The sequence below is a fragment of the Leifsonia sp. Root4 genome, assembly GCF_001425085.1.
Lineage (GTDB): Bacteria > Actinomycetota > Actinomycetes > Actinomycetales > Microbacteriaceae > Microterricola.
In genome coordinates, this window is the sequence record NZ_LMDN01000004.1 from 166908 (window position 1) to 224578 (window position 57671).

Genomic DNA, 57671 nt, shown 5'->3' on the forward strand with positions numbered 1-57671 from the left:
CTCTGCCATGGTCGTGCCTCCGTCGAGAGCCACGGTGACCCTGTGCTGCTGAGGCTACGGGCAATCCCGGCGGCCGCCGACCATTCCCGGCACTCTGCCACCTTCCCCGCGCTTCAGGCCCGCTCGCCCAGCATCTCGGCGAGCACGATCTCGTTGCCGTAGACGACGCCGAGCGGGTGCGCACCCGGGCCGCCGCCGGAGACGCCGGATGCCGGGGCGACGAGCGTCGCCCCGGCATCCGGGATGGAACAGGGAGCCGCGTTACTCGGCCGAGCAGTTCGCTGCGGCCTCGACGGCTGCATCCTGAACGCCGGTGACGGCGGCGACGAGGGCGGGGTCGGCCTCTGCCTCTTCTGCGGGCGCCTCGCCGGTTGCGGCGGGAACGGTTGCGACGTAGGCGCCTGCCTCACCGAGTGCGGCGGAGAAGTCGCCGAACGCCTTGTCGGCGCCCTCGTTCTTGACGGTGCCGACGAGGGCGTTCACGCGGTCGGTCAGCTGGCCGAAGTACTCGCTCACGCTGGCCGGGTCGGCGCTGATGTCGCCGGCGAGGGTGTTGAGGGCACCGTTGGTGACGTTGCGCACCTCGGTGCAGGCCTCGACGGTGGTCGCGGGAGCCGCGGCATCGGTGCTGGCCTCTGCGGCGCATCCGGTGAAAGCGAGGGCGGCACCGAGGGTGAGTGCGGCGGTGGTGACCAGGCGGGTCGACTTCATGACTGTGATTCTCCTTGAGTGCATGCAAGCGTGGCTGAGCGCGTTGTGCCGTGGTGTGGCTGAGCGGATATGCCGTGCTGTGGCTCGCTTTAACGCGCACGGGCGCCCCGGTAAGGGCGCCCTCGTCGCTTGCGTATTCAGTCTACAGATCGCCGCCCGCGCCTCAGTCGGCGAGCGCCGGGATCACGGTCTGCTCGAACAGCTGCTGCGTCGCTCGGTCGTACGCGGCCTCCGGGAAGTAGTGGTTGGCGTAGCCGAGACCGTGCTTCTTGCGCTCCTGCAGCCGCTCGATCACCTGCTCCGGCGTGCCGACGGCGACCGAGCCCGAGCGGTAGTTCTCGTGGATGTAGGCGGCGGCGGCATCCGCCCCCACGTGCCTGGCCATGCGCGCCTCGACGGCGTTGATGCGCTCGGCGACCTCAGCCTCGGTGTCGGCGACGATCGTGTTGAAATTGGAGGAGCGGGTGATGCTGGCGAAGTCGCGGCCGATCGCGTCGCAGTGCCCACGCAGCACGGCGCTCTTGTGGTCGAACTCCGCGAGCGTTCCGGTGAAGTTCGTGTAGTCGGCGTACTGGGCCGCGATCTTCAGCGTGACCTTCTCGCCGCCGCCGGCCACCCAGATCGGGATGCCTCCCTGCTGCGGTGGCTTCGGCTGCACGATCGCGCCGCTGACCTGGTAGTACTCGCCGTCGAGCGTGGCCTCGCCGCTCGTCCACGCCTGCTTCATGATGTCGACGCCCTCGCGGAGGCGGCCGAGGCGTTCCCCGATGCCGGGGAAGCCGTAGCCGTAGGCGCGCCACTCGTGTTCGTACCAGCCGCCGCCGATGCCCATCTCGGTGCGCCCGCCGCTGATCAGGTCGACGGTCGCCGCGACCTTGGCGAGGTAGACGGGGTTGCGGTAGCTCATGCAGGTGCACATCTGGCCGATGCGCACGCGCTCGGTCACCGCGGCGAAGGCGCTCATCAGCGTCCACGCCTCGTGCGTGGCCTGATCGGTGGGCGTCGGCACGGTGTGGAAGTGGTCGTAGACCCAGATGCACTCCCACGGGCCGGCATCCGCCGACTGGGCCAGTGCCCGCATGGTGTCCCAGTGGTCACTGGGATCGATGTCGACGAGGTCGTGGCGCCAGCCCTGGGGAATGAAAGTTCCAAATCGCATGCACGGCAGTCTAGGGGCAGGAATAAGCGCGGCGCCCGGAGCGCTGCACTCGGAGTGAAACGCATCGGATTCCTCTCCTTCGGGCACTATCAGGCCATTCCCGGATCGCGCACGCGCAGCGCCAGCGACGTGCTGCTGCAATCCATCGAGCTGGCCGAGGCGGCCGAGGAGATCGGCATCGACGGCGCCTACTTCCGGGTGCACCACTTCGCCAAGCAGCTGGCCTCGCCGTTCCCGCTGCTCGCGGCGATCGGTGCACGCACCTCGCGCATCGAGATCGGAACCGGCGTCATCGACATGCGCTACGAGAATGCCCTCTACATGGCAGAGGAGGCGGCCGCAGCCGACCTGATCAGCGGCGGCCGACTGCAGCTCGGCGTCAGCCGGGGATCACCCGAGCCGGCCATGAACGGTGCCCGCACCTTCGGCTACGTTCCGCCGGAGGGCGTGACGGATGCCGACCTCGCCCGCGCGAAGACCGAGCTGTTCCGGGCCGCCATCGGCGGCGCCGGCGTCGCCGAGCCGAACCCGCAGATGACCGGCAGCTACGAACCGCTCGCGATCGAGCCGCAGTCGCCCGGCCTCTCCGACCGCATCTGGTGGGGTGCGGGCAGCCGCGCGACCGGCCAGTGGGCGGCCGAGCAGGGCATGAATCTGATGAGCTCCACCCTGCTCACCGAGGACACGGGCGTGCCATTCGACCAGCTGCAGGCCGAGCAGATCGCGATGTACCGGGCTGCGTGGGCCGAGCAGGGCTGGGAGCGCACGCCGCGCGTCTCGATCAGCCGCAGCGTCATCCCCATCACGACCGACGAGGACCGCGCATACTTCGGCGCACGCTCCAGCGAGAACCAGGACCAGGTCGGCTACATCGACGGCGGCATCGCCCGCTTCGGCAAGAGCTACACGGGCGAGCCGGACCAGATCGCGGCCGAGCTCGCCGCGGATGCCGCGGTGCAGGCCGCAGACACCGTGCTGCTCACCGTGCCGAACCAGCTCGGCGTCGACTACAACGCGCGCCTGCTGCAGACCATCGCCGACCACGTCGCGCCCGCGATCGGCTGGACACCGAATCTCGGCTAGCCGGCATCCGCTTGCAAGGAGATAGTGCGCGTGCAAGGACGTTTCCGCCCGAACCGTCCTTGTAGCCGCGCTATCTCCTTGTTTCGGCGCGAGGGCATGCCCCGGGCGTCCAACCTCGCACCGTGGACCTATTAAGTTGTGCACAATTGAATGGTGTGCGACCATAAAATCATGGCCGTGACAGATGAGATGGTGTGTTTCTCCCTCTACGCCGCCACCCGCGCGACGACCCAGGCATATCGCTCGCTGCTTGAGCCCTGGGGCCTCACCTACCCGCAGTACCTCGTGCTCGTGACGCTGTGGCTCGAGGGTGACCAGACCGTCTCCTCACTCGGCGAGCACCTGCAACTGGATTCGGGGACGCTGTCACCCCTGCTCAAGCGGATGGAACTGGGTGGACTGCTCCGGCGCGAGCGCCGGGCCCCCGACGAGCGCGTCGTCACGGTGACCGTCGGCGAACGTGGCCGCGAACTCCGCTCCGAGCTCGCCCACATCCCCGCGCGGATCGCCGCAGGCACCGGCCTGCCCGATGAACTCTCCGCGGCCGCACTGATCGACACGCTGCATCACCTCACCGAGACGATGCACGCCGTGAGCGCGCGCCCCGACACGCAGCGCATCGACACGCACTGAACCGCACACGAAAGGCACTGATGAACGTCCTCTACACCGCCGAAGCCCTCTCCACGGGCGCCGGACGCGACGGGAAGGTCGCCACGAGCGACAATTCCTTCCAGCTCGACCTCGCCATCCCCAAGGAAATGGGCGGCACGGGCGCGGGCACCAACCCCGAACAGCTCTTCGCGGCCGGGTACGCGGCCTGCTTCCACTCGGCGCTGCAGGCCGTCGCCCGCAGCCAGAAGGTCAAGCTCACGGACTCGGCGGTCGGCAGCCGCGTCGAGATCAGCCCCAACAACGAGGGCGGCTACCAGCTCGGCGTGCTGCTCGAGGTCGTCCTCCCCGGAATCGAAGCCGCCCAGGCGCAGGCTCTGACGGATGCCGCCCACCAGGTGTGCCCGTACTCCAATGCCACCCGGGGCAACATCGACGTCACCATCACGGTCTCGGAGGACTGAACAATGAACAAGGACACCATGAACACCGACGGCACCGGCACCATGCGAGCGCTCGTCCACCACACCTTCGGCGACCCCGCCGCCGTGCTGGCCGTCGAGGAACGCCCACTCCCCCAGCCCGGCCCCGGTCAGGTCCGCGTGCGCACCCTCCTCTCGCCGATCCACAATCACGACCTGTGGACCGTCCGCGGCACCTATGGCTTCAAGCCGGAGCTGCCCGCCCAGTCCGGAACCGAGGCCGTCGGCGTCGTCGACGCCCTCGGCGACGGCGTCGACCAGCTCGCGATCGGCCAGCGAGTCACGACCGGTGGCACGTTCGGCGTCTGGGCCGAGTACTTCGTGGCAAGCGCCGCGGGGCTGATCCCCGTGCCCGACGCGCTGTCAGACGAGATCGCCGCGCAGCTCGTCTCCATGCCGTTCAGCGCGCTCAGCCTGCTGCACTCGCTCGACCTCCACGAGGGCGACTGGATGATCCAGAACGCAGCGAATGGAGCCGTCGGCCGCATGGTCGCCCAGCTGGGCGCCGCCCGCGGCATCAACGTCGTCGGCCTCGTCCGACGCGCTGACGGCATCGAGGAGCTCCGTGCCCAGGGGATCGAGCGGATCATCGCCACCGACAGCCCCGACTGGCGTGAGCAGCTCACCGCGCTCACCGGCGGTGCCCCGATCCGGGTCGGCATCGACTCCGTCGGCGGGCGCGCGGCCGGCGATGTGCTCTCGGCTCTCGCCGTCAACGGCACCCTCGTCGTCTTCGGAGCCATGGCCTCGCCGACGCTCGAACTCGCCTCCGGCGACGTCATCTTCAAGCAGGCCACGGTCAAGGGCTTCTGGGGCAGCGTCGTCAGCCGCGAGATGCCGGCCGAGCTCCGGGGCCAGCTCTTCCAGGAGCTGATCGCGCGCGTGCTCGATGGCTCGATGACCCTGCCCGTCGCTGCGAGCTACGCGTTCGGCGACATCACGGCCGCCGTTGCGGCGAGCGCCGAGCCCGGCCGTGTCGGCAAGGTGCTGCTGCACCCGTAACCGGCGCCGCGGCATCCGCTTTCAGGAGATAGTGCCCTCACAAGGATGATTCTGGCCGAATCGTCCTTGTGAGGGCGCTATTTCCGTTTGTGGGGTGGCCGCGCTCCACCTCATGGTTGCCCTCAGATTCGAAGAGGTATAATGTCATACTGCTGCCGACATCGGCCACTGTAGACAAGGAAGTCAACTATGAGACGCAACCACCTGGCCACCATCGGCCTCGCCATCGGTGCGGCAGGCACCCTCCTCCTTGCGGGCTGCGCGGCCCCGCCCGCCGCGGACGGCGCACCGGACACGGCATCCGCCTTCGTGCCGTGCGTGGTGTCGGACCTCACCGGATTCGACGACAAGGACTTCAACCAGCTCAGCTACGAGGGCGTCGTCGCCGCCGCGGATGAACTCGGTGCATCGACGAAGCGCGCGGAATCGGCCTCAGAAGACCAGTACGCCGGCAACATCTCCGGCCTCGTCGACCAGAACTGCAACCTCATCGTCACCGTGGGCTTCGCGCTCGCCGCCGCAACACGCGATGCCGCGGTGGCGAGCGAAGACATCGACTTCGCGCTCGTCGACAGCACGCTGAGCGATGAAGAGGGCAACCCCGTGGAGCTGCCCAACGTCAAGCCGATCCTCTTCGACACGGCTCAGGCCGCTGCCCTCGCCGGCTACCTCGCCGCCGGGGTGTCTGAAACCGGCATCGTCGGAACCTACGGCGGAATGGGCTTCCCCTCTGTCACCGTCTTCATGGACGGCTTCGCCGACGGGATCTCGCTCTACAACGAGGAGCACTCCGCCGACGTGAAGCTCGTCGGATGGGACAAGGAGGCCCAGAACGGGCTGTTCGTCGGCAGCTTCGATGACCAGAACAAGGCGCGCGCGATCACCGAGGGCCTGCTCGACCAGGGCGTTGACGTGCTCATGCCGGTCGCCGGAACGCTGTTCCAGGCATCGGCATCGGTCGCCGACGAGCGCGACGCCAGCCTCGCCGTCATCGGCGTGAACGGCGATGCCTTCGAGACGACGCCGCAGTTTCGCGAGTACTACCTGACCTCCGTTCTGAAGAACCTCACGACGGCCACCAAGGAAGTGACGCTTGCCGCGGCATCCGGCGACTTCTCCGCGACCCCCTATGTCGGCACCCTCGAGAACGACGGCGTCGGGATCGCACCGACCCACGACTGGGAGGAGCGCATCGATCCCGCGCTCCTCGCCGAGGTCGAGCAGCTGAAGGCCGACATCATCTCGGGCGACGTCGTCGTGGAGTCGCAGTCCTCCCCCCGCGTGTGACCGCAACCCCATCCAGAACGTGCACCAGCCACACAGCACGGCACCTACACAGCACGGCACCTACACAGCACAGAAGGGCTTCATAGTGACTGACTCCACCGTGGTCTCGAAAGACACCGTCGGCCTTGGCGAGCGCCAGTATCACATCGGAATCGCACCGGGAGAGGTGTCGACGGTCGCGCTGCTTCCCGGCGACCCATTCCGGGTTCCGATGATCGCCGAGTTCCTGAGCGATGTGAAGACCATCGCCCACCAGCGCGAACACCTGACGATGACGGGCACATACAAGGGCAAGCTCATCACGGCCACCTCGACCGGCATGGGGTGCCCGTCCACGGCGATCGCCGTGGAGGAGCTGGTGCGCGTCGGCGTCACCTCGCTGATCCGGGTCGGGTCGTCGGCCGGGCTGCAGCCGGGCGTCAAGCCCGGTGACCTGCTCATCAGCGAGGGCACGCTGCGCAACGACGGCACCACCGCCGCCTACGCGCATCCGGGATACCCGGCGGTTCCCGACCTCGGAATCGCCATGACGCTGGCCGAGGTCGCCCGCGAGCTCGCGGTCGGCACAGACAGTGCGGTGCATTCCGGGCTCAACGTGTCAGACGACGCCTTCTACGCCGAGACGCCGGAATGGATCCGGGAGCTGAACGGCCTCGGCATCCTCAACGTCGAGATGGAGAGCTCCGCGCTCTACGTCGTCTCGCGGTTGCGGGGCGTTCGCGCCGGCATGATCTGCGCGGCATCCAGCAACCTCTACGACGGCACGAGCCTGTACTCCGGCGTGAAGGAATCGTTGAAGGCCGGCTGGATGAAGAGCATCGAGGTGGCGCTCGAGACGGCCGTCAGGCTCGACCTCTGAGCTCGGTACCGAGATGGAAGGGGCACCGTCGCGATGCGACGGTGCCCCTTCCGCGTTGCCAGCGCCGGGCCCGCCTACCCGGCGCTGGACTGGCGGACGGCGATGTGGCCGACGGCAGCGGTGATCGCGCACTTGGCGAGGTAGACCGGCTTGCCGTTGAGCTCGGCCGTCTGGGTGAGCAGGAGCACCGGATCACTGGCCTTCACGCCGAGTTGTTTGGCGCGCGTCGCACCCGCAACGCTCGCGGTGATGCGGCATTCGCCGGAGCTCAGCGCGAGCCCGGTCTGCTCGAGGACGCTCTGCAGCACCGTCGCGTTCAGGCCGGCGGCATCCGGCATCGTCTGGGCGACCGCACCGGCGAAGCCGTCCCGATCATCATCGGCCGGAAGGTACTCCTGGATGATCGCGATCGGCGAGCCATCCCGCGAGACGATCGCTTCCCTGAACCACATCTGCGAGCCCAATGGGATGCCGAGGTTGCTGACCACGAAGTCGGTCGCCTCCTGCATGGTCACCTCGACCCCCTGCACCTGGACGACGCTGTCCCCCTCGGCGAGAACCTGGTCGAATGGGCGGAATTCCTCGAGTCCGACGTACGGGATCGCATCGGCGACGAATCGCCCGACTCCGCGCCGCGTCAACGTCAGACCGTCTTCTTCGAGCAGCATCAGTGCCTCTCGCACGACGGTCCTGCTCACCCCGAGCGCGACGCCGAGCTCGGTCTCGCGCGGCAGCGCCGTGCCCATCGGGAAGACGCCGCTGCGGATGCCGTGCGCGATGCGCGAGTAGACGGCGACGCGAAGTGGCTGGCCCGGCGAGGTCAGCAAGGGCTTTTCGAGGTACTGCGACGGGCTGATGCTCACTGATACTCCTACTGTCGTAAGGCGCAACCGGTGCGACTAGCACCCATTCTCCCTGTCAAACGGCGAGATCGTGCACAGCCGGCTCGTGGCGTCACCCCCGCGCCCGCAGGAACGCCGATCTTAAAGGTATAATGTTATACCCGTCCGTTCAGCCGCTGAACCGGCGACATCGACAACGAGGTGGATCTTGGACGAAGCAGTGCGCGACAACCCGATCGAGACGAAGCGCTTCGCCGCGCGCGAGCTGGCGCGCTTCGTGCGGTGGGACTACTTCCCCGTCGCGTTCATCGGCAGGCTCCCCTTCGCGATGACCATCGTCGGCGTGCTCACGCTCGTCGCCGGCGTCAGGGGCTCGATCGCCGACGCCGGACTCGCAGCGGCGAGCGCCGGAATCGCCACTGCGATCTTCGGGACGATGAGCGGTGGCCTCGCCGATCGCTTCGGCCAACGCTGGGTGCTCCTCTCCTGCTCCGCACTCAACGCCTGCGCCATGCTGCTCTTCGTCTGGCTGAGCTACTCGGCCGTGCCGGCCTGGGGGCTGGCGGTCGGAGCGGCACTTGTCGGCGCCAGCGTCCCGCAGGTCGGGCCGTTCTCCCGCTCGCGGATGGCCGCCTTCGCGGGGGCGCTCAGCCACCCCCGTCGCGATCGGGCGCTCTCCATGGTCATGAGCTACGAATCGGTCGCCGATGAGGCATCGTTCGTGCTCGGGCCGGTGCTGGTGGGACTGCTGGCGAGCCTGATCGCACCGTGGGCGCCGCTCGTGGTTGCCGCGGCTGTCACGGCAAGCGTCGTGGTCGCCTTCGCCACACACCCCTCCGCCACCGCCAGCACACCGAGCCACGCCCGCACGGTGCCGCCAGGGCGCCTGTTCACCCCGCAGATCATGATCCTCGCCGTCGCGATGTTCCTCGTCGGCGGGATCTTCGGCTCCACGCTCACGGCGTTGACCGCGTTCATGCACACTTTCGCGGCCGAGTCACAGACCGGAATCCTGTACGGAGCAATGAGCGTCGGCGCCATTCTCTCCGCGCTCGGGGTCGCGGCCCTGCCCGCACGATTCACCATCGCCAGCCGGTGGCTCGTCTTCAGCGGCATCGCCGTGCTCGGCGTCGCCGCGATCGTGCTCGCAACAACGATCGTGTCGATGGCCGTCGCGCTCTTCATCACGGGCGTCGGCGTCGGTGCGGTGCTTGTCTCCCTCTTCACACTCGGCAGCCAGGCGGCGATGGCCGGGCGCTCAACCGTCGTCCTCACCATGCTCCAGAGCAGCCTGACCGTCGGCCAGGCACTGGTCACCGCCGCGGTGGGGCTGCTCGTGGAGGCCAACGGGGCACACAGCGGCTTCCTGATCACCGCCGGCGTCGCCGCGGCGCTCACGCTACTGGCCGTTGCCGGCCGGCGCCAGTTCGGCAGCCGCTAGAGCCGGGCGTGCAGCGCCTTCCGGGTCGCATCCTCCATGAACGCGACCCGCACACTGTCTGCGGCGAGCCGCACCATGTCGGCCGCGTCGAATCCGAGGCGAGATCGCATGATCGCGTCTTCCGCGCTCAACAGTGAGCCGGTCTGTCGCGGGTTGTCGTCGCCGAGCACCACGGGGATGCCGGCGGCCCGCAGCCGCGCGGCCGGGTGGGCGTCGAGCGTGGCGATCGCCCCTGTGAACACGTTCGAGCTCGGGCACACCTCGACGGCGAGTCCCGCGTCGACCACCTGGGCGAGCGCGGCGTCATCGTCGACGATGTGGGCACCGTGTCCGATTCGGGAGACCCCGAGCAGACGGGATGCCGCGACCGCCGCGGATCCGGGGGCCGCCTCCGCGGCGTGGCAGGTGAGGCCGAGGCCCGCGGCCCCTGCGATGGCGAACGAGTCCACGAATGGCCGAAGGGCGGGGAACAGCAGCTCGTCACCGGCGAGGTCGAAGCCAACGACGCCGCGTCCGGCGCGGCGCGCTGCGGCGCGAGCCACCCGCTCATTCGTGTCGGCGTCGTGATGGCGCAGCGCCGCGACGACGACGCCGGCCGGCATCCCCGTCTCCGCCACACCGTCCGCGACACCGTCGCAGACGGCGGCGATGACGGCATCGAGGTCGAAGCCGTCTCGCACGTGCGTCGCCGGGCCGAAGCGGAGCTCGAGGTAGTCCTCACCATCGGCCGCGGCATCCTCGACCGCCTCGCGTGAGATGCGTCTGAGTGCCTCCGCGTTCGCGAAGAATGGGTACGACGCCGCCACCTTCTGCAGGTAGACGGTCAGATCCGCTGGGACGTCGAGCTCGAGGGCCCTCCCCCAGTCGCGCCTGGCATCGGGCAGGCCCAGTTGCACGGCGAGCTCACCGGCCGTGGCCGGGCGGATCCGCCCCTCCAGGTGCGTGTGCAGATTGATCAGCATGGCGTCGCCCTACGCGAGCTGCGTGGCGCCGGTGATGCTGCCGACCAGGTGCGCACCGAGGCTGCGGTCTGTGGCCAGGACGACCCGCACGGTCGCGCCCGGCGAGTCCCGCTGGCCCAGCCGTTGGCCGCGCAGGTCGCAGATCACCTGTCCACGACCGGGGCCCGCGCTCGTATCGACCTCGACGGGCACAGCCGGGTTGCGCGTTGCCCGCACACCGCCGACCGCGATCGCGGCGGCCAGCGGGTCGTGCAGTGCGCAACTGCGCACCCCATACTCCGGGAGGTAGAAATCAAAGTAGTGGTCAAGCATCTGCCCGAGCGCGCGGGCGAGCGGATCGCGTGAGTCGAGCAGCGCTTGTCGATCGGCCTCGTCGAGGCGATTCTCCATCGTCACATCCAGTGGCACGAGCGTGAGGGGCCATCCTGCACTGAGCGTCAGCTGCGCCGCCTCCGGATCGTTCCAGATGTTCGCCTCGGCCACTGCCGTCACGTTTCCGGGCGCCAATGCGGCGCCGCCCATGCTCGTCACCGCGACAATGCGGGTGGGGAGAGTCGGGTCCATCGCGAGCGCGAGCGCGAGGTTGGTCAGCGGGCCGACCGTGACTATTCGCAGCGCTCCGGCATGAGTGTGCGACAGGCGGATCAGGAGTTCTGCGGCGGATTCCCGCTCCGGCCGGCGCTCCGCATCGGCGATCTGCACGCCGCCGATGCCATTCACACCGTGAATCTCGGGAACGCCGCCGTCGTACCGCCCATTCAGTGGGTCGTGCGCTCCGATCGCCACAGGAACATCCGTTCGCCCCGCGAGTTCGAGCAGGGCCAGCGAGTTGCGGGCAGCCTGGGCGGCATCGGTGTTCCCGCTGACGGTGCCGACGCCGACGAGGTCGACATCGGCCGAGCTCAACAGGTAGGCGAGGGCGAGTGAGTCATCGATTCCGGTGTCGCAGTCGAGGTAGATCGGGTGGGGTGCGTCATCCGTGTGGCGGTTCATGCCTCGTGTGCTCCAAGCGTCGGTGTTGAAGTACGATGTTATACCTCAGCATGGCCGTGGGCAAGGCTGCGCTGGCACGACGGCCGGGCACAGTGACACCAGCCCACTCGGCAGCTGCCGACGCCAAGGCGGTGCAGCGATCACCGGCTGAGATCGACGTCGCGCGAGATGAGAACCCCGCGATAGTCACGGTGCCGAGCCCAGCCCAGTGCGACCACGACGAGCACGACGCCGTCTCCCGGCCGCACCGGATCGAACTGCGGGAATGCCGCTGCGTATGCTTTTGCGCAGCGTTCGAGCTCCGCGCCGCCGGCGATCGAGGCCGCGCCCTCGCACTGCAGGGTGGTGCCGTCCGCTCCGCCGATCACCACGGCCAGGCGCCCGTCACGGAGGATGTTCGCGACCTTGCGGGAGTCGGAGCGGGCGTTGAAGACCAGCTCACCCCTGTCCGTCGCGGTGAGATCGAGGTAGGCCGCCTGCGGGGAGCCGTCTTCGGCCACTGAGGCCACCACGCCGCTGCCGATGCCGCGCACGTAGGCGACCATGTCGGAGAGTTCCATGGCTACATCGTAGGGATGCCGGGCGCGGCCGCCGCGGCCTGGCGCGCCTCAGTATGCGCGGCGTCCGATCACAAGGAAACAGTGCGGTTTCTAGGATCGTTCCGTCGCTGCCGTCCTTGCAAACTCCTGAGGTCCTTACACGGCTCTCCCTGAGGGGCGGATCTAGCGGCGCGAGAGCAACGAGGTGACTTGCAGGCGTCCGCTGTGAATCCAGACGTCGGAGTACTCAACTGGGCGGTCGTCGGCGAGATACGTCACCTGTTGCAGGTACTGCACAGGTGAGCCGACCTCGAGGTTCAGTTCTGCCGCAACATCAGCCTCGGCCGCCTGCGCGCTGAAGGTGCGCCGTGCCGCGGCGATCTTGAGGCCGTACGCTCCCTCGAGCGTGCCGAAGAGACTCGCCGAAGTGAAATCGACCTTCTCGATGCCCGGTGCGAAATCGGTACGCACATAGTTGAAGAGCAGGGCGACCGGCCCGCGATCGGTACTACGCACACGAACGAGCTTCAGTACCGAACCGCCGGCCGGAACATCGAGAAGGGCAGCGATGGGCCGCGGCGGATCAACGAGCGTGCATTCGATGACCGTCGTCGTCGTGACGATGCCCTGGTTGGCGAAATCCTCGGAGAGTGTGCTGAGCTTCTGGGCGATGGCGGGTTCGATCGTCGTGGATGTCACGAATGTTCCGCGGCCCCGCACCTGGCGGAGCAGCCCTTCTTCGATGAGGGTTGTGAGGGCGCGCCGCAGAGTGCCGCGGCTCACACCAAGCTCTTGGGCGAGTTCCGGCTCGCTCTTCAGCCGGTAATGCGCCGGCCACTCGCCGGAGGCTATCCGCGAACGGATGCCTTCAGATATCTGCGCGTGGATGGCGACGGGGGCGTCGCGATTGATCACTGCGCTCGGCGTGGTGGTCACGGAACTCCCTCAATACTTGATAATGCTTACCACCGCCCCGACTGTTTGCACAATCGGGGCGGCGGACGGTGGACTAGTAGCTCGTCGTGTTCTCGTCGCTCGAGTCGGTCACGATGGCGATACCGGCACTTGTTCCCAGCAATACGGCTCCGGCGCGCAACAGTTCGAGGCCCTGAGCGTATCCCTTGATTGAGCCGGACGCCTTGACGAGCACGCCGTCACGGGCCCGGTCGACGAGGAAGCGGATGCTTGCCGGGTTGGCAGTCTCAATTTGGCCGCTGCTCGCATTCTTGAGATAGGAGGCGCCCGCCTCCATCGCAAGTTCGACGGCCGCTTCCTTCTCGGCATCCGAGAGCAGGGGCAGCTCGAGCATGACCTTCACCGGTATGCCGGATGCGCGCACGACGCCGGCAATGTCTTCGCGGAACTCGTCGAACATGCCGCTCTTCAGCCAGCCGAGCTGCACGCCGATATCGAGCTGGGTCGCGCCCAGGCGCGCGATCTCGGCGGCTTCCGCGGCCTTTCCTGCGCTCGTCATGACACCCACGGTCGGGAAGTCGAGAGCGGATGCGATGCCGATGCCTGTCCCGGCGAGCTCGGCGGCGACGAGCGGCACCCACGACGCGGGGACCATGGCCGCGTTAAATCCGTAGGAGATGGCCTCCTGAGCGTGCGCGATCATCTCCTCGCGCGTCGATCCGACGTCGATCTTGGTGTGCTGGATGAACGGGGCCATCTCGCTGGGCGTGAGCGTGAGCTCGGAGCGGGTTGTTGTCTCGGTCACTTGATTCTCATTTCTGTCGTAGCTGTTTGGCATGTACACATGCGCGGGGTGGGCGCCGATGGCGCCCGGGGTCAGAGCTTGGAGGCGTAGTAGTCGGGGGCGACGACGCCATCGCCGCCGAACCATCGGGGAACGTCGACGCCGCAGTACAGGCCGATGTTTCCCCACGGTTCAAACGCCCCGGTGCGCACGATGACTTTGGCCTGCCCGGCGAGTTCGCCGAGCACCTCGGAATGAGTGCGACTGGAGAACTCGGCGTCGATGAAGCGCTGCTGCAGCCACTCGTCGAGACGCGGGTTGTTGCGCGATACATCTTCGGCGCGCACTACGCCCTCCACGACGATCTCGTTCGCGATCAGATCGATGACGGTGCGCAGGTCGGGGAGGTTCTCCGCGATGGCCAGGTCGATGCGGTGCGCCCCCCTGGGAATCGGGAACCCGGCGTCGACGACCAAGATGAGGTCGGTGTGGCCGAGGGTGCCGAGTGCGCCGCTCAGTTCGGCATTGAGAATGCCATTGCGCTTCATGTCGGTCCTTTCAGGTGGTGATGGGTGGTGGGGTCAGGCTGTGGGAACACCGGCGCCGGTGGCGAGGGTCATGATCGACTCCTCCGTGGCGAAGGCGGTGTCGACGATGCCCACGAGGCGCCCCTCGCTGAGGACGGCGATGCGATCAGTGATCGTCAGGAGCTCCGGGAGGTCCGATGACGAACACAGCATCGCGACACCGCGCTCAGAGAGCGCGAAGAGCTGCTCGTAGATCTCGGCCTTTGCGCCGACATCGACGCCGCGCGTCGGCTCGTCCAGCACGAGAACCGTCGGCTCGATCGCAAGCCAGCGGGCGAGCATGGCCTTCTGCTGGTTACCGCCAGAGAGGTTCGTGATGGGTTGATCGATCGTCGCGGTCTTCACACGGAGTGCGCGTGCGCGCTCGCCCGCGCCGCGATCGAACGCGGCGCGGCGCACGAGACCGAGGCGGCTCAGCGTGCGGACCGTGAGCACTCCGATGTTGTCGCCGACGCTCATCGTCGTGAGCAGCCCCTGGGCTCTGCGCTCCCCGGGCACGAATGCGAGCTTGGCCGCGACGCTCGCGACCGGACTGCGATTCTCGTATTCGGCTCCGGAGAGCGCGACTGTTCCGCCCACACCCTTTTCCGCTCCGAAGATGTTGTGCAGCAACTCGACCCGACCGGAGTCGGGCAGGCCTGCGACTCCGAGGATCTCTCCCGGACGCACCTCGAAGCTGATGTCGGAGTGCCGTCGCCCAGTCAACCCGCTCACCGCGAGGGCCGGGACGGGGGCGTGCTCACCCACACCGCGCCCGCGCAGCTCTGCCCTACTGGTGAACTGGCCCAGCTCGCGCCCGACCATGGCAGCGACAGCCTGTTCCGGAGTCGTCTCCGAGCGCCGCCAGGACGCAACGTGACGGCCGTCGCGCAGCACCTCAATCTGGTCGGCGAGGGCAAACACCTCCGGCATCCGGTGGGAGACATAGAGCAGGGTGGTGCCTGCTGCCTTGAGTCTGGCCATCAGCGCGAAGAGCCGGTCGGCTTCGGCCGGAGTGAGCATGGCCGTCGGCTCGTCGAGGATGAGCACGCGGCAGCCGCGGGCGATCGAGCGGGCGACGACCACGAGCTGCTGGGTGGCCATATCGAGCGTGCGCACCGCTGCGTTCGGGTCGAGACGCAGTTCGAGCTCGTCGAGCAGTTCAATGGTGCGCTGCACCATCTTGCGCTTGGACGGGAAGACCCGGTTGCCCGGCTCGACGCCCGCAAGAATGTTCTCGGCGACCGTGCGATCCGGCAACAGCGAGAGCTCCTGCGGGACGATCGCAACACTGTGCTCCGTGAGCATCGTGTTGGGGTCGTAGGAGTCGACCTCGCGGCCGAACAGGGTGACGCTCCCGCCACTCGGCGGCTGCAGACCCGCGAGGATCTTGAGCAGTGTCGACTTGCCGGCGCCGTTCTCTCCGAGGAGCGCGGTCACTTCGCCGGCCGGAACGTCAAAGCTCACGTCTTCGAGAGCACGCACGGGCCCGAAGCTGCGACTGAGGCCGCGGATCCGGATCGCAGGCTGAGCGGCCTCAGTCGATGACTGCGTGTCCTCGTGAGCGCCGAGGGGTGGGAGCGTTGTCATCAGCCCTCCACCGTTGCTTCGCCGAGGTTCTCCTTCGTGATGAACTGCGCACCCGTGTCGACGCCGCTGATCACGGTGCCTGACGTCAGGAAATCGTGGAGCACCTTGACGGCCTGGTATCCCTGTTCGGAGGGATTCTGGCTGATGGTGAACGTCACGACACCGTTCCCGACGAACTCGGCGGTCGACGGCAAAAGGTCGAAGCCGACCATCGTGATCTTCCCGGTGTTACCGGACTGCTGGATCCACTGTGCACCCGCGGTGGTCGAGCAGCAGTCGAGTCCCGCGATCGCAACGACGTCCGAGTGACCGGCCATCGTCGACTCGACGGTGTTGTACGCGGCGTTCGGCTCGTTGCCGACGTTCACCGGGCCGACAATCTCGAGCGAGCTGCCTTCGAGGCCGGCCTCGAATCCGCTGAACCGCTCGTGCGACCAGCCGGCTCCGGTGTCGAGGGAGAACACGACGACTTTGCCCGTCGCGCCGTCGCCGAGTGCCGCGACGAGCTCCTCTGCCTGGGACTGCCCGGAACCCTTGAGGTCCTGGCCGACGAAGCCCATCTGCTGCGAGTCAGGGTTGTCGGTGTTGAAGGAGATGATCGGGATGCCTGCGTCATGGGCCTGCGCGATCACGGGCTTCAGGGCGTCGCTCGATGCCGACGAGACGGCGAGAGCGTCGACGGACTTCTGCTGGATGAGCGTCTGCAGCTCCGAGACCTGCTTGGCTGCGTCGCCTCCCGTCGGCCCGATCAATTGCACATCGGCGCCGAGTTCCTCACCGGCACGCTCCATGCCCTCGCTGATGGGCGTCGCGAATGCGAGCGACGGGTCGTGGTAGCTGAGCTTGATGCGCAGCGGCTCGCCGGCGTCGATTCGCTCCTGGATGTAACCCGCGAGGTGGAAGCTGCCGTCCGCGGCCGCTCCGTCGTTTCCCGAAGTGATGGCACCGCATCCGCTCAGAGCGAGCGCGGCGGTCGTGACGATGGCTCCGGCCGCGAGTAGGCGGCGGGTCGTGGTGCGAATGGACATCAAATTCTCCTTTGGTTGTGTCCGGGCATGGGTGTCGTACTGGAGGGAGCTCGGCCACTCGACCGGACCTCCTCGTGAGCGTCGGGTGCGATGCTCAGGCTTTCGTCTTGCGCTTGCGCTGCCAGGTATCGGCCGCAACGGCGGCGACGATCACGAGGCCGGTGACGACGGTCTGCCAGAAGGACGAGATCCCATTGATGTTGAGGATGTTCTGCAACAGGCCGATGAAGGCGACTCCGATGATGGTGCCCCACATCGTCCCCGAGCCGCCGAACAGTGCCGCGCCGCCGATGATCACCGCCGAAATGACGGTGAGCTCGAGGCCGGTGCCCGTCACGCCCTGAACGTAAGACAGGAACGAGAGTCCGAGAACGCCGGCAATGGCCGCCGTGAGACCGGAGAGCACGAAAGCCGTGAGCTTCACGGACTTCACGTTGATGCCGACGAGACGGGCTGCCTCCTGGTTACCGCCGACCGCGTAGGTGTTGAAACCGAGGCGCGAGCGGGAGAGCAGCACGACCCCGATGGCCGCGATCACCGCGAAAATGATGAGCTGCATGGGCACGACTCCGAACAGGCGTCCCTGGCCGAGCAGGGTGAACTCCGCAACGCCCGGCTGCGCCGCGCTCAACGAGATGGGCGCTCCGTCGGAGATCAACAGGGTGACACCGCGGAAGACGCTCAGGCTGCCGAGAGTGACGATGAAGGACGGTACCCCGAGCATCACGACCGCGAGACCGTTGAGCACACCGGCGACGACGCCGACACCGAGTCCAATCAGGATGGCGACGGGCCAGGCGATCCCGGCGGCGATGGCCATGCCCGTCGAGATTGCCGAGAGGGCGTAGATCGAGCCGACTGAGAGGTCGATCTCACCATTGATGATGACGAAGGTGGCCCCGATCGCCATGATGCCGATCTGCGAGATCTGCTGCCCGACGGAGAGGAGGTTTCCCGACTGGGCGAAGTTCGGCGACAGTACCGCTCCGAGAATGAAGAGCAGCACAAGGGCGGCGAAGACCCCGGCCTCTCGCGCATGCAGGAACTTGCGGAAGTCGAAGGACGCTTTCGGCGCCAGCACAGAGGTCGCGGTCATCGGGTCGATCCAATCTCGGAGTTCAGCTGCTCGCGGGTGGGGAGGGAGGGGATCACTCCAGCGATCGTGACGGCATGGGCGCCGGCAGCGGCGGCGAAGACCGCCGCTTCACGCAGGGAACGCCCCTCGGCGATCGCCACCGCCAGCGCCGCTGTGAAAGCGTCGCCCGCCCCGGTCGTGTCGACGACGGTCTCGACACGCAGCGCAGGAACGTCGGTCGTTCCCTCGGCGTCGGAGACGAGCGCCCCACGCCCGCCGCGGGTGAGGATGGCCAGACCGCCCGTGCGGCGTCGGAGTTCGGCGATGAGCTCCTCATCGCTGAGGCCGTGATGAGGGTTGAGTCCGAGAATCACGGGAGCCTCGGTCTGATTGGGTGTGATGATGTCGACGAGCGGCCAGATTTCATCGGGCAGCGCCTGAGCCGGAGCCGGGTTCAACAGCGTGCGCGTGCCGAGCTCCCGTGCGATGCGCAGCGCCGCAGTCACCGCGGGGAGCGGGATCTCCATTGATACGACCAAGATGTCTGCGGCGGCGATCTCGGCCCGGAAAGGCTGGATCGACCGTGCATCCAGTTCGTCGAGGGCGCCGGGCGCGATTGAGATGCAATTCTCGCCCTTCGGGTCGACGAGAATGAACCCCACCATGGTTGCGCCGGATGCCGTGACGACGTGCTCGGCTGCGACACCCTCGTCGCGCCAGAGGGCACGGGCTGAGCGGCCGAAATCATCGTCGCCGATGGCCGTCAGGAAGGAGACGTCAGCACCGAGGCGGGCGGCGCCGATGGCCTGGTTGGAGCCCTTGCCACCCGGCCCTTCGTGGAACGAGCCGCCAGAGACGGTCTCGCCTGGGGCGGGGACGCGCGGAACGCGCATGGTGAGCCCGACACCGTAACTACCGACAACTGCAATCTTCATTGATTCGAACCGAACTTCTTTGTACGTGGACAACTATGAACATGGCGAGTATATGTTCATGGTTCTCCAGATGTCAATGCGCCCCCTCCGAACCGTGCGGTGCGCCTTACATCCGGATCGTGGCGTTCGTGTTTGCCTGCCCGCGACCAGGCCGCTCCGACGGCGTAGATCCGAACCGGCTCGGTGAATCCACTCGCCGCGGCGCACGTCAGCACGCGCGGCATCCAGCCGTAAGGAAACGGTGCGTTCATGAGGACGGGGCGGCGGATGGCGTCCTTGCATGCTCGCGAAGTCCGTGCGCGGCACGGCCGCAGCAACGCAAAAACCCCCGCCGAAGCGGGGGTTTTTCACAAGTGCGGAACCGGTGGGATTTGAACCCACGGTACCCATTAAGGGTACTCCACCTTAGCAGGGTGGTGCACTAGGCCGAACTATGCGACGGTTCCGTGGTGCTCACCGAGGCGAACACACGACGACAATCATAACCGCTTTTTGCGGGTGGTTATGACCACCGGTGAATCCAGCTTAGCCGCCGGACGCCCTACTGGTCGTCCAGTGTGCGACCGTTCGAGCAGGTGTACTGGTCGGCGCTCTGCCCCTTGACGGAGTCCAGCATGACCGGCGCGGCCGGGTCGACGGGCGCAGCGGGGTCGACCGGTGCGGCGGGATCGACCGGCGCGGCCTCCACGGTGACATCCGGGCTGAGGATGGAACCGCCGGTGTCGCCCCCAAGGGCGATCGGCTGGTCGGCAGCGAGCGCAGCGAAGAGCGCGTCGGCTGCCTCGTAGTTCGGCTCGACGCCACCCTCGACGCCGCCCGTCGGGTACTGCACGAACTTGATCTGGTCGAGCGGGATGTCCTTGAGGGCCATCGCCATCGCCACCAGGTTGTCGACGTTCTGCAGCTGATCAGAGAGGACGACGTTCGACAAAGCGGCCTTGGCCAGCGAGTACAGCTTGGCGGGGTTGCTGAGGGTGTCGGCGCTCTTGACGGTGCGCATCAGGGAGGAGAGGAAGACCTGCTGGTTGCTGATGCGGGTGAGGTCGCTGCCGTCGCCGACGCCGTGTCGGGTGCGGAGGAACTGCAGCGCGTCCCAGCCCTGGAGTTCATGCTCACCCGGGTCGAGGAACAGTCCGGTGTACTCGTCTTCGATGCGTTCGGCAATACAGACCGGAACGCCGCCGACGGCCGTGCTCATTTCGATCACGCCGCTGAACTGCAGCTCAGCGGCGTACGGGATCTCCATGCCGGTCAGTGCTTCGACCGTCTCAACGGTGCAGGGGAGGCCGCCGTACATCAACGTCGTGTTGATCTTCTGGTAGCTCATCGACGCGAACGGCTCGTCCGGGTTCTCCGGGTCGGGGCAGGACGGGATCGGAACGAAGGTGTCGCGCGGGAAGCTCACCACGGTGGCGTTGGAGTGGTCCGCCGAGATGTGCAGCAGCATCGTGACGTCGTTGAGGTTGCCCGTCTCGTCGTCACCGCCGAAGACCGGGTCCTGGCCTGCGCGGCTGTCGCTGCCGACGACGAGCACATTGACGCCACCCTCCCACGCGCCGATCTTGGGGATCGGGGCGGGGGTGTCGTCGCCGACGAGCGTCACACCGGGCTTCACGCTTTGGGACAGGTCGTAGGCGGCGATCGCCGCGACGGAGACGCCGCTGACCATGACGACGGCGAGCGTCGCCGCGAGAACCTTGGCGATGGTGGCGAAGGGGTTCGACTTCTTCAGTCGACCGTGCCTGGCGATCGTCGGCGTCTTCATTGCCCGACGAGAGCGGGGGCGCAAATCTTCGCTCACTGACATCCCTTCATTGGTTTTCGAGGCACGAGGCCTGCGAAACACGTAGTGCGGAGGGCGTGGGATTCGAACCCACGAATGCTTTCACATCACCAGTTTTCAAGACTGGCTCCATCGGCCGCTCGGACAGCCCTCCCGGTCATTCCCTCACACCGTCGCTGGCGAGCCACGGCGAAAAAAGAAGCGAACAACGCACGATTCTAGCCGATAGCAGGATTTCCAGAATGACAGTCGTTTCTGCGAGCCCGCTGGAGAAGGCTGTCAGTTGCCTGAAACGAAGGCCTCGAGCACCCTGGCGAGGCCGTCATCCTCGATGGCGCCGGTGGTTTCGCCCGCGGCATCCTTCACCTCATCGGGCGCCTGCCCCATGGCGATGGCGCGGCCCTCTGCGCCGGCCCACTCGAACATGTCGATGTCATTGCGGCCGTCGCCGGCGACCAGCACCCGGGAGCGCGGGATGTCGAGCGCTGCCCGCACCCGCTCAAGCGCCGTGGCTTTGTTCACGCCCTCCGGGGCGATGTCGAGCCAGGCCGTCCAGCCGACGGAGTACGTCACCTGGTGCAGCCCCATGCGCTCGACGATCGTGAGGAACTCCTGCAGGTCATGGTCGGGAGAGAGCACGACGACACGGGTGGCCGGCGCGGCGGCGAGCTCGGCGAACTCGACCTGACGCGCGTTGTCGAGGTTCCAGTCGAGCATGCCGTCGGTGTAGAGCCGGCGGCCCGTGGCGTCCTCGACCATGAAGCGGCCCTCAGGCAGGTGGCCCCGGATGCGCTCGAGCACCGGTGCCGGGTCGAAGGTCTCCACGTGCGCACGGCGGTAGCCGCGCGGCTCGCTCGCGTCGCGCTGCATGATGAGCGCCCCGTTCGCGCAGACGACGTACTCGGGGGTGAGACCGATCTTCTCGAGGACCTGCCAGCTGCTCTCCCAGCTGCGCCCGGTGGCGAGGGTGACCTCGTGGCCGGCCGCCTGCGCGCCCGCGACGGCGGAGCGCACGGCATCCGTCAGCGTCTCGTCTTCGTGGAGGATCGTTCCGTCGACGTCGAGGGCGACGAGCCAGCGCTCTGAGGTCATTTCGTCAGCGGCTCGATCAGTTCGATGCCGCCGAGGTACGGACGGAGCGCCTCAGGCACGCGCACGGAGCCGTCGGCCTGCTGGTGCGTCTCGAGCAGCGCGACGATCCACCGGGTCGTGGCCAAGGTGCCGTTGAGCGTCGCGACGGGCGTGGTCTTACCCGACTCGGTGCGGTATCGGATGTCGAGGCGGCGGGCCTGGAAGGTGGTGCAGTTGCTGGTGCTGGTGAGCTCGCGGAAGGCACCCTGCGTGGGAACCCACGCCTCGATGTCGAACTTGCGAGCGGCGCTGGAGCCGAGGTCACCGGCTGCGACGTCGATGACGCGGTAGCTGAGGCCGAGCGAGCGCAGCATGTCTTCCTGCATCGCAACGAGGCGGTCGTGCTCGGCCTCGGCGTTCTCGGGCAGCACGTAGGCGAACATCTCGAGCTTGTTGAACTGGTGCACGCGGATGATGCCGCGGGTGTCCTTGCCGCCGGAGCCGGCCTCGCGGCGGTAGCAGGTCGACCAGCCGGCGTAACGCAGTGGTTCGACGCTGAGGTCGAGGATCTCGTCGGCGTGGTAGCCGGCGAGGGCGACCTCGCTCGTGCCGGTGAGGTAGAGGTCATCGGCCGGGAGGTAGTAGATCTCGTCGGAGTGCTTGCCGAGGAAGCCGGTGCCGTCCATGATCTCCGGGCGCACCAGCGTGGGGGTGATGAGCGGCGTGAAACCCGCGGCGAGCGCGCGGTCGAGCGCCATGTTCATGATGGCGATCTCGAGTCGGGCGCCGATGCCCTTCAGGAAGTAGAAGCGTGCACCGCTCACCTTGGCGCCGCGCGCCATGTCGATGGCACCGAGTATCTCGCCCAGCTCGAGGTGGTCGCGGGGCTCGAAGTCGAAGGTGGGCATGCCGCCGACCTCGCGCAGGGTGACGAAGTTCTCTTCGCCGCCGGCGGGCACGCCGTCGACGATGGGGTTGCCGATGGCGCGGACGAGCTCGGTGAAACGGGTGTCTGCCTCGACGGATGCCGCGCTGGCGACCTTCACCTGGGCCGAGAGTTCCTGCACCTCGGCGAGCAGGGCCTTCTTCTCCTCTGGGGCGGCCTTGCCGACCTTCTTGCTGAAGGCGTTCTGCTCGGAGCGCAGCTGCTCGAAGTGGGCGATCGCGGCGCGGCGTTCGGCGTCGGCGGCCAGCGCCTCGTCGACGAGCGCAACGGAATCACCGCGCGCCTCTTGCGATGCCTTGATGAGCTCGGGGTTTTCGCGGAGGAGTACGGGATCAATCACCCGGCCAGTCTAACAATCCCGCTCCTCCCCTCTCTCCGATCCGCGATGCCGTAGCGTGGACGGCGTGCCACCCACGACTGAATCGAATCCGGCCGCAGGCTCCGCCGTCAAACGCCGCCGCGCGGCGATCGTGTTCAACCCGAGCAAGGGCGACGTCCCCGCGCTGAAGAAGGCGGTGCGCGCGGCCGAGAAGAACCACGGCTGGGCGGCATCCCTCTGGATCGAGACCGCAGTGGACGACCCGGGCAAGGGTATGGCGGCCGACGCCATCGCCCAGAATGTGGCGCTCGTGATCGCCGCCGGCGGCGACGGCACCGTGCGCTCGGTGTCGGCAACGCTGCGCAACAGCGGCGTGCCCCTCGGCATCGTTCCGGCCGGCACCGGCAATCTGCTCGCCCGCAACCTCGATCTGCCGGTCAACGACGTACCCCTGGCCCTCGACATCGCCTTCGGCGGAGCCGACCGACCGATCGACGCGCTGCTCGTCGACGTGACGCGGCCGAACGGCGGCACCGAGCAGCACCTCTCCCTCGTGATGTCGGGCGTCGGCATCGACGCCGCCATGATCTCGAACACCGACCCGGATCTGAAGAAGCGCGTCGGCTGGCTCGCCTACGTCGACGCCGGGCTGCGGATCCTGCCCGCCTCCAAGCCGTTCCACCTGCACTACCGCATGGAGGGCAGGCACGCCCACCGGGTGCGCGTCGCGACCGTGCTCGTCGCCAACCTCGGAAAGCTACCGGGCAACATCGAGTTGATTCCGGATGCCGAACTCGACGACGGCCTGCTGGACGTGGCCGTGCTGCAGCCGAAGAACGCCTGGGGCTGGCTGATGATCTGGCGCCGGATCAGCTGGGAGAACCAGGTGCTGCGCAAGACGGCGGTCGGCCGGCAGATCCTCGACCTCACCGGCGGCGACAAGCGCAGCGAGATGGTCTACCTGCGCGGCACCGGCATCGAGTTGCGCATCGAAGAGGGCGCACAGGAGCTCGAGATCGACGGCGACGAGTTCGGCGTCGCGTCGGCCGTGACGTTCACGACGGATGCCGCCTCGCTCATCGTGCGGGTGCCGGACGCGGCGTAGCCAGCACTCCCGCTGGTCGAGTAGGCCCGCCAGGGCCGTATCGAGGCCCGGCTTCGTGCGTGAAACCGAGTCCCGTGCGAGGTCTCGATACGCTCGCTCATCGCACTCGACCAGCAAACTGCTGGCGGTTGCTCGACGAGCAATCTGTTGACGGCTACTCGAGCAGCCCGCGCAGCCACTGCCGCGCCTCGATGAAGATCTCGTCGTCGTAGCGCGAGGTGAACTCGATCGTCTGCTTGTCGGCGCGCGGGTAGGAGCCGAGGAAGATCACGTTCGGGCTGAACCGACGCAGGCCGAGCAGGGCATCGGCCATGCGCTCGTCGGCGATGTGCCCATCCGCGTCGATGATGAAGCGGTAGCGGCCGAGGGCGTCGCCGATCGGGCGCGACTGGATGAGGCTGAGGTTCACGCCCCGGGTGGAGAACTGCTCGAGCATGCCGAGCAGCGAACCGGAGACGTCGTCGGGCAGCTCGACGATCAGGCTCGTCTTGTCGGCCCCGGTCGGCGCAGGGATGGCGCGGCTGCGGCTCACCAGCACGAAGCGGGTGACGGCGTTGCCGTTGTCGCCGATGTCCTCGGCCAGCACCTCGAGCGGGTAATGCTCGGTGATCCCGGGCGGGGCGATCGCGGCATCCGCGAGGCTGCCGTTCAGCAGGGCGGCGGCCGCGGCGACGTTGCTGGATGCCGGGATGTGCCCGTGGACCGGCAGCGTCTCGTTCAGCCAAATGCCGCACTGCGCGTAGGCGACCGGGTGGGCGTTGACCGTGCGCACATCGGCGAGCGCCGTGCCGGGGCGGGCGACGAGCACGAAGTTCACCGGAACGAGGTATTCGCCGATGATGCGGAGACCCGGCACATTCGCGAGGGCGTCCTGGGTGGCTGAGACCCCGCCGTCGACGGAATTCTCCATGGCGATCATCGCGGCGGTGCTGCGGCCGGAGACGACGTCGGCGAGTGCCTCCGCCACGTTGTTCACGGCGTGCCAGGTCTTGCCCGCGGCATCCGGAACCTGCTTGAGCGCCGCCTCGGTGAAGGTGCCTGCCGGGCCCAGATAGCTGTAACTTGCCGCCGAAGCGTCATCAGGGGCGGGCGGCGGGCTCTGATCGGACATGGCTCACAGCCTAATGGGGCGGCTGCCGCGACCGGGCATGGCACGGGCCAGTGCGCGGTGCCAGACTGGGGGCATGACTGATCGCGCAGGAACCCCGGCCCAGGCATCCGACCTCATCGACGTTCAGGCGCTCGTTCGCGCCTACTACGAGCTGAAACCGGATGCCGCGGTCGCAGAGCAGCGGGTGGCGTTCGGCACCAGCGGCCACAGGGGCAACGCGCTGAAGACGAGCTTCAATGACGACCACATCGCCGCGACGACGCAGGCGATCGTGGAGTACCGCACCGCGCAGGGCATCACCGGCCCGCTGTTCATCGGTGCGGACACGCACGCGCTGAGCGCCCCGGCCACGACAACCGCGCTCGAGGTGCTCGTCGGCAACCAGGTGCGCGTCCTGGTGGACGAGTTCGACGACTTCGTGCCGACGCCGGCACTCTCGCACGCCATCCTGCGCTGGAACAACGACGAGGAGACGCGGGCCGAGGGCGAGGCCGACGGCATCGTCGTGACCCCGAGCCACAACCCGCCGAGCGACGGCGGCTTCAAGTACAACCCGCCGCACGGCGGGCCTGCCGACTCCGACGCGACCGGCTGGATCGCGAACCGCGCCAATGAGCTCATCGCCGGCGGCCTGCTCGAGGTCAAACGCGCCGAGCCGAGCGCCGTGGAGACCTACGACTTCCGCGGCCGCTACGTCGAGGATCTCGAGAACATCATCGACATCGCCGCCATCCGGGCCAGCGGCATCCACATCGGCGCCGACCCGCTGGGCGGGGCGTCGGTGGGCTACTGGGCCGCGATCCGCGACCACTACGCACTCAACCTCACCGTCGTGAACCCGCTCGTCGACCCGCAGTGGGGCTTCATGACGCTGGACTGGGACGGCAAGATCCGCATGGACCCGTCGAGCCCGTCGGCGATGGCCTCCGTGCTGGCGCACCGCGACGACTTCGACATCCTCACCGGCAACGACGCCGACGCCGACCGGCACGGCATCGTCACGCCCGACGGCGGCCTGATGAACCCGAACCACTTCCTCGCCGTGGCGATCGACTACCTCTACACGCACCGCACGGGCTGGCGTCCGGATGCCGCCATCGGTAAGACCCTGGTGTCCTCCAGCATGATCGACCGCGTCGCCTCGGCCCTCGGCCGCCGCCTCTGGGAGGTGCCGGTCGGCTTCAAGTGGTTCGTGCCCGGCCTCGTCGACGGCTCCGTCGGCTTCGGCGGCGAGGAGAGCGCCGGGGCGTCGTTCCTCCGCTTCGACGGCACCGTCTGGACCACCGACAAGGACGGCATCCTGCTCTGCCTGCTCGCCGCCGAGATTCGCGCCGTCACCGGCAAGAGCCCGTCTGAGCTGTACGCCGGGCTCGTCGCGCAGTACGGCGACCCCGTCTACGAGCGGGTGGATGCCGCGGCGACCCCCGCGCAGAAGGCGGCGCTCGGCAAGCTCGACGGCGACGCGATCACCGCGACGGAGCTGGCGGGAGAGCCGATCCTGGCGAAGCTCTCGCGGGCGCCGGGCAACGATGCGGCCGTCGGCGGCGTGAAGGTCGTCACCGAGAACGCCTGGTTCGCGGCCCGGCCAAGCGGCACAGAGGACGTCTACAAGATCTACGCCGAGTCGTTCCTCGGCGAGGAGCACCTGCGCCAGGTGCAGGGCGAGGCGCGCCTCATCGTCGACGCCGCGCTCGGGTAAGGGTTTCGACGGATCCCGGTCTCGATACGCTCCTTCGTCGCTACTCGACCAGCGAGGGGTTTCGACAAGCTCAACCAACGAGGTTTCGACAAGCTCAACCAGCGGCGGGTCTCGACAAGCTCAACCAGCGGCGGGGTTTCGACAGGCTCAACCGGCGAGGGTTGCTACTCCGGGATGCTCCAGTAGTAGGCGGTTCCGCCCGGGTGGTCCACGGTGATGGCGTCGTCGACCGAGCGGTAGTCGCTGTCGTCGGTGTGGCCGGCGAAGTAGATCGTGATGTCGTCGCCGGAGCGCTCGATGCCGGTGACAATGCCGGTGTGGTCGCGGTCGCCGGAGTTGTCCCAGTCGAATTGCACCACATCGCCGAGCTTCACCTGATCGCGCTGCTCGTCGCTGAGCGCGCTGGCCCGACCCGACTCGTCGAGGTAGTCGCGGAACGACGTTGAGCTCACCCACGGCGAGCTGAAGTCGAAGTCGGCGCCCGTGCCCTCTGTCCACCAGTCCTCGTCCATCTGCCAGCCACGCTCGATCAGGGACTGACTGGTGAAGTTGACGCAGTCGTTGCCGTCGAGCACGCCGTACTCGTCGGTGTTGTAGTCGCTCCAGTACGTCATCGCATAGTCGAGCTGTGCCTGGACGGCCGGGTCTGAGGCGACCGATTGGAACGCCGAGCCAGCCACGCTCGGCATCGCCCGGGCGGTGTCCCCCGCGCCCGCTTCGCTCTGCCCCGAGATCTGCGATCCAGGGCCGGCCGACGGCTGCTCCCCGCCGCCGAGGGTCATCCCCGCGATGATGGCGCCACCTGCAAGGAGCACGACGAGAGCGGAAACCGTGGCGATACGGCGAGGGTGGGGCTGGGGCACTGCGAACGTCCTCAATTCGGGGGAGGGTCTAGCTCAGCAGAGATTTACATGAATTCGAAATGAATCGACCACGAGCCAGCCGTGAATGGAGCGTCCGCGGCGCTAGCTGAGGCCCCAGTAGTAGACGGAGCCGCCGCCGGCGATCGCCACATCGACGTCCCAGTAGTCGGAGTCCTTGCTGTGGCCGGCGACGTAGACCTTCACGCCGGATTCGGTCTTGTCGACGCGTGTGACGGTGGCCGTGTGATCGCGGTCCCCCGAGTTGTCCCAGTCGAACTGGGCGACGTCGCCGACCTTGACGGATGCCCGCTGATCGTCGCCGATGGCGACACCACGCTCGGGGTGCGCGGCCATGTAGTCACGGAAGGCGGTCGAGCTGACCCACGCGGACGAGCCGCCGCCGGCTGCACTGTAGCCCCACTCCGCGTCCATCTGCCAGCCGCGGGCGATGAGCCCCTGGCTGGTGAAGTTGACGCAGTCGTTGCCGTAGATCGCCGAGTACGCGGGGTTGTAGTCGGCCCAGTGCTGCAACAGGTAGTCGGTCTGCGCGCTGACGCGGGGGTCCGGCAGGTATTCGAAGCTCAGCATCGCCGGGGCGGCCTGGCTTGCGGATGCCTGAGCGGCGGCGTCCGCGGCCGCAGCCGCTGCGGCCGCGACGACCGCCGGCTTCAGCACGAGCGCGTTCAGCAGCGCGCTGCCGTGATCGGGAACCGGTGCCGCGAGGACGCTCTGCAGGCCCGGCACGGCGGCAGGCGCTGCATCGGCTCCCGCGGTGGTGGCGGTGGTGCCGGCCTCGGCGGGCTCGGCAGCGGCGCCGGCCGGTGTTCCGGCCGAGGCGGCATCGCCGGCGGTCGGCACTCCGGCCGGCGATGCCGCACTCGCGCTGGTCTCGGGCTCCGCAGGCAGTTCGGTGGCGACCGAGACCGCAGCACCCGTCACGTCGAAGAGCTCAACCGGGACGGTTCCCGTGCTGTGGTCGGTGGCCACCGGCACCTGATAGCTGAGGGTGGTCGGGGTCGCCTCGACGACGGCCGCCGGCACTCCGCCGACCTGCACCGAGCTCACCTGGGTGAGCTCCTCACCCGTGAGGGTCACGACTGTGCCACCGGTGACGGGGCCGGACGCGACGGCGGGTTCGGCCAGGGCGACGGGCAGTTGCACGGACTCCGGCGCGGGCGTGACGATGGCGTCGGAACGGCTGGACGACGCCGTGGAGTCGAGGGTGGCGGCATCAGCGGAGTTCGCCGTGTCGACGCCGAGGGGCTGGGCCCCGATGGTCAATGCGAGGAAGGAGCAGACGGCGATCGCGATGCCAGCCGTGCCGCCCACGACGGCGGCGCGCTGGCCGGAGAAGGTGTGGGGTGAGGGTAAGCGGTGACGCATAAATCAATTCTGATCAGCAAAAGTGGACTATCGACCAGAACAAGCTCAGATGTCAGAGCACTGGACAAAGGCTGCGCAAACCATGAGAAAAGCCCAGTTTTGACCCCCGAAGGGGGGAGTAGATCGATCTGTCTGGGGGTCAGGGCGCCCGCTGAGCCCGCACTCCCAGCACGACCAGCGGCACCAGCACGAGCAGAGCGAGGGCGTTCAGCGCTGGGAAACCGCCCCACGCCAGAATGACGCCCGCCACCGCCGCGGATGCCGCGGCGGCCAGGTTCATCGCGGCATCCGTCGCGCCCTGCAACGGCACGCGCACCGCAGGCTCGACGGACTCGGTGAGCTGCGCAGAACCACCGATCATGCCGGCCGACCAGCCGAGGCCGAGCAGCCCGAGCGCGATCGGCACGGCGATCATGTTGTCGGATGGCACCGTGATTCCGATGACGGCCGCGGCGGTGAAGATCACGACAGCCAGCGCGATCACCCGGCCGGACCCCCAGCGGTCGGCCAGCCACCCCATCAGCGGACTCGCGCCGTACATGCCGAGGATGTGGATGCTGATCACGAGCGCCTGCAGGCTGAGCGAGAGCCCGTGTTCGTGCATGGTGACGGGCGTCATCACCATCACGCCGACCATGACCGTGTGCGAACAGATGATCGCGACCACGCCGACGGCCGCCCGCGGGGAACGCATCGCAATGCGGAGCGCCTCGACGGTGCGCACGCGCGTGGTGACCTCGGCCTCGCCCGCGGCATCGGCTGCCAGCCGACCGGCCGGCGGTGTGCGCAGCAGCACTGCCGCCAGCAGTGCGGATGCCGCGAAGGCGACAGCCGAGAACACGAACGGCCCGGCCAGGGGCTCGAAGCCGAGGGAGGCGCCCAGCTCGGCGCCGAGCGTGGAGAGATTCGGGCCGGCAACCGAGCCGAGCGTCGTCGCCCAGAGCACGAGCGACATCGAGCGGGCCTCGTAACCGGGCGACGCGACTTCGGTCGCCGCGAAACGCGCCTGCAGACCGGAGGCGCTGGCGGCACCGAAGGCGCCGAGGCCGAGGAAGAGCAGCGGCAGGATTCCGGTGATCGCGGCCGCCAGCACGAGCAGCGCGCCGAGAAAGGCGAAGGCGTAGCCGCTGGCCAGCGCCCAGTGCCGGCCGACGGTGACGGCGAGCCTGGCCATCGGAATGGCGACGAGGCCGGCGCCCAAAACGCTCGAGGTTTGAGCGAGGCCCGCCAGGGTGACGGTTCCGGTGAGCTCCCGGGCGAGGATGCCGCCGACCGCGATGCCCGAGGCGACTCCGACTCCGGCGAGCAGCTGGTTCACGATCAGGATGCTGAGCGGCACCCAACCGTGGTGCCGGCTGAGCCGCTTCGCGCCAACAGTCACTGGATCGGTCATGTCGCTCCTACGGATAGACGGGGGCGGGCGGCAGCCCGAAGAACTCCTCGAGCGTCGTGATGCCCGTGTTGTGCATCTCGGTGGCGAGATCGACGCCGATGTAGCGGAAGTGCCACGGCTCGAAGTCGTAGCCGGTGACCGCGGTCTTGTCGGCCGGGTAGCGCAGCAGGAAACCGTATTGCCAGGCGTTGTCGCGCAACCAGACGCCCTCGGCCATGTCGCCGAAGCACTGGTAGATGCGGCACTCCCCCGTCGGCGTGGCGATGTCGACCGTCAGCCCGGTCTGGTGCTCGCTGTAGCCGGGACGGGCGGTGAGATTGTCGTCGCCGGCATAGATCGCCGTCTGTTCGGCAAAACTGCGGTAGGCGCTTGCCGCGATGATCGAGACGCCTTGCGCGGCAGCGGCATCGGCCATCACGGTGAAGGCGGCGGCCGGCTCGGCGCGCATCTGCCCGCCCGGCAGCGACACGAGATCGGCCGGCGCGTAATCGGCCGGATTCAACGGGCGCAGCTTGTTGACGACGAGCCAGATGCTGTTCGGGTCATCGATCGAATGCGCGGATTTGTCGAAGCTCGGCACGAGGGCCGGCTCGGCCGGAACATCCGGAGTCGGCCTGGTCTCCTCCGGGGTCGGCGTCGCGCTCGGGGTCTCGCTGACGGATGCCGCAGGCAGCGCCTCGTCGGTGCCGGCCGAGCTGGCCGCTCCGATCGCGATCGCTGCGATGACGACGACCACGATTCCCGCGGCGGCTGCGATGGTTCGCCGCTGCCGCACGCGGCGTGATGGCCGGGCGGTGCGACGGGGAATTGACACGGGGAAAGCGTAACGCGTCGCGCTGAGAGCGCGGGACTCACTGGATTACTGCCGCGAATGCGGACGAGCTGCGCGCGGCCCTAGGAGTCGTGAGAGCGCTCTCTTGACAACGACCCGATCAGGTCCTTATCATCGGAACACGTTCGTGAGAGCGCTCTCACGACATTGCGAGAGAGCGCTCTCTGCGTGACTTGACAGTGCAGTATCCCGATAACAACCCCACGCACACAAAGGAGTGACCGTGAAGTTCTCACGACGCACAACCATCGCCGCGGCCGTCGCCGGCGCGGCATCCATCGCCCTGCTCGCAAGCGGCTGTTCCACCGGAGCCGGTAGCTCGGGTGAATCCGGTGACGACAAGGTCGAGCTGACCATCACCACCTTCGGAACCTTCGGCTACGACGAGCTCTACAAGCAGTACGAGTCCGAGAACCCGAACGTGACGATCACCGCCACGAACATCGACACCGGCGGAAACGCCCGCACCGACACCTTCACCAAGATCGCCGCGGGCTCCGGCCTCTCCGACATCGTCGCCCTCGAGGAGGGCTGGCTCGGCTCCGTGATGGAGGTCTCCGACCAGTTCGTCGACCTGCGCGACTACGGCGTCGACGACCGCAAGGCCGACTGGATCGACTGGAAGTTCGCCCAGGGCACCGACGCCGACGGCCGCGTGATCGGCTACGGCACCGACATCGGCCCCGTCGGCCTCTGCTACAACGGAAAGCTGTTCGAGGCCGCCGGCCTGCCGAGCGACCGCGCGGAGGTCGCGACGCTCTTCGGCGGTGCAGACGCCACGTGGGACAAGTACTTCGAGGTCGGCAACCAGTACAAGGCCGCCACCGGCAAAGCCTGGTACGACCAGTCCGGATTCGTCTGGAACTCGATGGTCAACCAGCTGCCAGAGGGCTACTACACGGCCGACGGTGAACTGAACGTCGAGGGCAACACCGCGCTGCAGGATCGTTGGGGCCAGCTCGCCGGCGCCGCGGCCGACGGCCTCTCGGCCGCGCAGGCGCAGTGGGACTGGAACGGCGGCAAGTCGTTCACCGACGGCACCTTCGCCACCTTCGTCTGCCCGGGCTGGATGCTCGGTGTCGTGCAGGGCAACACCGAGGCCGGCGGCGGCGACGCCACCACCGGCTGGGACTTCGCCGACGTCTACCCCGGCGGCGCTGTCAACTGGGGCGGCGCGTTCCTGGCCATCCCCGAGACGTCCGAGCACAAGGAAGAGGCGGCCAAGCTCGCTTCCTGGCTGACCGAGGCAGAGCAGCAGCTCGGCCAGTTCGCGGCAGCCGGCGCGTTCCCGAGCACCGGCGCAGCCCAGGAGGAACTCGCCGCCAGCGGTGAGCCGAACGCCTTCTTCAACGACGCACCTGTCGGCGCCATCCTCGCCGGTCGCTCAGAGGGCGTCGTCGCCCAGTTCAAGGGACCGGACGACTCCGTCATCCAGGAGAACGTCTTCGGCCCGGTCACGCAGAAGCTCGACAGCGGCGAAGCCGACGCGCAGAGCGGCTGGGACGAGGCGATCAGCCTGCTGAACGAGCTCGTCGAGTAGTTCAGAGACAACACCCTCAGCAACACAACCGGGGTCCCCGATGAGCTCCTTATCGGGGACCCCTCCCATTACCTGCACGCCCGCATCGGAATCGGACACACGATGACCTCCACCATCCAGCGGCCACCGGCCCCTCTCGACAGCCATCAGGCGGACCAGCCGCCGGCGCGGAAGAGTTTGCGCCAGCGCTTCAGCCGGCTCGACAACCACGCATCGCCCTACCTCTACATCTCGCCATTCTTCGTGCTGTTCGGGCTCGTCGGCCTTTTCCCGCTGCTGTACACGCTCGTCGTCTCATTGCACGATTGGGATCTGCTGCAGGGTCAGGGCGCCTTCGTCGGCCTGGCGAACTTCGGCGAGGTCCTCACCGACCGCTTCTTCTGGAACTCGATCTTCAACACGGTGAGCATCTTCCTGCTCTCCGCGATCCCGCAGATCTTCATCGCCCTGGTTCTGGCCGCGATCCTCGACCAGAACCTGCGGGCCAAGACGTTCTGGCGGATGAGCGTGCTCCTCCCCTATGTCGTCACCCCCGTCGCGGTCGCCCTCATCTTCTCGAGCATCTTCAACGAGCAGTCCGGCCTCGCGAACAACCTGCTCGGCCTCATCGGCATCGACCCGATCGCGTGGAAGCACGACGTCTTCGCCAGCCACTTCGCCATCGCCACGATGGTCAACTGGCGCTGGACCGGCTACAACGCCCTCATCCTGCTCGCGGCCATGCAGGCCGTTCCGCGCGACATCTACGAGTCGGCCGCGATCGACGGAGCGGGCGCCGTGCGCCGCTTCTTCTCGTTGACGATCCCCAGCATCCGCCCCACCCTCGTCTTCGTCGTGATCACCGCGACGATCGGTGGCCTCCAGATCTTCACCGAGCCGAAGCTCTTCGACGCGTCATCCGCCGGCGGCATCGGCGGCGCCGACCGCCAGTTCCAGACCACCGTGCTCTACCTCTGGGAGATGGCCTTCTTCCGGCAGAACCTCGGCGAGGCTTCGGCGATCGCCTGGCTGCTGTTCCTGCTCATCGTCATCATCGGCCTGTTCAACTTCCTGCTCTCGCGCCGCATCGCGAGCGGCGAGCAGAAGGTCGCCGACCGGCGCACCCGCAAGGCGTTGCAGCGGCACACGACGGATGCCGCATCCGTTCGCCCCGCTGCCGAGCAGCCGGGCGGCGACCACCACCAAGGAGACCGCGCATGAGCGCCACCCTGCAGCACAGCCCCGCCCCCACCGCGGAACGACCCCAGCAGCCCCGCCGCCGCAAGCTGCGCTTCGGCGCCGGTGCCGGCGACCGCCCCGGCTTCCTCCTCTACGGCCTGCTCGGCGCCTTCGTGCTCGCCACCGCCTACCCGCTCTGGTGGTCGTTCGTCGTCGGCAGCGGCACCAATGCGACTCGCGGCGAGACGCTGCCGTTGCTGCCGGGCGGCAACTTCCTCAGCAACGCGGCGATCGTGCTGGACGCGATCCCCTTCTGGAAGGCGCTCGGCAACAGCCTGATCGTCTCGCTCGTCATCACCATCTCGGTCGTGACGTTCTCGACGCTCGCCGGCTATGCATTCGCCAAGCTCCGCTTCCGCGGCCGTGACGGCCTCATGGTGTTTGTGATCGCGACCATGGCGATCCCGACCCAGCTCGGCATCATTCCGCTGTTCATGGTGATGCGCCAGCTCGGCTGGACGGGCGAACTCGGCGCCGTGATCGTGCCGATGCTCGTCACCGCCTTCGGTGTCTTCTTCATGCGGCAGTACCTCGTCGACGTCATCCCGGATGAGTTGATCGAGGCGGCGCGCGTGGATGGGGCCGGCCAGTTCCGCACCTTCCTCACCGTGGCCGTGCCCGCGGCGAGGCCGGCCATGGCGATCCTCGGCCTGTTCACCTTCATGATGGCGTGGACCGACTACCTGTGGCCGTTGATCGTGCTGAACCCGGGCAACCCGACGCTGCAGACCGCGCTCGGCCAGCTGCAGTCCGGCTACTACATCGACTACTCGATCGTGCTGACCGGCGCGGTCATGGCGACCATCCCGCTGCTCATCCTCTTCGTGGTGGCGGGCAAACAACTCATCTCAGGAATCATGCAAGGAGCAGTGAAGGGCTGATGACGAATCACTTTCCCCCGACGTTCATCTGGGGGTCGGCGACTGCCGCGGCCCAAATCGAGGGTGCCGGACACCTGGGCGGCAAGGAGGACTCCATCTGGGATGCCTTCGCGCGCGTTCCCGGCGCCGTCGCCAACGGCGAGACTCCGGAGGTCGCGGTGGATCACTACCACCGTGTGCCGCAAGACGTCGCGATCATGAAGCAGCTCGGCCTCGACTCCTACCGCTTCTCGACGAGCTGGGCGCGCATCGTGCCCGGTGGGCGCACGGTGAACCGGGAGGGCCTCGACTTCTACTCGCGGCTCGTCGACGAACTGCAGGGCGCCGGCATCCTGCCCTGGCTCACCCTGTACCACTGGGACCTGCCGCAGGGCATCGAGGAGCAGGGCGGCTGGGCCGCACGCGACACCGCCTCCCGCTTCGCCGACTACGCCGAGGCCGTCTACGGCGCGCTCGGCGACCGGGTCACGAACTGGACGACCTTCAACGAGCCCTTCTGCTCGTCGATCCTCGGTTACGGGGCCGGCGTGCACGCGCCGGGGCGGCAGGACCCTGCCGCAACGGTCGCGGCCATCCACCACCAACACCTCGCCCACGGCCTCGCCGTGAACCGGCTGCGCGAGCTCTCGGCCGCGCGGGCGGAGCCGCTGCAGATCGGCATCACGCTGAACCTCAGCAACGCGATCCCGCTGGATGCCGGCGATCCGGTCGACCTCGATGCCGCCCGGCGCTTCGACCTGCTGCAGAACCGCATCTTCCTCGAGCCGATCGTCACCGGCCGTTACCCGGAGGACGCCTTCAGCGATCTGGAGCAGTTCGGCATCCGCGACGTCATCAAGCAGGGCGACCTCGAGGTCATCGCCGCGCCGATCGACTTCCTCGGCGTCAACCACTACCACGACGACCAGGTCAGCGGGCACCCGGATGCGACCGGAACCGACGGGCACTCCGGTGCGACCGACCGCGCCATCAGCTCGCCGTGGATCGGCTCCGAGCACATCACCTTCCCCAGCCGCGGCCTGCCGCGCACGGCGATGAACTGGGAGGTGAACCCCGCCGGGCTCACCACCCTGCTGCTGCGCCTCGGCCGCGAATACCCCCAGCTGCCGCCGCTGTTCGTCACCGAGAACGGCGCGGCATACGACGACGTCGTTGCCGAGGACGGCGCGGTGCACGACCAGGAGCGCACCGCCTTCGTGCAGGCCCACGTCGACGCCATCGCCGAGGCGATCGCCGGCGGCGCCGATGTCCGCGGCTACTTCGTCTGGTCGCTGCTCGACAACTTCGAGTGGTCGTGGGGCTACGACAAGCGTTTCGGCATCGTTCGGGTGGATTACGAGACCCAGGAGCGCACGATCAAGGACAGCGGCCTCGCCTACCGCGAGATCATCGCACGGGCGAAGGCGGGTGCCGCCGATTCGCTTCCCGAAGCCTTCGCCGCATCCGTTTCCGCTCTTTCCGAGCGCGTCGGCTGAGGCGCACTAGGGTGGATTCCACAGACCACCGTGGGAGGCAGCGATGAGCGCACAGCTCGGTGACAAGCCGGTGCCGACGCTGGAAATGGTGGCGGCTCGCTCCGGCGTGTCACGCGCCACCGTTTCCCGCGTCGTCAATGGCTCGCTCACGGTCACACCCGACATCGTCGAGGCCGTGAACCGGGCGATCGCCGAGCTCAACTACGTGCCGAATCGCGCCGCCCGCATGCTGGCGAGCCGGCGCACTCAGGCGATCGCCCTGATCGTGCCGGAATCCTCGGCCAAGGTGTTCGCCGACCCCTTCTTCGCCCAGCTCGTGCAGGGCGTCGCGCTGCACCTGGCCGACACCGAGTACACGCTCACCATGCTGATCGAGTCGGAGAAGAACTCGGAGAAGACCAGGCGCTACCTGCTCGGCGGCAACGTCGACGGCGCCCTCGTCGTCTCGCACCACACCGGCGACCACTCCTACGCGCGGCTGAGCGGCAGCCTGCCCGTCGTCTACGGTGGTCGGCCGCTGCTGCCGGAAGACGGCGAGACGCTCTACATCGACGTCGACAACTCCGGCGGCGCCGCCACGGCGACGGAACACCTGATCGGACTCGGCCGCACCCGGATCGCCACGATCGCCGGCCCCGTCGACATGCCGCCCGGCGTCGATCGACTGATCGGCTGGCGGCGGGTGATGGAGGAGCGCGGGCTCGACGACTCGCTCGTCGAGCAGGGCGACTTCACCTTGGCATCCGGTGCGGAGGCGATGCGCAGGCTGCTGGCGCGCGATCCCCAGATCGACGCCGTCTTCGCGGCGAACGACCAGATGGCGGCGGGGGCATACCAGGCCATCGCCGAGGCCGGTCGACGCGTTCCGGACGACGTTGCCGTCGTCGGCTTCGACGACAACTACTTCGCCGAGACGGCGACCCCGCAGCTCACGACAGTGCACCAGCCGGCGGTCGAGATGGGAGCCGCGATGGCGGCGCTGCTCGTGCAGGTGATCGAGGGCAAGCCCTATGAGCCGCACTCCGTGCTGACGACGACGCTCGTGCGCCGCGCCTCGGCGTAGCCGGCATCCGCACCGACCATGAACTCCTCCCCCAGCATCGGCCTCGCGACAGCAGAGGACATCGCCGGCATCCTCGAGGTGCAGGAGGCCAACCAGGAGGAATCGGGCGGCACGCTCTCCGCACGCTTCTCGGCCGACTGGTTCGCGCAGGCCATTGCGAACGAATGGATCATCGTGGCCAGGGACGATGGGCGCATCGCCGGCTACGTCGCATTCACGCCCCGCGAGGCACAGGCACACATCCCGATCATCCAGACCATGCTGCGCTCCGGCACGAAAGAGGACGCCTACCTCCACGGACCGATCTGTGTCGCGGAGGACTACCGCAGACAAGGGCTGGCGAACGGGCTGTTCACGGCAGAACGCGAACACATGAATCATGCGGCCGTGTGCACGTTCATCCGCGAGGACAACCGGGCTTCGCTGGCGGCGCACGTGCGGATGGGGATGACAGAGGCGACGAGCTTCGAGCACAACGGCGTGCGCTACGTCGTGCTCGAGGCTGCGCCGTAACCGATTACTCGAAGGTGACGGTCTCCAGGGCGGCGAAGCGCACGCGCATCGTGTCGATCGCGGCCTGATTCTGGTCGATCAGCACGAAGTTCCGGCCGAGATCGACCGCGACGGCGCCGGTCGTCCCGCTGCCCGCGAAGAAGTCGAGCACGGTGTCGCCCTCGCGCGATGACGCCTGGATGATGCGCCGCAGGATGCCGGCCGGCTTCTGCGTCGGGTAGCCGGTCTTCTCTCTTCCGGTCGGCGAGACGATCGTGTGCCACCAGACATCCGTGGGCAGCTTGCCGCGTTCGGCCTTCTCCGGGGTCACGAGGCCGGGGGCCATGTACGGCTCCCGATCGACCGTTGTCGAATCGAAGTAGTAGGCAGCCGGGTTCTTCACGTAGACGAGGATCGTGTCGTGCTTCGTCGGCCAGCGACTCTTCGACTTCGCGCCGTAGTCGTAGGCCCAGATGATCTCGTTGAGGAAGCACTCCCGGCCGAACAGCGCGTCGAGCAGCACCTTCGCGTAGTGCGCCTCACGGTAGTCCAGGTGCAGGTAGAGCGTGCCGTCATCCGCGAGCAGGCGCCACGCCTCAAGCAGGCGCGGTTCCAGAAACTGCCAGTAGTCCTCGAAGCGGTCGTCGTAGCGCATCAGGTCACCGCGGATGCGCTCGTAGAACTGCCCCTTGAAGCCACTCACGGCGCCGGCCGCGTGGGCACCGTCGGCGTCCGGCTTGCTGCGCACGCTCGTGCTCGTCGCCCGGCTCTGCGAACGCCCCGTGTTGAACGGTGGGTCCAGGTAGATCAGCGTGAACGACTCGTCGGCGAACCCGGAGAGCACGGCGAGGTTGTCGGCATGGATCACCCGACCGCTGGGCGGTGCGCTCGGCCCCGTGACCTCGGGGTCGGGAGCGGCAGATTCGGGCATCCGCCCAGTCTAGGCATCCTCATGCCGCACTCAGTTTTCTCGAGCGGCTCCTTGCTACTCTGACGGCATCGCAGTCCTGCGCCGAACCCCCTTCTGAGGAGTCCCCCGTGAACTGTCCCATCGACAACGCCCAGCTCGTGATGAGTGAGCGCTCCGGCATCGAGATCGACTACTGCCCGCAGTGCCGTGGCGTCTGGCTCGACCGTGGCGAGCTCGACAAGATCATCGAACGCTCCTTCGGCGCGGCACCGGCCCAGCCGGCCCCCGCGCAGCAGGCCCCGGCGCAGCCCGCCTACCCGGCGCAGCCCGCTCAGCAGGGCTACCAGCAGCAGCCCGGATACCAGCAGCAGCCGCAGCAGGGCTTCAACCCGCGCGAGCTGTTCGGCAGCGGCCAGGGCACCGACCAGTACGGCCGCAAGCGCAAGAAGGAAAGCTGGCTGAGCGAGCTCTTCGACTAGAAGTTGTCTTGGCTGCTCCCCCACGCTGGCTTGAGGGAGCAGCCGAGGAACGAGGCCGCCCCCGAAGCCCTGAGCGTCTGACCGGATCGGGTCGCCCGGATGCCGTGGCCGCGGTGTCGGCGGACCCGCTCAGGGCTTCGCGTGCCGGCCGCCTCGATCAGCGGATGCTCAGTCGGCGGCGGCCGCTACGGCACGCGGTTGAGCCACTCCTCCGTGCCGAACTTGCTCTCGACGAGCTCCTCCGCTGCCGCGTACTCGGCATCCGTCAGCTCGCCGGGGGTCGCGCCGTAGAGCCCGGCGAAGGTCTCCTTCATGCGCTCGATGATCTCGTCGCGGCTGAGCCCGGTCTGGCTGCGCAGCGGGTCGACGCGCTTGGCGGCGCTGGCGATGCCCTTGTCGCTGAGCTTTTCGCGGCCGATGCGCAGCACCTGAGTCATGACGTCGCCGTCCATGTCGTAGCTCATCGTCACGTGGTGGAGCACGCCGCCGTTGCCGAGGCGCTTCTGGGCGGCCCCGCCGATCTTGCCCTTCGGGCTCGTGATGTCGTTGAGCGGCTGGTAGCTCGCCTCAATGCCGAGTGACTGCAGCGCCTGCAGCACCCAGGAGTCGAGGAAGGCGTAGGAGTCGGCGAAGCTCATGCCGCCGACGAGGGATGCCGGCACGTAGAGCGAATAGGTGATGATGGCGCCCTTCTCCATCATCATGGCGCCGCCGCCCGAGATGCGGCGCACGACCTCGTAGCCATGCGCGGCAGCGCCCTCCGGGTCGACCTCGTTCTTCAGCGACTGGAAGCTGCCGATCACGACGGCCGACTCGTCCCACTCCCAGATGCGCAGCAGCGGGCCGCGCACACCGTCTCCAATCTCGGTGGCGAGCACCTCGTCCAGCGCCAGGTGCATCGCCGGCGAGACGGCCTTGGCGTGCACGATCTGCCAGTCGTAGTCGCCCCAGCTGGTCGCGGCGGAGAGCGCGCGGCGGATGGCGACGGCCACCCCCTCTGCCGAGAAACCGAGCAGCACGGCATCCGTCGGCAGCGCCAGCTTCACCGCGGCGGCGTAGCTGGCGGCGTCGGCGTTGGCCGACATACCCTCGATGCCGGCGTTGACGGCGTCGAGCGCCTCGTCGGGCTCGAGGAAGAAGTCACCGGCGAGCCGGAATCCCCTGATCGCACCCTCGACGACCTCGAAGTCGACGACGACAAGCTTGCCGCCAGGAACCTTGTATTCACCATGCACGGCTTCAGCCTACGACTGCCTGCGCGAACCGTCGGCCGGAGTTTCGGTCGACGCGCCGACAGAACCGGCCACTGCGACGGCGCGGCGCCCGAAACACCGGTTGAGCGCACGCCGGCAACTGCGACGGCGGAGGTTGATGCGCGCGTCAGTCGCGCGCCGGCATCCGTTCGTCGAGCCACGCGATCGTGTCGACCATCACCTCTGTGCGGTTGATTTCGTTGAAGATCTCGTGCCGGGCACCCGGGTAGACGATGAGGGTCACATCGGTGAGCCCGGATCGGGCCCGGTAGGCCTCGACAAGCCTGAGCGCGCTCTTCTCGGCGCCGAGCGAGTCGTCATCCCCGACCTGCACGAGCAGCGGCAGATCGGGCAGGTTGCGCGCAGGGCGGCCGAGCAGGCGCAGCGTGTCGATGGGGCCGAAGAGCTTCATCAGCGGGGTGGTCGTGGTGAGCGGGTCGGCGAGGAAGGCGCTGTGCACCGCGGGGTCGCGGCTCAGCCACTCCACCCCGGTCGTGCCGAGGTGGGTGTGCCTGCGGTTGAGGTCGCCGCCCTCCATGGAGCCGAACATGCGATACGCGGTGCCGGTGAGGATCACGGCGTCGTAGTCATCGGCGTGCTTGTTCACGAGGATCTGCGACATCAGCGAACCCCAGGAGTGCCCGAGCAGGACCAGTGGCAGACCGGGGTGCTCCGCCCGGGCCTCGGCCGTGATGATGCCGGTGAACTGGTGCAGCGCGTCGATCGTGGCGCGCAGCCCGCCGGGGCCGAGTCTGCCCATGCGGTCGAGGTCGCCGCCGTGCTGCTCGAAACCGGTGCGGCCGTGGCCCCGGTGATCGTCGGCGTAGACCGAGTAGCCGGCCGTGTTCAGCGCGCCGACCAGCTCCAGATAGCGCAGCGCGTGCTCGCCGACGCCGTGCGCCAGCTGGATCACGGCCCGCGGATTCGGCACAGGCCATGAGTAGTAGTGGATGTGCACGCCGTGCGCATCGGTGTAGGTGCGGCTCGGAATCTCGATGTCGCTGCTCGGCTGGCCCATGCGGCCATTCTGGCAGGCGCGGGCTGCATGAGCGAGAGGCGCGGCTGCACGGCCGAGATTCCGGGTTCCGGCACACCCGGTATTTCAATTTTACTTAGCATGGCTAATGAGCTATGCTAACGAATCGTGGCCAAGACTATTGCAGAGCAGAGCTCAGACGTACGCATGGCCACCCTTCGACTCGCGCGCAGGCTGCGGGCCGAGAAAGCCGACGACGATCTCAGCGACGGGCAGTTCTCTGTCCTCGCCGCGCTCTACGTTCACGGGCACCACACGCTCGGCGCACTCGCGGAGCGCGAACACATCTCGTCGCCATCGATGAACCGCACCGTCAACTGCCTCGAGGGCCTGGGCTACCTCGTCCGCGAGGCCGACGCCGAAGACCGCCGCAAGGTCAACATCAGCCTCACGGAGGCCGGCCACACCGTGGTCACAGAAACAGTCAAGAAGCGCGACCGCTGGCTCACCCGCCAAATGCGGGAGCTCAGCAGCGAAGAGCGGGCCACCCTGGCATCCGCCGCCGAAATCCTCAGGAGATTAGCCACCCAGTGAGTGCCATGTTCCGCTCCCTCTCGAATTACAACTACCGCGTCTGGTTCATCGGCGCGCTGGTCTCCAACGTGGGTGCGTGGATGCAGGCGACGACTCAGAACTGGGTCGTGCTCACTCAACTCACCGACAATGACGCCGTGGCCGTGGGAATCACGATGGCCCTGCAGTTCGGGCCGCAGCTCGTGCTGGTGCCGATCACCGGCCTGATCGCCGACCGTTTCGACCGGCGCACGATCCTCTTCTTCACGCAATCAGCGCTCATGGTGCTCGGCACCGCGCTCGGTCTGCTCCTGTTGCTCGGCCACGCAGAGCTCTGGCACCTCTACCTCTTCGCGCTGCTGCTCGGAATCGTGAACGCCATCGACGGACCCGCCCGCCAGACCTTCGTCTCCGATCTGGTCAGCGAACACAACATGGCCAATGCGGTCGCCCTCAACTCGGCCTCCTTCAACGCCGCCCGCCTCATCGGCCCGGCCATCGCCGGCTTCCTCATCGTGCTCATCGGCTCCGGCTGGGTGTTCATCGTCAATGCATTCAGCTTCATCGGCGTGCTCATCGCCCTCGCCATGCTCAACTCGAGCAGACTGCGCCGGATGCCGCGGGCTCCCCGCTCCCGCGGGCAGTTCGTCGAGGGCTTCCGCTACGTCTCGAAGCGGCCGGACCTCATCGTCGTGTTCATCATCGTGTTCCTCGTCGGTGCCTTCGCCATGAACTTCCCGATCGTCGCCTCGACCATGGCCGTCGAATTCGGGGAGGGGGCCGGTGAGTACGGCCTGCTCTCGTCGATCCTCGCGATCGGCTCACTGTCGGGTGCCCTGCTCGCCGCGCGGCGCGAACGGGCCCGTTTCGGCGTGATCATCATCGCCGTCGGCGGCCTCGGCGTCGCCTCACTCCTGTCGGCGCTGATGCCCACCTTCTGGACCTTCGCCTTCTCCCTCATCTTCATCGGCTTCTCCGCCGTCACCATGCTCACCACCGCGAACGGCTTCGTGCAGACCACGACCGAGCCGGCCGTGCGTGGCCGCGTGATGGCGCTCTACATGGCGATCCTGATGGGTGGAACTCCCGTCGGCGCCCCGATCGTCGGCTGGGTCGCCAACGCGATGGGCCCGCGCTGGGCGCTGGGCGTCGCGGCGGTCGCCGGAATCGTCGGATTCGCCATCGGCGTCGCCTGGCTCGTCATCGCCCACGAACTGCGCCTGCAGCCACACCCGCAGGCCCGTTGGCGCCTCGTGTTGACGCACAGCGCGCGCCCACTCAGCGCCGTCATCGAGGCGGAGTCGCTCGACGGCCGCATCGACGGGGTGCGGATGCCGGTGCCGACAACGACCACGCCGATCGCTGTGGTCAGCGAGAACCGGGTCACGTCGGAGGACTTCTCCGAGCAGATTGCGCTCACCTCACCGATCCCGCTGCCGAAGTTCCAGCGCGAGCGCACCGATTCCGAGTCCGGATCTACGGAACGCGCCGGCCGCCGCTAACGGCGAGAGCCCGCAGGGCGCGTGACGTAGCGCGGAGCCACCGCGATACGCTCGAAGCATGAGCGCTGCGGCATCCGCCACCCCCGAATCCCTGTCACCACTCGTCGTCAGCCTGCCGGGCGCGGCCCTGCGCACGGCACTCGGGTCAGTACCGGACAGCGTTGAGCTGGTCGAGTGGGACATGAAGGGCCCGGCGCCGCTCCCCCACATCGACATCGTCGTGCAGCCGTACATGGGCGCGACGCCGCTGCTCGCGAACCTCGCCGGCACGACCACTCGCCTCGTTCAGAGCCAGTCGATCGGCTACGACGGGGTGGTCGATGTACTGCCGCCCGGGCACGTCTTCGCCAACGCTGCTTCCGTGCACGAGACATCGACCGCCGAGCTCACCCTCGCCCTCATCCTGGCGTCGCAGCGTGGAATCCCGGACTTCGTGCGGGCCGCCGGCGAGGGCCGCTGGGCACCGGCCCGGCACGCCAGCCTCGCCGACCGCACCGTGCTGATCATCGGCTACGGCGGTGTCGGGCAGGCGATCGAGGCCAGGCTCGTGCCGTTCGAGGTGAACGTCGTGCGCGTGGCATCCACGGCCCGCCAGGGCGAGACCGGCCCCATCCACGGCATCGATGAGCTGCCGGAGCTGCTGCCGCACGCCGACATCGTCGTCGTGGGCGTTCCGCTCAGCGAGCGCACCCACCACCTGATCGACGACGCCTTCCTCGCCGCGATGCCGGACGGCGCGCTGCTCGTGAACATCGCGCGCGGTCCCGTTGCCGACACGGCGGCGCTGCTCGCTCACGCCGGCAGCGGCCGCCTGCGTCTGGCTTTGGACGTGACCGATCCTGAGCCTCTGCCCGCCGGACACCCGCTGTTCGCGATGCCGAACGTGTTGATCTCCCCGCACGTCGGCGGAGCGTCGACGGCGATGATGCCGCGGATGGCGCGCCTGCTCTCCGATCAGATCGAGCGGATGCTGCGGGGCGAGGACCCGCGCAACGTCGTCGTCCGCAGCTAGCTCAGAGCGCGCGGCTCCGTCACGTGCGCTCGACTCCGGCGCGTGCGCTCGGCCGGAGATCTGGTCGACACGCGGCACGGTGTGGCGGCTCCGGCGGCGCGTCGCCCGGATCCCCGGCCGACGGCACACGGCCAGTTGCCGATTGCCGGTTGCCGGTTGCCGAATGCCGGCCTCAGCCTGCCGTCGAGGCCCGCACGACGAGCTCGGGCTGGAACACGATCTGCTCGCGTACGAACTCCGTGCCGCCGGCCGCTTCACGAAGCAACAGATCGACGGCGGTTGAACCGATGAGCGTGCTCGGCTGCCGAATCGAGCTGAGTGGTACCACCGTGGCGGCGGCGAAGTCGATGTCGTCGTATCCGATCAGCGCGACATCCTGTGGCACCCGCACCTCGCCGAGCATCGTCAGCGCCTGCAGGATTCCGACCGCGAGCAGATCGTTCGCGGCGAACACGGCCTCGGGCCTGGCGAACGCGGCCCGGTCGCGTAGCGCGTCGCCGACGGCCCGCCCGTGCAGCACGGTGAGGCCATCGGAATCGATCACCTCGAGGCTCGCGCCGTAGACCTCGTCGACGGCGTTCTGCGCCCCTCGGAGACGGTCGGACACCTGCCGGATGCTGTTCGGCCCGCCAACGAAGGCGATGCGGCGCCGACCGAGGTCGAGCAGGTGCCGCACGGCCAGATAACCGCCGGCGACGTCGTCGACGGAGACGGAGGAGAATTCCTGCGCGCCATCCTGCCGGTCGACCAGCACGACTGCGGTTCCGCGCTCGCGCAGCGTGCGCAGTCGACTCAGGTCTTCGCTCAGAGGCGAGATGAGCACGCCGTGCACGCGCTGCTCTTGGAACAGGTCGACGTAGGCGGCCTCTCGCTCCGGCTTCTCGTCGCTGTTTCCGAGCAGCACGGAGAGCGCACCCTCGGCGGCGCGATCTTCTGCGCCACGGGCGACGTCGGTGAAGAACGGATTGCGCACGTCGAGCACGATCAGACCGATGCTGTGGCTCTGCCCGGCACGGAGCTGTCTGGCCGCCTCATTGCGCACGAAGCCGAGTTCTGCCACGGCGCGTTGCACGCGCTCCACAGTGACGGGCGACACCTTCTCTGGCCTGTTCAGAACGTTTGAGACGGTCCCAACGGAGACGCCGGCCAAAGCCGCGACCTCGCGAACGCTCACAGTCACTCGATCAACCCTCCAGATTGCGACGCGACGAGGGCACACGTCGACTCATCGAATACTAGGCCACGGTTGCGCGCTGCCCTGAAACGACTCAACCTCGGTGTCGAGCAGCACGAAGCCGAATGGTTCGAGCGTGAACTCGCGGGCAGCGAGGACGCCGTCGTCCGTCGGACACGACAGCTCGCTGCAGCCCAGGACAACTCCGCTCGGGACCGGCACCGTCGCCGACGCCGCTCCGTGATTGATCACTGCCACGACATCGCCGCGCCGAATCGCCTCGACCATGGGCGGCAGCCCGGCGAGCACCGGCTCGACACCGCTCTCGGCCACAAGGTGCTCCGCGATGAGTGCGCAGCCGGCATCATCGGGGATCGTCGCCAGGTAGTACGCGGCGCCGTCACCGTGTCGATTGACGGTGAATGCCGCGTCGCCGTCGCGGCGACCGCCAGTGAACGCCCCCAGTTGGGTCGCTCCATCGAGGTGGATCTCTTCGGCCAGCAGCGTGCCGGTGACGACCCCGAGCGGTGAGCTGAATGGCGCGAAGACCTGTCCGGGTCCCGTTGCTGCTGCCGGCGATGAGGACGAGTCGCCTGCAGACGCAGCTGTTGCGACCGCAGCACCCGGCGCGACCAGCGCGCCGAAGTCCTCGAGCCGGATCCCGAGTGCCTCTCCGAGCTGAGTGAGATAGCCACCGTCCCTGAACGCGTCGTTCTCGTCGACGACGTCGGAGAACGCGGTGACGAGCAGGTGCCCGCCCCCCTCGACGTAGGAGAGCAGATTCGCAGCATCCACGGACGTCAGCAGGTAGAGCTGGGGTGCGATGACGGCCTTGTACCGACCCAGTTCTGCTCCGGGATGCACGATGTCGAGCTGCACGTTCATGCGGTGGAAAGCCGCATACCACCGCTGCACCAACGCGGGGTAGTCCAGCGCTGTTGGGTGGTCCGGGTTGTCGATCGCCCACCAGTTCTGCCAGTCGAAGACCAGCGCCACCGTGGCGTCCCTGGCACCGACGGGTAGCTGCGGCAGAGCGCCAAGCGCGGCGCCAAGCGCCGTCACCTCGCGCCAGGTGCGCGTATCCGTCCCAGCCTGCGGCAGCATCGCGGAGTGGAACTTCTCGCTCCCGGCCCGTGATTGCCGCCACTGGAAGAACAGCACTCCGTCGGCTCCACGCGCGACCGCCTGCATGCTGAGCGCGGCCATCTGGCCAGGTGCCTTGGGGGCGTTCGTCGGCCGCCAGTTCAACGCGCTGGTCGCCTGCTCCATCAGGATCCACGGTACGTCCGGCTTGAAGGAGCGCATCAGGTCGCGGGCGAACGCCGCGGAACGGAACGACTCGGGGTCATTGGGATCCGGATAGCAATCGTCGCTGATGATGTCCATCTCCGCGGCCCACCGCCAGTAGTCGGCAGGCGGGAACGCGCCCATGAAGTTGGTGGTGACGGGCTGAGTTGCGCCGGCAGCCCGGATAATTCGCTTCTCCATCCGATAGAGCTCAAGCAGCGTGTCGGAGGTGAAACGCTTGAAGTCGAGTTGCCCGGCCGGGTTTCGGCTGTACGGCGCCTTGCGCGGCGGAACGATCTGCTCGAAGTCCGTGTAGAGCTGCGACCAGAAGGCCGTTCCCCACGCCGCGTTCAGCGCATCAATGGTCGAATACTTGGCACGCAGCCAATCGCGGAAGGCGTGCATCGCATTGTCGGAGTAGTCGTAGTGCAGGTGACAGCCATACTCGTTGTTGACGTGCCACATCACAATCGCGGGGTGCTCGGCGTACCGCTCAACGAGAGCGGTGACGAGTTCTGACGCGAGCCGCCGGTAGACCGGTGAGCTCGGGGCGTAGGCCTGGCGGCTGCCCGGCCAGAACACGGTGCCGTCCTCGTCGCGAGGAAGCATCTCCGGGTATGCGGATGTGGCCCATGGCGGCGGTGAAGCCGTTGCCGTCGCGAGGTCGACGGCGATTCCGCCAGCGTGCAACAGTTCAATCACCGTGTCGAGCCACTCCCAGTCGAAGACGCCCTCCGCCGGCTGGATGCGCGACCAGGCGAAGATGCCGATGCTCACCATCGTGACCCCGGCCTCGCGCATCTTGGCGACATCGTCGTGCCAGGTCTCCTCCGGCCACTGCTCTGGGTTGTAATCGCCGCCGTAGTACATGAAAATCGACTCTCCGTCGCTGCGCTGAAACGTTCTGGCTGGGCGCGCTGAGCACCCGCAATCACCATACATGAATCGATTCATGAGAGTGTGGTGAGGCGTCGATTTTCGGCGGCGGCGTTGCGACAACGGTCGGAACCAGCACGCGCGACGCCAGAAAGGCACAACGTCATGAGCTCCTCCCCCACCCGCGTCTGCTTCCACCTGCAGGTGAAACCCCACCGCCTGGCCGAGTACGCGGAACGCCATGCTGCCGTCTGGCCAGACATGCTTCTCGCGATCGAGGCTGCGGGGAGGAGGAACTACTCACTGTTCCTGCGCGAAGACGGGCTGTTGATCGGGTACTACGAGACGGATGACGATGCAGCCGCGCAGGCTGCACTCGAAGCCGACCTGCGTACCGCCGCGTGGGAGGCACAGATGAGCGAATTCTTCGTCACCCTCGGCGGCCGCCCTGATCAGAGTGCCCCCCGACTCGCCGAGGTATTCAACCTCGAGGACCAGCTCACGGCCATTGTGGCGGCCGACTGAGCCAGGCCCTTCCCACCGGTCCCCCGGCGCAGGACTTGAGTATTGCGCTACTTTCGCGCATCATTGAAACGATTCAGAACACCCACAACGGAAAGCGGCTTTTCATGACCACCTTCGACTCCATCGCCGGCCAGCTCGACGGCCAGGCCATCGAGCTTCCCTCGTGGGCGTTCGGCAACTCGGGCACCCGCTTCAAGGTGTTCGCCACCCCTGGCACTCCGCGCACGATCCAGGAAAAGCTCACGGATGCCGCCCAGGTGCACAAGCTCACCGGGCTCGCGCCGACCGTGGCCCTGCACATCCCGTGGGACAAGGTCGAGGACTACAGCGCGCTCCGCGACTTCGCGGCCGGCGTCGGCGTCGAGCTCGGGACAATCAACTCGAACACGTTCCAGGACGACGACTACAAGTTCGGCAGCCTCACCCACACGGATGCAGCGGTTCGCCAGAAGGCCATCGACCACCACTTCGAGTGCATCGACATCATGCACGCCACCGGCTCGAGCGATCTGAAGATCTGGCTCGCCGACGGCACCAACTACCCGGGGCAGGGCGACATCCGCGGCCGCCAGGACCGCCTCGCCGAGTCGCTGCGGGCCATCTACGACCGGCTTGGCGACGAGCAGCGCCTCGTGCTCGAGTACAAGTTCTTCGAGCCGGCGTTCTACCACACCGATGTTCCCGACTGGGGAACCAGCTACGCGCACGTGGCCGCCCTCGGCGAGAAGGCATTCGTCTGCCTCGACACCGGCCACCACGCGCCCGGCACGAACATCGAGTTCATCGTCGCCCAGCTGCTGCGCCTCGGCAAGCTCGGCTCCTTCGACTTCAACTCGCGCTTCTACGCCGATGACGACCTGATCGTTGGCGCCGCCGATCCGTTCCAGCTGTTCCGCATCATGTACGAGGTCGTGCGCGGAGGCGGCTACGCCCCGGCTGCCGAGAGCGGCACATCGCCCGTCGCGTTCATGCTCGACCAGTGCCACAACGTCGAAGACAAGATCCCCGGACAGATCCGCTCCGTGCTCAACGTGCAGGAGATGACGGCGCGCGCGCTGCTCGTGGACCGGGCCGCTCTGGATGCCGCGCAGAACGCCGGCGATGTTCTCGGCGCCAACGCCATCATGATGGACGCGTTCTACACCGATGTGCGCGGGCCGCTCGCCGCGTGGCGCGAGTCCCGGCAGCTTCCGGCCGACCCGATGGCCGCCTATGCGGCATCCGGCTACCAGGCCCAGATCGCGGCCGAGCGCGTCGGCGGCACCCAGTCGAGCTGGGGCGCGTAGCACGCAACGCTCCAGCAACGAGAGTGCAGAATACGCTCCGCATCCGCGCGATACACCGCGTTTTCTGCACTCTCGCCACCGCCACACTTCAGATATCTGTAACGAAAGCAGCGACACCATGACGAACCAGGCAGCAGCAGACCTCATCGCCCGCAGCAACCGGCTCGGCGCCGACCCCAAGAACACCAACTACGCCGGCGGCAACACGAGCGCCAAGGGCCTGGAAACCGACCCGGTCACGGGCGAGCAGGTCGAGTTGATGTGGGTCAAGGGCTCCGGCGGCGACCTCGGCACCCTGACCGAGAGCGGTCTGGCGGTGCTGCGGGTCGACCGTCTGCGCGCCCTCGTCGATGTCTACCCCGGGCTCGACCGCGAGGACGAGATGGTCGCCGCCTTCGACTACACACTGCACGGCAAGGGCGGCGCTGCCCCCTCGATCGACACCGCCATGCACGGCCTCGTCGATGCCGCCCACGTGGACCACCTTCACCCGGACTCGGGCATCGCCATCGCGACCGCCGCCGACGGTGAGGCGCTGACCGCCACGATCTTCGGCGACAAGGTCGTCTGGGTTCCGTGGCGCCGCCCCGGGTTCCAGCTCGGGCTCGACATCGCCGCAATCAAGGCCGAGAACCCGGCCGCGATCGGCTGCATCCTCGGCGGCCACGGCATCACGGCGTGGGGCGACTCGAGCGAGGCGGCAGAGGCCAACTCACTGTGGATCATCGACACCGCTTCGGCCTACATCGCCGAACATTCAAAGGCCGAACCGTTCGGCCCGGCGCTCGACGGTTTCGCTGCGCTGCCGGAGGCGGAACGCCGCGCCAAGGCTGCAGCGCTCGCGCCCGTCATCCGCGGTCTGGCCTCGACCGACAAGCCGATGGTCGGCCACTTCACCGACAGCGTCGAGGTTCTCGACTTCCTCGCCGCCAGCGAGCACCCGCGCCTGGCCGCGCTCGGCACCAGCTGCCCCGACCACTTCCTGCGTACCAAGGTCAAGCCGATGCTGCTCGACCTGCCCGCGGATGCCGGCATCGAGGCGTCGATCGCGCGGCTCGAGGAGCTGCACGCCGAGTACCGCGCCGACTACCAGGCCTACTACGACCGCAACGCCGATGCGGAGAGCCCCGCCATCCGCGGCGCAGACCCGCTCATCGTTCTCGTGCCCGGGGTCGGCATGTTCAGCTACGGCGCCAACAAGCAGACGGCACGCGTCGCCGGCGAGTTCTACGTCAACGCCATCAATGTGATGCGCGGCGCGGAGGGCCTCTCCAGCTACGCCCCGATCGATGAGGCCGAGAAGTTCCGCATCGAGTACTGGGCCCTGGAAGAGGCGAAGCTGCAGCGGATGCCGAAGCCGAAGCCCCTCGCCAGCCGCATCGCGCTCGTCACGGGCGCGGCATCCGGTATCGGCAAGGCCATCGCCGTGCGCCTGGCTGCCGAAGGCGCCTGCGTCGTGATCGCCGACCTCGACCTCGCCAAGGCACAGGCAGCGGCGGCCGAACTCGGCAGCACGGACGTCGCCATCGGCGTCGCGGCCGACGTCTCGAACGAGGCAGCGGTGCAGGCCGCGATCGATGCGGCCGTCTTGGCCTTCGGCGGCCTCGACCTCGTCGTCAACAACGCCGGGCTCTCGCTCTCCAAGGCGCTGCTGGACACCACCGAGGCCGACTGGGACCTGCAGCACAACGTGATGGCCAAGGGCTCCTTCCTGGTCTCGAAGAACGCGGCTCGCGTGCTCATCGCCCAGAAGCTCGGCGGCGACATCATCTACATCTCGAGCAAGAACTCCGTCTTCGCCGGGCCGAACAACGTCGCGTACTCGGCGACGAAGGCCGACCAGGCCCACCAGGTGCGGCTGCTGGCCGCCGAGCTCGGCGAGCACGGCATCAAGGTCAACGGCATCAACCCGGACGGCGTCGTGCGTGGCTCCGGCATCTTCGCCTCGGGCTGGGGCGCCAACCGTGCCGCCACCTACGGCATCGAGGAGGAGGACCTCGGCAAGTTCTACGCCCAGCGCACCATCCTTAAGCGCGAGGTCGTGCCGGAGAACGTCGCCAACGCCGTGTTCGTGCTCTGCTCGGCCGACCTCTCGCACACCACCGGCCTGCACATCCCGGTCGACGCCGGCGTCGCGGCCGCCTTCCTGCGATGAGTGCCGCTCCGCGCCCGGGTCTCGATACGGCGCTGGCGCGCCTACTCGACCAGCGAAAGAGTCGCACCGCCGAAAACTCCGCTGGTCGAGTAGCGAGGAACGAGCGTATCGAGGCCAAGGCCCACCCTGCACGGAGCGCCGCATGAGCGGCGGCACCGTCGCCGCCGTGGATCTCGGCGCGACGAGCGGACGCGTGATCGTGGCGAAGGTCGGGCAGCACACGCTCGACATGCGCACCGTCTCGCGCTTCACGAACACCCCGGTGCGAACGATCGACGGGCTGCACTGGAACGTGCTCGAGCTCTACCGCAGCGCCATGGCCGGCCTCGGCACGGCGCTGCGCGAGGAGCCGGAGCTCAGCAGCATCGGGATCGACTCGTGGGCGGTGGACTACGCGCTGATGCGGGGCGAGCGGATGCTGGGAACACCGTTCCACTATCGCGACGAGCGCACGCAGCGAGGCGTTGAGGCGGCACACGCCCTGGTGCCCCCTGCCGAGCTCTACGCCAGGAACGGGCTGCAGTTCTTGCCGTTCAACAGCCTCTACCAACTCAGCACCGACCGCCTCGACGGTATGCTCGAGCTGGCGGACGGCGCGCTGCTCATCCCGGACCTGTTCGCCTACTGGCTCACCGGGCGCCGCGTCGCCGAGCGGAGCAACGCCTCGACGACCGGACTGCTCTCGGTGACGAGCGGCCAGTGGGACGCCGAGCTGCTTGCCCGGCTGAAGCTGCCGGCATCCATACTGCCGCCGCTCGTCGACGCCGGCGCGCGCATCGGCACACTGCTGCCGGACGTCGCGGCCGAGCTCGGCGCGATGCGCCCGATCGACGTGATCGCCGTCGGCTCCCACGACACGGCCTCGGCCGTGCTCGCCGTGCCGATGCGGGCCGAGAGTTCCGCGTACATCTCCTGTGGCACCTGGGGCCTCGTCGGGCTCGAGCTTGAGCGGCCGGTGCTGAGCGAGGCGGCCAGGGAGGCCAACTTCACCAACGAGGGCGGCGTCGACGGCACCGTGCGCTTCCTGCACAACGTGATGGGGCTGTGGCTGCTCAGCGAGTCGGTGCGCACGTGGGAGAAGGCCGACGGCGCGAACATCAACCTCGTTGAGCTGCTCGCCGCGGCCGAGGCTGTCACCACGACGGTCGCCGTGTTCGACGCAAACGATCAGCGCTTCCTGGCGACCGGAGACCTGCCGCGACGCATCGCCGAGTACTGCGCAGAGCGCGGCCTGGCCGTTCCCGGCAGCCGCGCCGAATTCGTGCGCAGTATCATCGAGAGCCTGGCCCAGGCCTTCGCGGACGCCGTACGTACGGCGCAGAGCTTGGCCGATCGATCGGTGGAGGCGGTGCACATCGTGGGAGGCGGCTCTCAGAACGAGCTGCTCTGCCAGCTCACGGCAGACCGACTCGGCATTCCTGTGCTCGCCGGCCCTGTTGAGGCGACCGCCCTCGGCAACGTCCTGGTCCAGGCACGCGCGCAGGGATTCGTCTCTGGCGGTCTCAGCGAGATGCGCCAGCTCGTCGCCGCGAACATACAGCCTCGTCGCTACGAACCGAGCGCCCGCTGGCAGGCCTGACGCTGCCGACCCGGCATCCATTCGCTTGCGGATGCCGACGGCTTCCCGTTGATTGAGCCTGTCGAAATCGGCAGCGTGGTTTCGACAAGCTCAACCAACGGAGCGAGTGCTCAACCAGCGGAGCGAATCTCAACCAACGGAGCGAGTGCTCAACCAGCGGAGCGGAGGCCTAGGCCGAGAGGATCTCCGTGTTCATGCGCTGCTGCCAGGCGACATCCGCCCACATGGGGTGATGCGGGGCCGCGTTCGAGCAGAGCACCATGCCCCACGCGTCGTTGGCGAGCGCGGCGCGAATGCCGTGCTCCGCAAGAGCACGCCCGACCGGCCCCTCTTCGAAGGTGCCGTCCAGCGGCGTATAACCGATCCATCCCTCGCCGATGACGTGGGGAACTCCGGCGCGTTTCGACCACGCAGCAACCGCCGCCAAGCGAGACTCGATCTCGCGCCTCATCGCCTCGGCGTGCAGTGCGTAGTGCTCGTACAACCAGAGATCCCAGCGGTCGGCGTCGATCCAGTCGTAGCCATAGATCATCTGGTCGGTGATGACCGTCGCCTCGAGCTTCCACGGTGCCGGTGTGCCGTACTCGGTGAACGATGGCGCATCATCACGCAGGAGGCCGCGCAGCTGCGCATTCGGGAATCCATCGCTGCCGTGCGCACGCAAGTCGATCAGCGACTGCAGCGCGTCGAGCACTCCGTAGGAGTAGATGTGGAACTGAGCCGCATCGATGCCCGAGGGAATCGCGGCCATGTCCAGGTGCGGCGGCTTGCCCCAACTCGCCGTGACGAGCTGTCCCGGATGCTCATCGCGCACACGCTGCATCGACGCCATCGCACGCTCGTCGAGCTCGCCCACGAGCGAAAAATCGATCTCGTTGTGCAGCTCGGTGAAGGCGACGAGGTCGGCAAAACCATGCTCATTCAGCAGTGACAGCACACCGGATGCCGCCCCTGCCAGGCGGTCCAGCCGATCCGCCAGCGGGATGGCATCCATCGCGTTCCACCAGTCCGGATGTTCGGCGAACGACGCGGACTGCTGGTACTCCCAGCTGGCGAGGATCACGACGAATCCGTGCCGTCGGGCGGAGGCGAACAGCTCAAGCAGGCGGGTGCGCACGTCGATCTCGTAGCCGCCCGGCACGTCGTACCAGCGGGTGCGGCGACCGTAGTAGTCCCCCTGCGGCGCGGGGCCGAGGCCGCCGATGCGCACGACCGGGCTGACGCCGAGCCCGCCGCAGAGCAGCATCGGTGCGGCGCAGATGCGCACCGTGTTGTAGCCGCGCTCCGCGGCCTCGATGAACGCCCGATCGATGTCTTCGTATGGCTCGCCCACTCCGGCCCTGGTGTACCAGGAGAAGTCCCAGAGGGTGATGGCGAGCCGTTCTGGCAGGTGCGCAGGAACAGTCACGACTATCCCTTCGTGGCACCGGCCGTGAGGCCGGCCTTCCAGAAGCGCTGCAGCGAGATCATGACGATGACGAGCAGCAGTGCCGAGACGGCCGCGCCGGTGACGACGAGCACGTAGAAGATCGGGTCGCGCTGCGTCTGGCCGTTCCACAGCGTGAGGCCGAGCGTCACGGGGAACGTCTTGGCGTCGTTGAGCATGACGAGCGGAAGCAGGTAGTTGTTCCACACGGCCACGAACTGGAAGAGGAAGATCGTGACGATGGCCGGGGCCATCATGCGCGTGCTCATGGTCCAGAAGATGCGCAGATCGCCCGCGCCATCAAGCCTGGCCGCCTCGATCACCTCGTCCGGAATCGAGTCTTTGGAGTAGATGCGGGCCAGGTAGACGCCGAACGGGCTGACCATGCTCGGCAGCAGAACACTCCAGTAGCTGCCGGTGAGGCCGACGGAGTTGAGCAGGAAGTACAGCGGAAGCGCGATGACGGTCGCCGGAACGAGCACACCGCCGAGCACCATGCCGAAGATGGCCTCGCGCCCCTTGAACTCGTACTTGGCCATTGCGTAGCCGGCAGTCGTGGCCATCACCGTTGCGAACAGCGCGCCAAGACCGGCATAGAGCAGGCTGTTCAGCAGCCAGGTCGGGAAGATGCCGTTGTCGTGCGTGAACAGCCGGCCGAGATTCTCGACAAGCTGGGGGCGCTCGGAGAACCAGAGACCGAACGATCCGAACAGATCGGCCGAGCTCTTCGTCGCGGCGAAGAGCACCCAGAGCAGCGGCAACAGGAAGTACGCGGCTGCGGCGATCATCACCGCCATCACGGGGACGGAGGTGAGGAATGAACGACGGCCTACCATGCGCGGTTTCCCTTTCGGTTGACGGCACTGAGGAAGCCGAATGAGAAGACGAACGCGATGATGGCGACGATGACGGCCATCGCGGCGGCCAGGTTCGGGTCGCTCTGCGAGAAGGCCTGGTTGTACGCCGCGAGGTTCGGCGTGAAGTCGGAGTTGATCGCGGTGGTCAGCGGTTTGAGCACGAGCGGCTCGACGAAGAGCTGCAGCGTGCCGATGATCGTGAACACGGTGACCATGATGATGGTGGGGCGCAGCAGTGGAATCTGGATGTTCCGGATGATGTGCCACTGGCTGGCACCGTCGATGCGGGCCGCCTCGTAGAGCTCGGCCGGGATCGACTGCAGGCTGGCGACGAGGATCAGCATGTTGTAGCCGGCGAAGCCCCAGAGGGCGATGTTCGCGATGGCGAAGAGCACGGAATCCGGGCCGAGCGGAACGAGGTCGATGCCGACGTTGCTGAGGCCCTGCAACACAGGGCTCGTGGTCGGAATATAGAGGAAGCCCCAGAGCAGCGAGGCGATCACGCCGGGAACGCCGTATGGCATGAAGTAGATCACCCGGAAGACGCGAGGGAACCAGGCCTTGCCCGATTCCAGCAGCAGCGCCAGCACCAGCGAGCCGCCGATCATCAGGGGAACCTCGATGATGGCGAACAGGATGACGCGGCCGATGCTCTCCATGAAGGAAGGCGTGCCGAGTGCTTTGGCGTAGTTGTCGAGGAACACGAACACGCGCTCTGGCGCGCCGAACCCGAGACCGCTGGTCTGCAACGCGAAGAGGCTGTCCCACACGGCATAGCAAATGGGGAGCACGAAGAACGCGACGAAGAAGATCACGAACGGGGCGAGGAAGATCACTAGCGGGAGCCGGATCTTCTTCGCCTTCCGACGCGCAGGGCTGGCGTCCGGGGCATCGACGGCGCCGCGGCCAGTCGATGCGTCACCCACGCCGCGGGCAGTCGATGCTTCGCCCACGGCTGGGGCGACGAGTGTGTGTTGTGTCACGGTGTCCTCAGAAGAGTGAACGGTGGGGCGGCACAGTGCACCGCCCCACCGAATGGTCTTACTCGTTTACGGTGATGCCCTTGTCCTGCATGGCCTTCACCATGTCGGCCTGCGTCTTCTCGAATGCACCGGCGAGCGGCGTCTTGTTCTGAACGGCCGCCTTGACGTTGTCGGTCAGGGCCGCGTACAGCGTGTCGATCAGCGGCGGCCACTGCCATTCGGTGCTCACGTTGGCGTCGGAGACGGCGAAGGTGTCCCAAATGTTCTGACCACCGAAGAACTCGAACGTGGCCGGGTCATCGCTGAGGGCCGCGACCTGTGACGTGTCTGCCAACGCCGGCCAGCCGGCACCGATGCTGGTGAGGGTGCTTGCGCTCTCGGGAGTGCCGTTCAGCCAGAGCAGGAACTCCGTGGCCTCGGCCGGGTGCTTCGAGCCCTTCAGCACGGCGGTGCCGGATCCGCCGCCCCAGCTGGCGGACACGTGCTCGCCTGCTGTCCACTGCGGCATCTCGGCCGCGGCCCAGAGACCGGCGGTGTCTGGGGCGTTGCCGGAGATGATCGCAGCGGCCCACGACCCGCTCATCCAGGTGGAGATGTTTCCCGTCTGGATGTCGGCATACCACTCGTTGCTCATGTCGGCCTCGACCTTGACGAGGTCCTCGTCGAGCAGCTTCTGCCAGAAGGCGGCCATCTTGAGCGTGTCGTCGTTGTCGATGGCGACGTTCCAGCCGCCATCGCTGGTCGTGAACCAGGGCTCGCCTGCCTGCATGGCCAGTCCC

55 protein-coding genes and 2 tRNA genes (2 of these 57 cut by a window edge) are annotated in these 57671 nt (G+C 67.7%); 23 read left to right on the plus strand and 34 right to left on the minus strand.

All coding sequences use genetic code 11. From position 1 onward, the window contains the following. The 4 genes from ASC66_RS18345 to ASC66_RS14115 all read right to left on the minus strand — a co-directional run. Positions 1-9 carry the 5' portion of a hypothetical protein gene (locus ASC66_RS18345; protein WP_200944830.1) on the minus strand. It extends 129 nt beyond the left edge of the window, so only the first 9 of its 138 coding nucleotides appear in the window; the start codon lies at positions 7-9; its stop codon lies beyond the left edge, outside the window. Positions 10-113: 104 nt separating this feature from the next. Then, the gene (locus ASC66_RS14105) at positions 114-302 is read right to left on the minus strand and encodes a hypothetical protein (RefSeq protein ID WP_055840809.1); all 189 of its coding nucleotides are present in this window, start codon (positions 300-302) and stop codon (positions 114-116) included. After that, entirely contained in the window at positions 262-711 is a 450-nt protein-coding gene (locus ASC66_RS14110) for a hypothetical protein (RefSeq protein WP_055840812.1), read from the minus strand. Before ASC66_RS14110 ends, ASC66_RS14105 begins: the two co-directional genes overlap by 41 nt. Positions 712-874: 163 nt before the next feature. Beyond that, the gene (locus tag ASC66_RS14115; RefSeq protein ID WP_055840815.1) at positions 875-1870 is read right to left on the minus strand and encodes an LLM class F420-dependent oxidoreductase; all 996 of its coding nucleotides are present in this window, start codon (positions 1868-1870) and stop codon (positions 875-877) included. Positions 1871-1924: 54 nt separating this feature from the next. Here ASC66_RS14115 and ASC66_RS14120 point away from each other — a divergent pair, with 54 nt between their 5' ends. The 6 genes from ASC66_RS14120 (at position 1925) to ASC66_RS14145 (ending at position 7195) form a co-directional block, all read left to right on the plus strand. Beyond that, positions 1925-2953, plus strand: coding sequence for an LLM class flavin-dependent oxidoreductase (locus tag ASC66_RS14120; protein WP_055840819.1), 1029 nt, complete (start codon positions 1925-1927; stop codon positions 2951-2953). A gap of 171 nt (positions 2954-3124) precedes the next feature. Further along, positions 3125-3586 (plus strand): MarR family winged helix-turn-helix transcriptional regulator, encoded by a 462-nt coding sequence (locus ASC66_RS14125; protein WP_200944831.1) that lies wholly within the window; start codon positions 3125-3127, stop codon positions 3584-3586. 20 nt (positions 3587-3606) lie between these two features. Then, positions 3607-4029, plus strand: a complete 423-nt coding sequence (locus ASC66_RS14130) for an organic hydroperoxide resistance protein (protein WP_055840823.1) — start codon at positions 3607-3609, stop codon at positions 4027-4029. 42 nt (positions 4030-4071) lie between these two features. Further along, positions 4072-5049, plus strand: coding sequence for a zinc-binding dehydrogenase (locus tag ASC66_RS14135; RefSeq protein WP_055841702.1), 978 nt, complete (start codon positions 4072-4074; stop codon positions 5047-5049). Between the two features lie 189 nt (positions 5050-5238). Further along, positions 5239-6336, plus strand: a complete 1098-nt coding sequence (locus ASC66_RS14140; RefSeq protein ID WP_055840826.1) for a BMP family lipoprotein — start codon at positions 5239-5241, stop codon at positions 6334-6336. Between the two features lie 85 nt (positions 6337-6421). Continuing rightward, positions 6422-7195 carry a nucleoside phosphorylase gene (locus ASC66_RS14145; protein ID WP_055840829.1) on the plus strand — a complete coding sequence of 258 codons (774 nt, stop codon included), beginning with the start codon at positions 6422-6424 and terminating at the stop codon, positions 7193-7195. A gap of 74 nt (positions 7196-7269) precedes the next feature. Here the strand turns inward: ASC66_RS14145 and ASC66_RS14150 are convergent, their stop codons facing one another. After that, positions 7270-8058 carry a GntR family transcriptional regulator gene (locus ASC66_RS14150; protein ID WP_055840832.1) on the minus strand — a complete coding sequence of 263 codons (789 nt, stop codon included), beginning with the start codon at positions 8056-8058 and terminating at the stop codon, positions 7270-7272. Between the two features lie 187 nt (positions 8059-8245). Here ASC66_RS14150 and ASC66_RS14155 point away from each other — a divergent pair, with 187 nt between their 5' ends. Next, a complete protein-coding gene (locus tag ASC66_RS14155) occupies positions 8246-9478 on the plus strand; it encodes an MFS transporter (protein ID WP_055840834.1) in 1233 nt (410 codons plus the stop codon). Here the strand turns inward: ASC66_RS14155 and add are convergent. The 15 genes from add to serS form a co-directional block, all read right to left on the minus strand. Beyond that, complete coding sequence (add, locus tag ASC66_RS14160) at positions 9475-10440, minus strand: adenosine deaminase (RefSeq protein ID WP_055840838.1); 966 nt, start codon at positions 10438-10440, stop codon at positions 9475-9477. The two genes, ASC66_RS14155 and add, sit on opposite strands and share 4 nt — an antisense overlap. A 9-nt stretch (positions 10441-10449) precedes the next feature. Beyond that, entirely contained in the window at positions 10450-11433 is a 984-nt protein-coding gene (locus ASC66_RS14165; RefSeq protein WP_055840840.1) for a nucleoside hydrolase, read from the minus strand. A 140-nt stretch (positions 11434-11573) separates the two neighbouring features. Then, positions 11574-11993, minus strand: coding sequence for a pyridoxamine 5'-phosphate oxidase family protein (locus ASC66_RS14170; protein ID WP_055840842.1), 420 nt, complete (start codon positions 11991-11993; stop codon positions 11574-11576). A gap of 162 nt (positions 11994-12155) precedes the next feature. Next, positions 12156-12908, minus strand: a complete 753-nt coding sequence (locus tag ASC66_RS14175; RefSeq protein ID WP_055840846.1) for a GntR family transcriptional regulator — start codon at positions 12906-12908, stop codon at positions 12156-12158. Positions 12909-12981: 73 nt separating this feature from the next. After that, positions 12982-13692 (minus strand): deoxyribose-phosphate aldolase, encoded by a 711-nt coding sequence (gene deoC / locus ASC66_RS14180; RefSeq protein ID WP_055840849.1) that lies wholly within the window; start codon positions 13690-13692, stop codon positions 12982-12984. A 71-nt stretch (positions 13693-13763) separates the two neighbouring features. Continuing rightward, a complete protein-coding gene (rbsD, locus tag ASC66_RS14185) occupies positions 13764-14219 on the minus strand; it encodes a D-ribose pyranase (RefSeq protein ID WP_055840852.1) in 456 nt (151 codons plus the stop codon). Positions 14220-14252: 33 nt separating this feature from the next. Beyond that, a complete protein-coding gene (locus ASC66_RS14190; protein ID WP_055840856.1) occupies positions 14253-15827 on the minus strand; it encodes a sugar ABC transporter ATP-binding protein in 1575 nt (524 codons plus the stop codon). After that, positions 15827-16855: a sugar ABC transporter substrate-binding protein gene (locus ASC66_RS14195; RefSeq protein WP_055840859.1), complete on the minus strand. Its 1029-nt coding sequence runs from the start codon at positions 16853-16855 to the stop codon at positions 15827-15829. Before ASC66_RS14195 ends, ASC66_RS14190 begins: the two co-directional genes overlap by 1 nt. Before the next feature lie 94 nt (positions 16856-16949). After that, positions 16950-17951, minus strand: coding sequence for an ABC transporter permease (locus ASC66_RS14200; protein WP_055840862.1), 1002 nt, complete (start codon positions 17949-17951; stop codon positions 16950-16952). Continuing rightward, entirely contained in the window at positions 17948-18865 is a 918-nt protein-coding gene (locus ASC66_RS14205; RefSeq protein ID WP_055840865.1) for a ribokinase, read from the minus strand. Before ASC66_RS14205 ends, ASC66_RS14200 begins: the two co-directional genes overlap by 4 nt. Before the next feature lie 356 nt (positions 18866-19221). After that, positions 19222-19311, minus strand: a tRNA-Ser gene (locus tag ASC66_RS14210). A 95-nt stretch (positions 19312-19406) separates the two neighbouring features. Beyond that, the gene (locus ASC66_RS14215; RefSeq protein ID WP_157509810.1) at positions 19407-20630 is read right to left on the minus strand and encodes an LCP family protein; all 1224 of its coding nucleotides are present in this window, start codon (positions 20628-20630) and stop codon (positions 19407-19409) included. A gap of 87 nt (positions 20631-20717) precedes the next feature. Then, positions 20718-20802, minus strand: a tRNA-Ser gene (locus tag ASC66_RS14220). A gap of 125 nt (positions 20803-20927) precedes the next feature. Continuing rightward, on the minus strand, positions 20928-21740 hold the full coding sequence (locus tag ASC66_RS14225) for an HAD family hydrolase (protein ID WP_055840872.1): 813 nt from the start codon (positions 21738-21740) through the stop codon (positions 20928-20930). Further along, complete coding sequence (serS, locus tag ASC66_RS14230) at positions 21737-23005, minus strand: serine--tRNA ligase (RefSeq protein WP_055840876.1); 1269 nt, start codon at positions 23003-23005, stop codon at positions 21737-21739. The genes ASC66_RS14225 and serS overlap by 4 nt, the downstream gene beginning before the upstream one ends. Before the next feature lie 64 nt (positions 23006-23069). Here serS and ASC66_RS14235 point away from each other — a divergent pair, with 64 nt between their 5' ends. After that, on the plus strand, positions 23070-24089 hold the full coding sequence (locus ASC66_RS14235) for a diacylglycerol/lipid kinase family protein (protein ID WP_235496933.1): 1020 nt from the start codon (positions 23070-23072) through the stop codon (positions 24087-24089). Positions 24090-24243: 154 nt separating this feature from the next. On the opposite strand, the gene pheA is transcribed toward ASC66_RS14235, so the two are convergent. Next, positions 24244-25200, minus strand: a complete 957-nt coding sequence (gene pheA, locus ASC66_RS14240; RefSeq protein ID WP_055840880.1) for a prephenate dehydratase — start codon at positions 25198-25200, stop codon at positions 24244-24246. Positions 25201-25273: 73 nt separating this feature from the next. Here pheA and pgm point away from each other — a divergent pair, with 73 nt between their 5' ends. Further along, on the plus strand, positions 25274-26899 hold the full coding sequence (gene pgm, locus ASC66_RS14245; protein ID WP_055840883.1) for a phosphoglucomutase (alpha-D-glucose-1,6-bisphosphate-dependent): 1626 nt from the start codon (positions 25274-25276) through the stop codon (positions 26897-26899). A 164-nt stretch (positions 26900-27063) separates the two neighbouring features. Here the strand turns inward: pgm and ASC66_RS14250 are convergent, their stop codons facing one another. The 4 genes from ASC66_RS14250 to ASC66_RS14265 form a co-directional block, all read right to left on the minus strand. Beyond that, a complete protein-coding gene (locus ASC66_RS14250) occupies positions 27064-27714 on the minus strand; it encodes an amidase domain-containing protein (protein ID WP_157509811.1) in 651 nt (216 codons plus the stop codon). A gap of 150 nt (positions 27715-27864) precedes the next feature. Next, positions 27865-29145 carry an amidase domain-containing protein gene (locus tag ASC66_RS14255; protein ID WP_055840888.1) on the minus strand — a complete coding sequence of 427 codons (1281 nt, stop codon included), beginning with the start codon at positions 29143-29145 and terminating at the stop codon, positions 27865-27867. A 139-nt stretch (positions 29146-29284) separates the two neighbouring features. Continuing rightward, positions 29285-30538: an MFS transporter gene (locus tag ASC66_RS14260; RefSeq protein WP_055840891.1), complete on the minus strand. Its 1254-nt coding sequence runs from the start codon at positions 30536-30538 to the stop codon at positions 29285-29287. Positions 30539-30545: 7 nt separating this feature from the next. Next, entirely contained in the window at positions 30546-31352 is an 807-nt protein-coding gene (locus ASC66_RS14265) for a M15 family metallopeptidase (RefSeq protein WP_157509812.1), read from the minus strand. Between the two features lie 241 nt (positions 31353-31593). On the opposite strand from ASC66_RS14265, the gene ASC66_RS14270 reads away from it, so the two are divergent. From ASC66_RS14270 to ASC66_RS14295, 6 genes are all read left to right on the plus strand, one after another. After that, on the plus strand, positions 31594-32910 hold the full coding sequence (locus ASC66_RS14270) for an ABC transporter substrate-binding protein (RefSeq protein WP_055840897.1): 1317 nt from the start codon (positions 31594-31596) through the stop codon (positions 32908-32910). Between the two features lie 102 nt (positions 32911-33012). Next, the gene (locus tag ASC66_RS14275; protein WP_055840900.1) at positions 33013-34110 is read left to right on the plus strand and encodes a carbohydrate ABC transporter permease; all 1098 of its coding nucleotides are present in this window, start codon (positions 33013-33015) and stop codon (positions 34108-34110) included. After that, a complete protein-coding gene (locus tag ASC66_RS14280; protein ID WP_055840903.1) occupies positions 34107-35009 on the plus strand; it encodes a carbohydrate ABC transporter permease in 903 nt (300 codons plus the stop codon). Before ASC66_RS14275 ends, ASC66_RS14280 begins: the two co-directional genes overlap by 4 nt. Next, positions 35009-36484 (plus strand): GH1 family beta-glucosidase, encoded by a 1476-nt coding sequence (locus ASC66_RS14285; RefSeq protein WP_055840906.1) that lies wholly within the window; start codon positions 35009-35011, stop codon positions 36482-36484. Before ASC66_RS14280 ends, ASC66_RS14285 begins: the two co-directional genes overlap by 1 nt. Positions 36485-36527: 43 nt before the next feature. Then, positions 36528-37547 carry a LacI family DNA-binding transcriptional regulator gene (locus ASC66_RS14290; RefSeq protein ID WP_055840909.1) on the plus strand — a complete coding sequence of 340 codons (1020 nt, stop codon included), beginning with the start codon at positions 36528-36530 and terminating at the stop codon, positions 37545-37547. A gap of 18 nt (positions 37548-37565) precedes the next feature. Next, on the plus strand, positions 37566-38060 hold the full coding sequence (locus ASC66_RS14295; RefSeq protein ID WP_055840911.1) for a GNAT family N-acetyltransferase: 495 nt from the start codon (positions 37566-37568) through the stop codon (positions 38058-38060). A gap of 4 nt (positions 38061-38064) precedes the next feature. Here the strand turns inward: ASC66_RS14295 and ASC66_RS14300 are convergent, their stop codons facing one another. Next, positions 38065-38970: a DNA-methyltransferase gene (locus tag ASC66_RS14300; RefSeq protein ID WP_055840914.1), complete on the minus strand. Its 906-nt coding sequence runs from the start codon at positions 38968-38970 to the stop codon at positions 38065-38067. Between the two features lie 107 nt (positions 38971-39077). Here ASC66_RS14300 and ASC66_RS14305 point away from each other — a divergent pair, with 107 nt between their 5' ends. Further along, positions 39078-39428, plus strand: a complete 351-nt coding sequence (locus ASC66_RS14305; RefSeq protein WP_055840917.1) for a TFIIB-type zinc ribbon-containing protein — start codon at positions 39078-39080, stop codon at positions 39426-39428. 185 nt (positions 39429-39613) lie between these two features. Here ASC66_RS14305 and lplAB read toward each other — a convergent pair whose 3' ends face one another. Continuing rightward, a complete protein-coding gene (lplAB, locus tag ASC66_RS14310; protein ID WP_055840920.1) occupies positions 39614-40663 on the minus strand; it encodes a lipoate-protein ligase LplAB in 1050 nt (349 codons plus the stop codon). Positions 40664-40808: 145 nt separating this feature from the next. Beyond that, the gene (locus tag ASC66_RS14315; protein ID WP_055840922.1) at positions 40809-41699 is read right to left on the minus strand and encodes an alpha/beta fold hydrolase; all 891 of its coding nucleotides are present in this window, start codon (positions 41697-41699) and stop codon (positions 40809-40811) included. Between the two features lie 126 nt (positions 41700-41825). On the opposite strand from ASC66_RS14315, the gene ASC66_RS14320 reads away from it, so the two are divergent. Genes ASC66_RS14320 through ASC66_RS14330 form a run of 3 tightly spaced genes read left to right on the plus strand, consistent with a single transcriptional unit; the run spans position 41826 to position 44744 of the window. Continuing rightward, positions 41826-42251 (plus strand): MarR family winged helix-turn-helix transcriptional regulator, encoded by a 426-nt coding sequence (locus ASC66_RS14320; RefSeq protein WP_341273539.1) that lies wholly within the window; start codon positions 41826-41828, stop codon positions 42249-42251. Positions 42252-42256: 5 nt separating this feature from the next. Beyond that, positions 42257-43732: an MFS transporter gene (locus ASC66_RS14325; RefSeq protein WP_055840928.1), complete on the plus strand. Its 1476-nt coding sequence runs from the start codon at positions 42257-42259 to the stop codon at positions 43730-43732. Between the two features lie 58 nt (positions 43733-43790). Further along, positions 43791-44744, plus strand: coding sequence for a 2-hydroxyacid dehydrogenase (locus tag ASC66_RS14330; RefSeq protein WP_157509813.1), 954 nt, complete (start codon positions 43791-43793; stop codon positions 44742-44744). Positions 44745-44916: 172 nt separating this feature from the next. Here the strand turns inward: ASC66_RS14330 and ASC66_RS14335 are convergent, their stop codons facing one another. Beyond that, entirely contained in the window at positions 44917-45924 is a 1008-nt protein-coding gene (locus tag ASC66_RS14335) for a LacI family DNA-binding transcriptional regulator (protein WP_055840931.1), read from the minus strand. A 45-nt stretch (positions 45925-45969) separates the two neighbouring features. Continuing rightward, entirely contained in the window at positions 45970-48075 is a 2106-nt protein-coding gene (locus ASC66_RS14340) for a beta-galactosidase (protein ID WP_055840934.1), read from the minus strand. Positions 48076-48246: 171 nt separating this feature from the next. Here ASC66_RS14340 and ASC66_RS14345 point away from each other — a divergent pair, with 171 nt between their 5' ends. From ASC66_RS14345 to ASC66_RS14360, 4 genes are all read left to right on the plus strand, one after another. Continuing rightward, on the plus strand, positions 48247-48606 hold the full coding sequence (locus tag ASC66_RS14345) for an L-rhamnose mutarotase (RefSeq protein ID WP_055840937.1): 360 nt from the start codon (positions 48247-48249) through the stop codon (positions 48604-48606). Between the two features lie 104 nt (positions 48607-48710). After that, on the plus strand, positions 48711-49892 hold the full coding sequence (rhaI, locus tag ASC66_RS14350; protein WP_055840940.1) for an L-rhamnose isomerase: 1182 nt from the start codon (positions 48711-48713) through the stop codon (positions 49890-49892). A 118-nt stretch (positions 49893-50010) separates the two neighbouring features. Beyond that, positions 50011-52047: a bifunctional rhamnulose-1-phosphate aldolase/short-chain dehydrogenase gene (locus ASC66_RS14355; RefSeq protein ID WP_055840942.1), complete on the plus strand. Its 2037-nt coding sequence runs from the start codon at positions 50011-50013 to the stop codon at positions 52045-52047. A gap of 142 nt (positions 52048-52189) precedes the next feature. Continuing rightward, entirely contained in the window at positions 52190-53626 is a 1437-nt protein-coding gene (locus ASC66_RS14360) for a rhamnulokinase (protein ID WP_055840945.1), read from the plus strand. A gap of 169 nt (positions 53627-53795) precedes the next feature. Here the strand turns inward: ASC66_RS14360 and ASC66_RS14365 are convergent, their stop codons facing one another. The 4 genes from ASC66_RS14365 to ASC66_RS14380 all read right to left on the minus strand — a co-directional run. After that, on the minus strand, positions 53796-55034 hold the full coding sequence (locus ASC66_RS14365) for a cellulase-like family protein (protein ID WP_235496934.1): 1239 nt from the start codon (positions 55032-55034) through the stop codon (positions 53796-53798). 2 nt (positions 55035-55036) lie between these two features. Further along, positions 55037-55888 carry a carbohydrate ABC transporter permease gene (locus tag ASC66_RS14370; protein ID WP_055840948.1) on the minus strand — a complete coding sequence of 284 codons (852 nt, stop codon included), beginning with the start codon at positions 55886-55888 and terminating at the stop codon, positions 55037-55039. After that, positions 55882-56835 carry a carbohydrate ABC transporter permease gene (locus ASC66_RS14375; RefSeq protein ID WP_235496935.1) on the minus strand — a complete coding sequence of 318 codons (954 nt, stop codon included), beginning with the start codon at positions 56833-56835 and terminating at the stop codon, positions 55882-55884. The genes ASC66_RS14370 and ASC66_RS14375 overlap by 7 nt, the downstream gene beginning before the upstream one ends. 115 nt (positions 56836-56950) lie before the next feature. Beyond that, on the minus strand, positions 56951-57671 hold the 3' portion of the coding sequence (locus ASC66_RS14380) for an ABC transporter substrate-binding protein (RefSeq protein WP_055840951.1). The gene runs 599 nt beyond the window's last position; the window shows 721 of its 1320 coding nt (coding positions 600-1320); its start codon lies beyond the right edge, outside the window — the gene reads right to left on this strand; its stop codon occupies positions 56951-56953.

Coding starts and splice junctions, on each gene's coding strand:
- ASC66_RS14215 (WP_157509810.1), bottom strand. CDS start 20,630: ATGAAGACGCCGACGATCGCCAGGCACGGTCGACTGAAGAAGTCGAAC.
- ASC66_RS14355 (WP_055840942.1), top strand. CDS start 50,011: ATGACGAACCAGGCAGCAGCAGACCTCATCGCCCGCAGCAACCGGCTC.
- ASC66_RS14105 (WP_055840809.1), bottom strand. CDS start 302: ATGCAGCCGTCGAGGCCGCAGCGAACTGCTCGGCCGAGTAACGCGGCT.
- rhaI (WP_055840940.1), top strand. CDS start 48,711: ATGACCACCTTCGACTCCATCGCCGGCCAGCTCGACGGCCAGGCCATC.
- ASC66_RS14280 (WP_055840903.1), top strand. CDS start 34,107: ATGAGCGCCACCCTGCAGCACAGCCCCGCCCCCACCGCGGAACGACCC.
- ASC66_RS14370 (WP_055840948.1), bottom strand. CDS start 55,888: ATGGTAGGCCGTCGTTCATTCCTCACCTCCGTCCCCGTGATGGCGGTG.
- ASC66_RS14200 (WP_055840862.1), bottom strand. CDS start 17,951: ATGACCGCGACCTCTGTGCTGGCGCCGAAAGCGTCCTTCGACTTCCGC.
- ASC66_RS14315 (WP_055840922.1), bottom strand. CDS start 41,699: ATGGGCCAGCCGAGCAGCGACATCGAGATTCCGAGCCGCACCTACACC.
- ASC66_RS14125 (WP_200944831.1), top strand. CDS start 3,125: ATGGCCGTGACAGATGAGATGGTGTGTTTCTCCCTCTACGCCGCCACC.
- ASC66_RS14140 (WP_055840826.1), top strand. CDS start 5,239: ATGAGACGCAACCACCTGGCCACCATCGGCCTCGCCATCGGTGCGGCA.
- ASC66_RS14115 (WP_055840815.1), bottom strand. CDS start 1,870: ATGCGATTTGGAACTTTCATTCCCCAGGGCTGGCGCCACGACCTCGTC.
- ASC66_RS14205 (WP_055840865.1), bottom strand. CDS start 18,865: ATGAAGATTGCAGTTGTCGGTAGTTACGGTGTCGGGCTCACCATGCGC.
- ASC66_RS14130 (WP_055840823.1), top strand. CDS start 3,607: ATGAACGTCCTCTACACCGCCGAAGCCCTCTCCACGGGCGCCGGACGC.
- ASC66_RS14300 (WP_055840914.1), bottom strand. CDS start 38,970: ATGCCCGAATCTGCCGCTCCCGACCCCGAGGTCACGGGGCCGAGCGCA.
- add (WP_055840838.1), bottom strand. CDS start 10,440: ATGCTGATCAATCTGCACACGCACCTGGAGGGGCGGATCCGCCCGGCC.
- rbsD (WP_055840852.1), bottom strand. CDS start 14,219: ATGAAGCGCAATGGCATTCTCAATGCCGAACTGAGCGGCGCACTCGGC.
- ASC66_RS14135 (WP_055841702.1), top strand. CDS start 4,072: ATGCGAGCGCTCGTCCACCACACCTTCGGCGACCCCGCCGCCGTGCTG.
- ASC66_RS14330 (WP_157509813.1), top strand. CDS start 43,791: ATGAGCGCTGCGGCATCCGCCACCCCCGAATCCCTGTCACCACTCGTC.
- pheA (WP_055840880.1), bottom strand. CDS start 25,200: ATGTCCGATCAGAGCCCGCCGCCCGCCCCTGATGACGCTTCGGCGGCA.
- ASC66_RS14225 (WP_055840872.1), bottom strand. CDS start 21,740: ATGACCTCAGAGCGCTGGCTCGTCGCCCTCGACGTCGACGGAACGATC.
- ASC66_RS14340 (WP_055840934.1), bottom strand. CDS start 48,075: ATGTACTACGGCGGCGATTACAACCCAGAGCAGTGGCCGGAGGAGACC.
- ASC66_RS14260 (WP_055840891.1), bottom strand. CDS start 30,538: ATGACCGATCCAGTGACTGTTGGCGCGAAGCGGCTCAGCCGGCACCAC.
- pgm (WP_055840883.1), top strand. CDS start 25,274: ATGACTGATCGCGCAGGAACCCCGGCCCAGGCATCCGACCTCATCGAC.
- ASC66_RS14285 (WP_055840906.1), top strand. CDS start 35,009: ATGACGAATCACTTTCCCCCGACGTTCATCTGGGGGTCGGCGACTGCC.
- ASC66_RS14295 (WP_055840911.1), top strand. CDS start 37,566: ATGAACTCCTCCCCCAGCATCGGCCTCGCGACAGCAGAGGACATCGCC.
- ASC66_RS14190 (WP_055840856.1), bottom strand. CDS start 15,827: ATGACAACGCTCCCACCCCTCGGCGCTCACGAGGACACGCAGTCATCG.
- ASC66_RS14165 (WP_055840840.1), bottom strand. CDS start 11,433: ATGAACCGCCACACGGATGACGCACCCCACCCGATCTACCTCGACTGC.
- ASC66_RS14110 (WP_055840812.1), bottom strand. CDS start 711: ATGAAGTCGACCCGCCTGGTCACCACCGCCGCACTCACCCTCGGTGCC.
- ASC66_RS14360 (WP_055840945.1), top strand. CDS start 52,190: ATGAGCGGCGGCACCGTCGCCGCCGTGGATCTCGGCGCGACGAGCGGA.
- ASC66_RS14345 (WP_055840937.1), top strand. CDS start 48,247: ATGAGCTCCTCCCCCACCCGCGTCTGCTTCCACCTGCAGGTGAAACCC.
- ASC66_RS14275 (WP_055840900.1), top strand. CDS start 33,013: ATGACCTCCACCATCCAGCGGCCACCGGCCCCTCTCGACAGCCATCAG.
- ASC66_RS14325 (WP_055840928.1), top strand. CDS start 42,257: ATGTTCCGCTCCCTCTCGAATTACAACTACCGCGTCTGGTTCATCGGC.
- ASC66_RS14255 (WP_055840888.1), bottom strand. CDS start 29,145: ATGCGTCACCGCTTACCCTCACCCCACACCTTCTCCGGCCAGCGCGCC.
- ASC66_RS14170 (WP_055840842.1), bottom strand. CDS start 11,993: ATGGAACTCTCCGACATGGTCGCCTACGTGCGCGGCATCGGCAGCGGC.
- ASC66_RS14290 (WP_055840909.1), top strand. CDS start 36,528: ATGAGCGCACAGCTCGGTGACAAGCCGGTGCCGACGCTGGAAATGGTG.
- ASC66_RS14195 (WP_055840859.1), bottom strand. CDS start 16,855: ATGTCCATTCGCACCACGACCCGCCGCCTACTCGCGGCCGGAGCCATC.